General features: G+C 70.8%; 53 protein-coding genes and 1 pseudogene (1 of these 54 only partly in view). 24 read left to right on the top strand and 30 right to left on the bottom strand.

Annotated features, from left to right (window positions below):
- Together EV383_RS30955 and EV383_RS30950 are read right to left on the bottom strand one after the other, a co-directional pair.
- Positions 1–329 (bottom strand): putative sulfate exporter family transporter (locus EV383_RS30955; protein WP_130295469.1); only part of this gene is annotated, 329 nt, incomplete at its 3' end.
- Positions 330–366: 37 nt separating this feature from the next.
- On the bottom strand, positions 367–708 hold the full coding sequence (locus tag EV383_RS30950) for a hypothetical protein (protein ID WP_130295467.1): 342 nt from the start codon (positions 706–708) through the stop codon (positions 367–369).
- 172 nt (positions 709–880) lie between these two features.
- Between EV383_RS30950 and EV383_RS30945 the strand changes: the two genes are divergently transcribed.
- Positions 881–1,354 (top strand): hypothetical protein, encoded by a 474-nt coding sequence (locus tag EV383_RS30945; protein WP_207223901.1) that lies wholly within the window; start codon positions 881–883, stop codon positions 1,352–1,354.
- Here EV383_RS30945 and EV383_RS30940 read toward each other — a convergent pair.
- Positions 1,341–2,702 (bottom strand): MBL fold metallo-hydrolase, encoded by a 1,362-nt coding sequence (locus EV383_RS30940; protein ID WP_130295464.1) that lies wholly within the window; start codon positions 2,700–2,702, stop codon positions 1,341–1,343. The genes EV383_RS30945 and EV383_RS30940 overlap by 14 nt on opposite strands.
- Before the next feature lie 175 nt (positions 2,703–2,877).
- Between EV383_RS30940 and EV383_RS30935 the strand changes: the two genes are divergently transcribed.
- The gene (locus tag EV383_RS30935; protein WP_242623547.1) at positions 2,878–3,510 is read left to right on the top strand and encodes a class I SAM-dependent methyltransferase; all 633 of its coding nucleotides are present in this window, start codon (positions 2,878–2,880) and stop codon (positions 3,508–3,510) included.
- 566 nt (positions 3,511–4,076) lie between these two features.
- Here the strand turns inward: EV383_RS30935 and EV383_RS30930 are convergent.
- Positions 4,077–4,468, bottom strand: a pseudogene (locus tag EV383_RS30930) (transposase); the annotation flags it as partial.
- A 170-nt stretch (positions 4,469–4,638) separates the two neighbouring features.
- On the opposite strand from EV383_RS30930, the gene EV383_RS30925 reads away from it, so the two are divergent.
- A complete protein-coding gene (locus tag EV383_RS30925) occupies positions 4,639–5,487 on the top strand; it encodes a hypothetical protein (protein WP_130295462.1) in 849 nt (282 codons plus the stop codon).
- On the opposite strand, the gene mobF is transcribed toward EV383_RS30925, so the two are convergent.
- Entirely contained in the window at positions 5,484–10,349 is a 4,866-nt protein-coding gene (mobF, locus tag EV383_RS30920) for a MobF family relaxase (protein WP_165438618.1), read from the bottom strand. The genes EV383_RS30925 and mobF overlap by 4 nt on opposite strands.
- A gap of 400 nt (positions 10,350–10,749) precedes the next feature.
- On the opposite strand from mobF, the gene EV383_RS30915 reads away from it, so the two are divergent.
- Positions 10,750–11,256, top strand: coding sequence for a translation initiation factor IF-2 (locus EV383_RS30915; protein WP_130295458.1), 507 nt, complete (start codon positions 10,750–10,752; stop codon positions 11,254–11,256).
- Between the two features lie 121 nt (positions 11,257–11,377).
- Here EV383_RS30915 and EV383_RS30910 read toward each other — a convergent pair whose 3' ends face one another.
- From EV383_RS30910 to EV383_RS30850, 12 genes are all read right to left on the bottom strand, one after another.
- Positions 11,378–11,563 (bottom strand): hypothetical protein, encoded by a 186-nt coding sequence (locus tag EV383_RS30910; protein WP_130295456.1) that lies wholly within the window; start codon positions 11,561–11,563, stop codon positions 11,378–11,380.
- A 154-nt stretch (positions 11,564–11,717) separates the two neighbouring features.
- Positions 11,718–12,386: a hypothetical protein gene (locus EV383_RS30905; RefSeq protein WP_130295453.1), complete on the bottom strand. Its 669-nt coding sequence runs from the start codon at positions 12,384–12,386 to the stop codon at positions 11,718–11,720.
- Positions 12,387–12,566: 180 nt separating this feature from the next.
- Positions 12,567–13,376, bottom strand: coding sequence for a ParB/RepB/Spo0J family partition protein (locus tag EV383_RS30900; protein WP_130295451.1), 810 nt, complete (start codon positions 13,374–13,376; stop codon positions 12,567–12,569).
- On the bottom strand, positions 13,373–14,362 hold the full coding sequence (locus EV383_RS30895; protein ID WP_130295447.1) for a bifunctional DNA primase/polymerase: 990 nt from the start codon (positions 14,360–14,362) through the stop codon (positions 13,373–13,375). Before EV383_RS30895 ends, EV383_RS30900 begins: the two co-directional genes overlap by 4 nt.
- Positions 14,363–14,428: 66 nt before the next feature.
- The gene (locus EV383_RS30890; RefSeq protein WP_130295444.1) at positions 14,429–14,911 is read right to left on the bottom strand and encodes a hypothetical protein; all 483 of its coding nucleotides are present in this window, start codon (positions 14,909–14,911) and stop codon (positions 14,429–14,431) included.
- A 203-nt stretch (positions 14,912–15,114) separates the two neighbouring features.
- Positions 15,115–15,687, bottom strand: coding sequence for an Rv3235 family protein (locus EV383_RS31530; RefSeq protein WP_165438617.1), 573 nt, complete (start codon positions 15,685–15,687; stop codon positions 15,115–15,117).
- A gap of 658 nt (positions 15,688–16,345) precedes the next feature.
- Positions 16,346–16,633: a hypothetical protein gene (locus EV383_RS30875; RefSeq protein WP_130295436.1), complete on the bottom strand. Its 288-nt coding sequence runs from the start codon at positions 16,631–16,633 to the stop codon at positions 16,346–16,348.
- A 47-nt stretch (positions 16,634–16,680) separates the two neighbouring features.
- A complete protein-coding gene (locus EV383_RS30870; RefSeq protein WP_130295434.1) occupies positions 16,681–16,875 on the bottom strand; it encodes a hypothetical protein in 195 nt (64 codons plus the stop codon).
- Positions 16,872–17,237, bottom strand: coding sequence for a DUF6409 family protein (locus EV383_RS30865; protein WP_130295432.1), 366 nt, complete (start codon positions 17,235–17,237; stop codon positions 16,872–16,874). The genes EV383_RS30870 and EV383_RS30865 overlap by 4 nt, the downstream gene beginning before the upstream one ends.
- 122 nt (positions 17,238–17,359) lie before the next feature.
- Positions 17,360–18,349, bottom strand: coding sequence for an ArdC-like ssDNA-binding domain-containing protein (locus EV383_RS30860; RefSeq protein ID WP_130295430.1), 990 nt, complete (start codon positions 18,347–18,349; stop codon positions 17,360–17,362).
- Between the two features lie 112 nt (positions 18,350–18,461).
- Positions 18,462–18,734 (bottom strand): hypothetical protein, encoded by a 273-nt coding sequence (locus tag EV383_RS30855; protein ID WP_130295428.1) that lies wholly within the window; start codon positions 18,732–18,734, stop codon positions 18,462–18,464.
- Between the two features lie 490 nt (positions 18,735–19,224).
- Entirely contained in the window at positions 19,225–20,856 is a 1,632-nt protein-coding gene (locus EV383_RS30850) for a ParB/RepB/Spo0J family partition protein (RefSeq protein WP_130295426.1), read from the bottom strand.
- A gap of 232 nt (positions 20,857–21,088) precedes the next feature.
- Here EV383_RS30850 and EV383_RS30845 point away from each other — a divergent pair, with 232 nt between their 5' ends.
- Positions 21,089–21,859: a hypothetical protein gene (locus tag EV383_RS30845; protein ID WP_130295424.1), complete on the top strand. Its 771-nt coding sequence runs from the start codon at positions 21,089–21,091 to the stop codon at positions 21,857–21,859.
- A 56-nt stretch (positions 21,860–21,915) separates the two neighbouring features.
- A complete protein-coding gene (locus EV383_RS30840; protein WP_130295422.1) occupies positions 21,916–22,374 on the top strand; it encodes a hypothetical protein in 459 nt (152 codons plus the stop codon).
- Positions 22,375–22,639: 265 nt separating this feature from the next.
- Here the strand turns inward: EV383_RS30840 and EV383_RS31525 are convergent, their stop codons facing one another.
- From EV383_RS31525 to EV383_RS30820, 4 genes are all read right to left on the bottom strand, one after another.
- Positions 22,640–23,131, bottom strand: coding sequence for a WhiB family transcriptional regulator (locus EV383_RS31525; protein WP_165438616.1), 492 nt, complete (start codon positions 23,129–23,131; stop codon positions 22,640–22,642).
- A gap of 144 nt (positions 23,132–23,275) precedes the next feature.
- Positions 23,276–23,761 carry an SsgA family sporulation/cell division regulator gene (locus EV383_RS30830; RefSeq protein ID WP_242623546.1) on the bottom strand — a complete coding sequence of 162 codons (486 nt, stop codon included), beginning with the start codon at positions 23,759–23,761 and terminating at the stop codon, positions 23,276–23,278.
- Positions 23,758–23,988 (bottom strand): hypothetical protein, encoded by a 231-nt coding sequence (locus EV383_RS30825; protein ID WP_130295420.1) that lies wholly within the window; start codon positions 23,986–23,988, stop codon positions 23,758–23,760. The genes EV383_RS30830 and EV383_RS30825 overlap by 4 nt, the downstream gene beginning before the upstream one ends.
- A gap of 396 nt (positions 23,989–24,384) precedes the next feature.
- Entirely contained in the window at positions 24,385–25,647 is a 1,263-nt protein-coding gene (locus EV383_RS30820) for an IS110 family RNA-guided transposase (protein WP_130295484.1), read from the bottom strand.
- Positions 25,648–26,235: 588 nt separating this feature from the next.
- On the opposite strand from EV383_RS30820, the gene EV383_RS30815 reads away from it, so the two are divergent.
- Entirely contained in the window at positions 26,236–26,562 is a 327-nt protein-coding gene (locus EV383_RS30815) for a hypothetical protein (protein WP_130295418.1), read from the top strand.
- Positions 26,563–26,570: 8 nt separating this feature from the next.
- Here the strand turns inward: EV383_RS30815 and EV383_RS30810 are convergent, their stop codons facing one another.
- Positions 26,571–26,762: a hypothetical protein gene (locus EV383_RS30810; RefSeq protein ID WP_130295416.1), complete on the bottom strand. Its 192-nt coding sequence runs from the start codon at positions 26,760–26,762 to the stop codon at positions 26,571–26,573.
- 116 nt (positions 26,763–26,878) lie between these two features.
- Here EV383_RS30810 and EV383_RS30805 point away from each other — a divergent pair, with 116 nt between their 5' ends.
- Positions 26,879–27,109: a hypothetical protein gene (locus tag EV383_RS30805; RefSeq protein ID WP_130295414.1), complete on the top strand. Its 231-nt coding sequence runs from the start codon at positions 26,879–26,881 to the stop codon at positions 27,107–27,109.
- Positions 27,110–27,214: 105 nt separating this feature from the next.
- Positions 27,215–27,895, top strand: coding sequence for a LuxR family transcriptional regulator (locus EV383_RS30800; RefSeq protein ID WP_130295412.1), 681 nt, complete (start codon positions 27,215–27,217; stop codon positions 27,893–27,895).
- A 14-nt stretch (positions 27,896–27,909) separates the two neighbouring features.
- Here the strand turns inward: EV383_RS30800 and EV383_RS30795 are convergent, their stop codons facing one another.
- The 4 genes from EV383_RS30795 to EV383_RS30780 all read right to left on the bottom strand — a co-directional run bounded on the left by EV383_RS30795 (position 27,910) and on the right by EV383_RS30780 (position 31,423).
- Entirely contained in the window at positions 27,910–29,118 is a 1,209-nt protein-coding gene (locus EV383_RS30795) for a zeta toxin family protein (protein WP_130295410.1), read from the bottom strand.
- Between the two features lie 80 nt (positions 29,119–29,198).
- Entirely contained in the window at positions 29,199–29,516 is a 318-nt protein-coding gene (locus EV383_RS30790) for a hypothetical protein (protein WP_130295408.1), read from the bottom strand.
- A 148-nt stretch (positions 29,517–29,664) separates the two neighbouring features.
- Positions 29,665–30,549 (bottom strand): DUF5710 domain-containing protein, encoded by an 885-nt coding sequence (locus tag EV383_RS30785; RefSeq protein WP_207223900.1) that lies wholly within the window; start codon positions 30,547–30,549, stop codon positions 29,665–29,667.
- A gap of 121 nt (positions 30,550–30,670) precedes the next feature.
- A complete protein-coding gene (locus EV383_RS30780; protein ID WP_130295406.1) occupies positions 30,671–31,423 on the bottom strand; it encodes a DUF5131 family protein in 753 nt (250 codons plus the stop codon).
- 92 nt (positions 31,424–31,515) lie between these two features.
- Between EV383_RS30780 and tcmP the strand changes: the two genes are divergently transcribed.
- Entirely contained in the window at positions 31,516–32,826 is a 1,311-nt protein-coding gene (gene tcmP / locus EV383_RS30775; protein ID WP_130295404.1) for a three-Cys-motif partner protein TcmP, read from the top strand.
- A 41-nt stretch (positions 32,827–32,867) separates the two neighbouring features.
- Here the strand turns inward: tcmP and EV383_RS30770 are convergent, their stop codons facing one another.
- From EV383_RS30770 to EV383_RS30760, 3 genes are read right to left on the bottom strand one after another with little or no spacing between them, the layout of a single operon-like run.
- Positions 32,868–33,140, bottom strand: a complete 273-nt coding sequence (locus tag EV383_RS30770) for a hypothetical protein (protein WP_130295401.1) — start codon at positions 33,138–33,140, stop codon at positions 32,868–32,870.
- Positions 33,124–33,402: a hypothetical protein gene (locus EV383_RS30765; protein WP_130295399.1), complete on the bottom strand. Its 279-nt coding sequence runs from the start codon at positions 33,400–33,402 to the stop codon at positions 33,124–33,126. Before EV383_RS30765 ends, EV383_RS30770 begins: the two co-directional genes overlap by 17 nt.
- A 5-nt stretch (positions 33,403–33,407) precedes the next feature.
- The gene (locus tag EV383_RS30760) at positions 33,408–34,733 is read right to left on the bottom strand and encodes a hypothetical protein (RefSeq protein WP_130295397.1); all 1,326 of its coding nucleotides are present in this window, start codon (positions 34,731–34,733) and stop codon (positions 33,408–33,410) included.
- 289 nt (positions 34,734–35,022) lie between these two features.
- On the opposite strand from EV383_RS30760, the gene EV383_RS30755 reads away from it, so the two are divergent.
- From EV383_RS30755 to EV383_RS30700, 13 genes are all read left to right on the top strand, one after another.
- Positions 35,023–35,661, top strand: a complete 639-nt coding sequence (locus EV383_RS30755) for a hypothetical protein (RefSeq protein ID WP_130295395.1) — start codon at positions 35,023–35,025, stop codon at positions 35,659–35,661.
- Entirely contained in the window at positions 35,658–36,167 is a 510-nt protein-coding gene (locus tag EV383_RS30750) for a hypothetical protein (protein ID WP_130295393.1), read from the top strand. Before EV383_RS30755 ends, EV383_RS30750 begins: the two co-directional genes overlap by 4 nt.
- Positions 36,168–36,250: 83 nt before the next feature.
- Positions 36,251–36,856 carry a hypothetical protein gene (locus EV383_RS30745; protein WP_130295391.1) on the top strand — a complete coding sequence of 202 codons (606 nt, stop codon included), beginning with the start codon at positions 36,251–36,253 and terminating at the stop codon, positions 36,854–36,856.
- Entirely contained in the window at positions 36,853–37,842 is a 990-nt protein-coding gene (locus EV383_RS30740) for a tyrosine-type recombinase/integrase (protein WP_130295389.1), read from the top strand. The genes EV383_RS30745 and EV383_RS30740 overlap by 4 nt, the downstream gene beginning before the upstream one ends.
- 102 nt (positions 37,843–37,944) lie before the next feature.
- The gene (locus tag EV383_RS30735; RefSeq protein ID WP_130295387.1) at positions 37,945–38,361 is read left to right on the top strand and encodes a hypothetical protein; all 417 of its coding nucleotides are present in this window, start codon (positions 37,945–37,947) and stop codon (positions 38,359–38,361) included.
- A 397-nt stretch (positions 38,362–38,758) separates the two neighbouring features.
- Positions 38,759–38,890: a hypothetical protein gene (locus tag EV383_RS32830; protein ID WP_278044894.1), complete on the top strand. Its 132-nt coding sequence runs from the start codon at positions 38,759–38,761 to the stop codon at positions 38,888–38,890.
- Positions 38,891–40,020: 1,130 nt separating this feature from the next.
- Positions 40,021–42,123, top strand: a complete 2,103-nt coding sequence (locus EV383_RS30730; protein ID WP_130295385.1) for a WD40 repeat domain-containing protein — start codon at positions 40,021–40,023, stop codon at positions 42,121–42,123.
- Positions 42,114–42,980 (top strand): lipase family protein, encoded by an 867-nt coding sequence (locus EV383_RS30725; protein ID WP_130295383.1) that lies wholly within the window; start codon positions 42,114–42,116, stop codon positions 42,978–42,980. Before EV383_RS30730 ends, EV383_RS30725 begins: the two co-directional genes overlap by 10 nt.
- Positions 42,977–45,160 carry a P-loop NTPase family protein gene (locus EV383_RS30720; protein ID WP_130295381.1) on the top strand — a complete coding sequence of 728 codons (2,184 nt, stop codon included), beginning with the start codon at positions 42,977–42,979 and terminating at the stop codon, positions 45,158–45,160. Before EV383_RS30725 ends, EV383_RS30720 begins: the two co-directional genes overlap by 4 nt.
- Before the next feature lie 280 nt (positions 45,161–45,440).
- Positions 45,441–47,516, top strand: coding sequence for a WD40 repeat domain-containing protein (locus tag EV383_RS30715; RefSeq protein ID WP_130295379.1), 2,076 nt, complete (start codon positions 45,441–45,443; stop codon positions 47,514–47,516).
- A 103-nt stretch (positions 47,517–47,619) separates the two neighbouring features.
- Positions 47,620–47,748, top strand: coding sequence for an Lsr2 family DNA-binding protein (locus tag EV383_RS32825; protein ID WP_423213707.1), 129 nt, complete (start codon positions 47,620–47,622; stop codon positions 47,746–47,748).
- A gap of 1,376 nt (positions 47,749–49,124) precedes the next feature.
- Positions 49,125–50,093: a GGDEF domain-containing protein gene (locus tag EV383_RS30705; RefSeq protein ID WP_165438614.1), complete on the top strand. Its 969-nt coding sequence runs from the start codon at positions 49,125–49,127 to the stop codon at positions 50,091–50,093.
- A 170-nt stretch (positions 50,094–50,263) separates the two neighbouring features.
- Positions 50,264–50,527, top strand: coding sequence for a hypothetical protein (locus tag EV383_RS30700; RefSeq protein ID WP_130295375.1), 264 nt, complete (start codon positions 50,264–50,266; stop codon positions 50,525–50,527).
- A gap of 52 nt (positions 50,528–50,579) precedes the next feature.
- On the opposite strand, the gene EV383_RS30695 is transcribed toward EV383_RS30700, so the two are convergent.
- Positions 50,580–50,861, bottom strand: coding sequence for a hypothetical protein (locus EV383_RS30695; protein WP_130295373.1), 282 nt, complete (start codon positions 50,859–50,861; stop codon positions 50,580–50,582).
- A gap of 458 nt (positions 50,862–51,319) precedes the next feature.
- Between EV383_RS30695 and EV383_RS30690 the strand changes: the two genes are divergently transcribed.
- Positions 51,320–52,967, top strand: partial view of a HEAT repeat domain-containing protein gene (locus EV383_RS30690; RefSeq protein WP_130295371.1) — the start only. The gene runs 2,372 nt beyond the window's last position; the window shows 1,648 of its 4,020 coding nt (coding positions 1–1,648); the start codon lies at positions 51,320–51,322; the stop codon falls past the right edge of the window.

Below are 52,967 nucleotides of genomic sequence, written 5' to 3'. Positions count from 1 at the left end.
GACAGCGTCGCCCCCAGGACGACGATCGAGGTCTGCAGGACGGGCTTCGAGGCGAAGGTGAGCCCGGGCCGCAGCGTCTCGGTCGGCCGAAACACGGTCGCGACGAGTGCACCGATCACGATCCCGAACACCGGCCCGCCGACGACCGGGACCTCCAGCCCGGCAACCGTCGCCACACCGGCGATCAGCAGTGCCACCGCGAGACCGGGCAACCGGCTGCCCGCCCGCTCGGTGAGGCGCCGAAGCGGCGGGGTGGAGCTCTCCACCCGCGGGTGGTCGTCGTGTCGCGGAGTGGGTGAGGAGACGACGCGGTGATGAGGACGTGCCATTAGCTGTCCCTTCAACGGAGGTGCAGGGTTCGGGAGGTTAGGGATCGATCAGCCCGAGGTCGTAGGCGGAGTCCAGGTCGTGGGCGACGACGATCACGTCCGCGCCGACCGCTGCGAGGCGGTCCGCGGCCCACGTGTCGAGCGGATCGGAGAGAACCAGCCAGACCTCGCCGTGGTGGCCGATCTCGTCGGCGAGCGCCTGCTCGAACGACACGGAGCCGCACAGACGCGCACCGGCCCGTTCTTCAGCAGGTCGGGCGTCAACCAGCACCACCGGTCGGATCCGGTCGCTGCTGCCGCAGTGCAGGTCCGCGAAGCTCGCCTGCGGGTAGCCGCCGACCGTCTCCGACATGGCCACGACTTCGGGTGTCGATCCCACGGAGGCCCACCTTCACCGCTAGAATGTTCGTACATTTAACGATGCTGAGGTTAGCGTCCGCAACGACTGCGGGCAACCGTTTGCCAATGGCCGATCGCCGGTCCTCCTGGCGACGGCAGATCGAGGGGAGGGCCCAGTGAGGCGATGGGGCCGGCGGGAGTGGTGGACCGCGGTGGCCACGGCAGCGCTCGGTGCGTTGTCACTGACGGTGCCGACCGCGGTTCTTCCGACGCCGTGGTTCGACAGGGAGATCGCGGTGACCTGGTGGAGCTATCCGGTCGTCGCGGTCGTCGCGATTCTGGGTGGGCTGGTCGCCGCGACCTACGTCCGGCCCATCGAGACCCCTGCGGCGGGAGGTCGCCGTGCATGGGTCGGCGGGGCTCTGACGTGGTTCGCGGTGGGGTGCCCGGTGTGCAACAAACTCGTGCTCGTCGCCCTCGGCTACGCCGGCGCGCTGACCTGGTTCGCCCCGTGGCAGCCGGTGCTCGCAGCCGTGTCGATCCTGTCCCTGCTCTGGGCGTTACGGGCTCGGTTGCGCGGTCAGCGGTCCTGTGTGGTCGCTGCGAGCGGACAGAGCACCGCAGCCGGGCCGCCGCCCGGCGTCGGCGGGGACGGAACGGCTGCGGTCGGGTTCAGTCGGTCGTGAGCCCGAGGCTCCGTGCGGCGTCGTAGTCGTCGTCGATATAGACGACGTCGTAGCCGGCCCGGTCGAGCAGGCTCGCGGCGATGCTCGCCCGGAAGCCGGAAGCGCAGTGCACCCACGACTGCCCCGCAGGCACCTCGTGCAGGGACTCCAGCAAGGAATGCAGCGGGATGTGCGCCGATCCCGGGATCAGTCCGGCCGCGCGCTCGTCGTCGCGCCGGACGTCGAGGATCATCGGGTCTTCGCCTCGTTCGCGGGCCGAGACCAGGTCGGCGAACGAGGATCGGGGATAGCCGTGGATCTCGTGGGGAGTGGCCAGCTCACCGGGCGCGCCCAACGCAGCACCGGCGGGCCGGTCAATCCCGATGCGCACCAGCTGACGCTGGGCCGCGGCAACGTCGTCCTGCGATTCCCCGACCAGCGTCACAGGCGTTCCCCACGGGATCAGCCAGCCCAGATAGGTCGAGAACTGCTGCCCGAGGGCGACACCGATCGTTCCGCCGATGTGCTCGGAGGCGTACGCCACCCGGTCCCGAAGATCGACCACCCACTCACCGGACTTGATCCGGTTACGCAGCTCGTCAGGATCCACCGGCTCAGGACTGGAGAGGTCGACAGGCGCCGGGCCCTCCCGGTTCCGGACGCCCATGTGAACGTAATAGCTCGGGTAGGCCGTGAGTCCGGCGATCAACGTCTCGACGAAGGAGTCCTCGTCGTCCTCGACCAGGGCGTCGTTGCGCGAGCGCTCCTGACCGATCGTGCTGGCGTCGCCACCGGCCGACGAGCCCGAGGAGCAGAAACTGCCGAAACCATGGGTCGGATAGACCGCGGCATCGTCGTCGAGCTCCCCGGCCAGCCGCCGCGCCGAGCGGTACTGGGCGCGGGTCATCTCCTCGGTCCGGGCGGGATCGACGAGGTCGGTCCGTCCGACGCTGCCGAAGAGCATCGAACCGCCGGTAAACACCGCCGGCGGCCCATCCGATGCGATCACCACATAGGATAGATGGGTGTCGGTGTGGCCCGGGGTCGCGACGGCCCGCACCGTCAGAGAACCGGCGGTGCGTTCATCCCCGTCCGAGACCGCGTCCCGGTTGAAAGCCACATCGTCAGCGGCGGCCACGAGGTATCCGGCGCCCGTGCGACGGGCGAGGTCGTACCCGCCGGTCACGTAGTCGTTGTGGATGTGGGTCTCGACGACCAGAGCGCAGCGCAGGCCGTGCTCTTCCAGGATCGATTCGACCCGGTCCAGGTCACGCTGCGGGTCGACCACGATCGCTACGTCGCCATCGTGGGCGATGTAGCTGCGGTCGCCGAGCTCGCTGGTCTCGATCACCTCGACGGACAAGCTCATGAGGGGCTCCTTCCAGCCGTGCTAATGACCGTACATTAGAACCCAGGTTCTCTCCCTATGGGAAATCGCATTCGTCGTCCGCGTCAACGACGCAGTGATCCAACGAGTCCGATGCCGGACCGTCAGCGACGTGATCTGCCCATGTCAGCGCAATCGCAGGCGCTAGGTTGGCGAGGTGGCAGACCCCAACTCCCGGGCCAACGGACACCGGATCTTCGCTGCCTTCTATGACCAGATGCTCGCCCCGGTGGAGCGATCGCTCCTCGGTCCTCGCCGCGCGGCACTGCTAGGGAACCTGAGCGGTCGGGTGATCGACGTCGGCGCCGGCACGGGCGCCAACCTGCCGTTCTTCCGGTCCGCGGACGAGGTCCTCGCCGTCGAACCGGACCCCGCAATGCGGCGCAGGCTGGCCGGCCACTCGAGTCGATGCCCGGCACCGATGACCCTGTGTGCGGCAGGTGCCGACGACCTTCCGGTCGAAGACGGCGCCGTCGACGCGGTGGTGTTCGCCCTGGTCCTCTGCACGGTTCCGGAACCCGTCAGGGCCCTCGCCGAGGCCCGCCGGGTGTTGCGGCGCGGCGGGACGCTCGTGGCTCTAGAACACGTCGTCGGGCATGGGCGCCCCGCAGCGTGGCGTCGCCGGCTGGATCCGTTGTGGACGCGGATGGCGGCGGGATGCCACCTGGACCGCGACACGGAGTCGACGATCCGAGCCGCGGGATTCGAGCTGGCGGCGGTCGAGCATTTCGGCCCGACGCCCTCGTGGGGCCCCATCGGGTCGATGGTGCAGCTGACGGCTCTCCGCTGATCGAGCAACAGCCGATAGGGGTCTCGCTCAGCCTCCCCGGGCCGGACCGGCTGATCGCCGGCCTGGTCGGCACCGGCGAGCGGTGTCACTCTGGGCTCGTGGACAGAAAGAGCTTCGAGGTCGCCCGCATCACGCCTGGGAACCTGCGGGTACCTCGCGACCAGTTCGTGTTGGTCTGGCTGGAGGCCGACCGACGCCAGGCGGAGAGCACTCGGAGTGAGAGCGACGACTGGTACGTGGGCGCCGTGTTACGGACCTGCCGGTGGATGGCAGCGGTCCCCATGCGTACTGCCATATGTGGCGGTCAGACACGGTCGCCGGTGACGCAGAGTGCGTTCGTGGCCCGGCCGGAATCGATTGAGGCGGAATGGCAGGCCGCGCAGCGGCCGGACCGATTCTCCCCGAACCTCGCCGCCCGCCCCGGGTGGCGCGAGGGGGTCCAGGCAACATTCAGCTGGGCATGGTGTCGACAAGGTCCCGCGCCAATCGAGATCCCGACTGTCTAAGGCAGGTGGTCGCGGACCCGGTCGAGGACACGAGCTGCCGGGGGTGTCTCTATGGGTTCGTCAAGCTGCAGCGAGTCCGGGATCGGGCTCGCGGGCGGCTGGTCGGGTGTAAGGGCGTCGGTCTCGGAGCATTGCGAACAGGACGTCGGTGCGGCAGCGGGCCAGGCAGATCAGAGCGGCGTTGTGTCGTTTGCCTTGGGCTCGTTTCGGTCGTAGTAGGTGCGGCTGGCGGGGTCGGCCAGGGCGGCGAACGCGGAGAGGAACAGCGCCGATCTCAGGGCGTGGTTGCCGCGTTGGGAGCGTGTCTCGCCCTTGATCGAGGCCCCGGAGCAGCGGGTGACCGGGGCCAGACCGGCGTAGGCGGCTAGGTGGCCGGCGGTGGGGAACGCGGATCCGTCGCCGACGATGGTGAGGATCTTGATGGCGGTCCTGACTCCGACTCCGGCCATCGAGGCCGAATTACTGACGAGACGGCCGCTTGACTGGATCACCGCCCGTTGCACGGAGGCGTCTGGCCCATGGCCGCGGGGCGGACTCCATGGCGATGTCACGGCTGCGTCGTACGATGGTCTCCTCCGCGGCGACCGGTCGATCGCCGCACAACGCTCGGGGTGGTGGCGACGTGACCGTGTCGAGGATGCCGTTAGGTCGCTACGGCGACACCCGTGTCGAGCCGGCCACGTTGTTCGACGTTGAGGACAGCTCGGCCGGGCCGCCGCCGGACGCGATCGAGGTGCAGTTCCGCTGCCCGGTCTCGCTGTCGGTGATGCTCGACGGTATGGCCGAGGCCGGCCTGGACGACGCGGTCCAGGCGTGGGGGAGTGCCTACAGCGACCTGATTGGTCAGGTGCTGGTGGAGTTGCAGCGCGGCGCAGGCTACGTCGTCGACGGCGATCGTCGCGCGCTGGCCCCGGCACGGCTAGAACTCGCGGCAGTGGTCGAGGCCGAGGTGCCGGAGATGGCGAAGGCGCGCTGGCACGCCCACGTCTACGTCGGAGCGACCGCGGAGTCGCTGATCGACGGCACGCGGTGGCCGGTCGACGTCGACGAGCTCCAGCAGTCTGTCTTCTCCCTCACTGAGTCCTTCCACTCGAATCGGCTGTGGGAGCTGGCGGAGCGGGAGCTCGGGGTGGTGTGGGGTCAGCCGCGGCCCGGCGCGGTCAAGGAGATCATGCAGCCGCCCTGGCATGAGCACATCGACCCCCCGGAACGGGGCGTGTGCCCGGGTCCCTGGGGCCCTCGCGGGTACCGCGTACTCGCCGACGAGGACAAGCTCCGGTTGGCGGTCGAGACCGAGGCGCGGATTGCGCACCAGCGTGAACAGGGTCTGTGGCAGGAGCCGACGTGGCAGGACGCGCGAGCGTACTGGGACCGCGTCCTGACCGAGGCCGACGAACGGGTGCGGGCGGCTAAGGCCGCCGGCGAACCGCCACCGCCGGCGGACCTGCTGCCGGGCGATCAGCGGTTCTAGTCGTCCTCGTCGTAGCCGTACTCAAGGTCCTGTTCGGGGTTCTCTAGCTCGATGCCGCGGCCGGCCTCGGGCCCGCGGCGCTCGGCCTCGGTCTGCAGCTGGTCGTCGTGGGCGCGTCCGGCGTAGGCGGTCTGTTCCTCGCGGGCCTCGGCGGCCTGCTGCGCGGCCGGGGCTTGGCGGGCGCGGTCGAGTTCCTGAGCGCGCGCGTTGTCTCGCATTCGCGCGGTCGCGGCCTGGGCGTTCTCGGCCGCGGTCTGCGCGGTGCTCCACCCCGGGTCATCACCCCCGTTGACCTCCTGCGGCCGGCCAGACTCCTCAGCGGCCTCGACGTCTGCGGAGGCCTCGACGTCGGTGGGTTCGGGTGGGTCCTGTGTGACCGGGTTGTTCTCTGGCTCGTCGACGGGTCCCGGCTGCTCCGGTGCGCTCTGGCCGGTCTCGGCTCGGTCCGGCTCGTTGATGACGGTGGCCTCGTCGATGGCTGTTTCGGTGTCGGCGTTCGTGAGCGGCTCGGTGTCGTGTGCGGCGGTGACTGCGGGCGCCTGGCTGGCCGCCGGACCCACGACGTCCACCTGGTCGTCGCTGTGATCGGTCGTCTGGGCCTGGTCGGGCTGGGTGTCGGTGGTGAGGGGGAGGAGGGTGAGCTGTTCGGCGGCGGGCTGTGGCGGGCTGGTGTCGCGGTGCTCGGGGAGTCCGCGGCGCGCGAGCTCGACCGCGGCGGCGTGGTCGGCGGCGCGCAGCGGTTCGGTGTCGGCCCACCACTGCTGCCGGGCGGCGTGGGCGGTGTCGAGTTCTGCTGCCTCGGCGGTGTAGTGCTCGGCGAGCTGCTGGTAGCGCTGCACGGTCGCGGCGAGGTCGGCGTGGTCGGGGTCGTTGGTGGGGATGTTGGCGAGGCGGGCGGCTTCGATGGTGGCGTCCTCGCGCAGGTCCGCGGCGAGGCGGTGGGTCACTGAGAGTTCCTCGGCGACGGTGCGGGGCCCGTAGTCCTCGGCGCGCTGCAGGGCGTGGGTCCAGATCTCGCGGGCCTGGTAGAGCTCGGCGTCAGCCCGTCCGCGCCAGGCGGCGGTGGCCGGGTCGTCGTCGAGCTGCGCGGCGGCGGCGAGCCACCAGGCGCGCGTGAACTGCTGGGCCTGCGGCGGTGCCTCACCGATCGAGATCTGCGTCTCGGGGATGCCGCGGTACTCCCGGAACGCGGCCACGACGCCGGCCCGCTGCTCCCACTCGGCGCGCTGCTCGGGTTCGGTCTCGGCGTCGGGGACCTGGGGGAGGAGCTTCTGCGCCCACACCGGCGGCTCGAGGGCGGTCGCCCGCCCGAGCTCATCCTGGCGGTCCTGCCCCAGCTCACCGAGTGCGGTCAGGTAGTCCCGCACCGGCCCTTCGGGTAGATCGGCCACCTGCCCGACCCAGTCCCACTCGGGCGTTCCCACGCTCGGCTCGGTCGTCTGCGCGGTGTGTTCGGCTACGCGTGCCGCGACGCGGGACTCGACCCGCCAGTGCAGCACCTGCGAGAGCGACCGAGCCCCACCGAAGTCCCTCATCTCGACCGCCTCGGTCAGGAGGGCGCGCGGGTCGTGCCCGGCCAGCTCGGCGCCGCGCACCACCCCGAGTAGCCGCCCGTACGCGCCCTCCTCGCTGAGCTGCGCGGCGCGGGCTTCGCCGAGGAGCTCGGCGAGGATCTCGGCGTGGTGGGCGTGCCCGGCCTCGGCGCTGACCTGGTTGAACAGTTCCCCGATCGTCGACAGCGACGACTCCTCGGCCTGACCCAGCTCGCGCACCAGCAGAGCGGCGTCCTGCCCGCTGCGCTGTCCGAGGATGTCGGCGAGGCGTTGCGCTGCGGTGTCGTCGATCCGCCGCGGATCATGGTGGTCCGGGGCCCGCTCGGTCACCATGTAGAGCAGGTTCATCTCCCGGCCCCGCGACCCCGGCACGTACACCGACTCCCGCGTGGCGTCGCGGTCGAGCAGCCCGCGGCTGACGTCGACGGTGAGCCCCTGCGCGGCGTGTGCGGTCACCGCGTAGGCCAGCGTCACGTGCTGTTCGACGTAGTCATCGGGCAGGTGCGCGACGGCGCCGCGCGGGTCCCGTGCGAGGAGCTGCCCGTCGCGGTCGCGCCCAATTACGGTGTAGAGCTCCCGGTTGGTCACCGGGAGCCGACTCCCGTCGGGTGCGGCGTCGACGCGGAGCCGGTAGTCGTTGTGACGGGCCTGGATGACGTCCCCGACGCCGATCCGGGTCTCGTCCGGAAGCTCCACCAGGATTTCCGGGGCCACCCGCCCGACCCGGACGAGTTCGCCGTGGATGTGCTTCGACAGCTCCGCGGCCGTGGCGTTGGTCCCGACCACGAGCAGCGCCTGCTTGCCGTCGAGGGTGTCGGCCAGATGCCCGCGCACGGCGGCCTCTTGCATCTGCTCGAGCGTGCCCGCCCGCAGCCGCCCGTGGTCGTCATAGGCCGCGACCGCGGCCGTGTCGCCGGCGCGCAGCAGCAGCGACGCCTCGGCCTCCCACTCCTCAACGAAGCGGTGCACCGTAGCCAGCTCGAACGTCGCCGGGCGGGCGGCGAGGTAGCTGAACATGCCCCCGGCGCCGACCTCGTGGAGCTGTTCCGGGTCACCGGCCGCCAGGATCTTCGCCCCCGCCGCCGCGGCCATCTCCACCAGCCGGGCCAACTCAGGCGTGCCGCTCATCCCGGCCTCGTCCACCACCAGCAGGTCACCCGCACCCAGCCGGTCACGCGCCTGCCCGGTGTCCGGGTCCGGGGTGAACGCGGCCAGGAACTGCGCGGTGTTCATCGCCTCCAAACCCAGCCCGGCGAGGTTGCGAGCCGCGATCGTCGCCGTGGCCACGCCCACCACCCGGCCACCGATCCCCGCGTTCCACTCCCGCGCCAGCGCGCCGATCGTGTGCGACTTCCCCGTCCCCGCCGGGCCCACGAGCACGTCCCCGACCCGCCCCGAGGACAGCACCCCGACCACCGCCGCGACCTGATCGCCCGACAGCCCGACCACGGACAACCGCTCCGCCGCGGCCGCGGCGACCTCGTCACCGACCCGCACCGCGCCGTCGGTGTCGAAGGTGGCCACCAGACGCTCCTCGGCACCCAGGTGCTCGGTCGTCACGTAGCGCTCGTCGATGTGGGCCCGGAACCGCGACCGGCCATCGGTGTCCAGACGGCGCAGCGCATCGGGCACCGGCACGGGGTCCCCGGCCGAGGCCTGCACCACCCCGAACCCGGACCCCGGCTCCAACACAGCGCGGGTCAGCGTGGCCAGGAACGCCGGCCGCTCGTCCGCCGCTACGCCGAGGCTGGCCGCGTGATCACCGAGGTGGTGATCGATGGCCGCGGTCAGGTTCCCGACCGTCCACGTCGCGTACTGCGCCTGCACATCGGCCACACCGGCCGTGACCGCCGCGCCCACCCGCCCGGCCAGCGTGACCGGCCCGCCTGACTCGGCCGCGGCCAAGCCCGGGTCCTGTCCGGTCACGGCCTGCCCTGCCGCCATGACCGCCAGCACCGCCAGCGCCGCCTCGTGACCGCTCATGGCCACCGCACCGCCGGCGATGTCCTGCTCGGCCGCCGGGTGCCGGCCATCCGCGACCGCGGCCACGACCGCGGCATCGACAGCGTCCAGCGACGCGGCCAGCCGCGCGCGACGGCCGGGATCCTTGTCCGCCCACTGCGCGACCGCGGCCGGACCGGCCAGCCCGGTCTTCGGGGCGCGGGTCTCCTTGACCGCCTGCTCGGCGATCGCCCGCCGCGCCCGTGTCCCCGGCTCCCGGCCGTGCCGGTCAATGTAGGCCTCGGTCAGCTCCGCGACGCGCGGCCGCACCCGCTCGTGCGTCCGGGTGGAGGCCTCCGCCATCAGTGCCGGGTCGATTCCCACGATCTCCCGTGCCACCCCATCACCGCGGGTCTCGAACAGCACCCCGTCAGACTCAGTGAGCAGCTGCTGATACGCCCGTGTGTACGCCGTCGACAGGGCGTCCTTCACCGGCCGGAACCCGGCCCCGTCCAGGGCGTACACCCGCCCGTCGGCGGTGGCCGCCCGGTTGAGCACCGCCCCGTGGGCGTGCAGCTGCGGCTCCCCGTCACGGTTCGTGTGATGGGCGAAGATAACCACCGACAATCCGGTCGCCTTCTCCCACTCACCCACCGCCCGACCCGACGGCCCGGCCGCCCCGTGACGCCCCGTCCGCACCCACGCGACGTCGTTCTCCACCGACCGGACCGCGATCCGGATCGCCTCATCATGAGCCCGCCGCACCCGCTCCGCACCCTCGGTGTCACCCGCAGCCAGAAGCGCCGTGTAGTACACCGACACGCTCTTGACCGGGGAAAACGTGACGTCGTAGTACGCCGTCGACGACCGGGCCGTGCGCGACGCCGAGGCCTCGATCTCGGCCCGCCGTTCCGCGGGGGCGTCCGGCTCCTTCTTCAACGCCGCAGCCACCTTCTGCGCCGCCGTCTGGTACTTCCGCGGCTTCGAACCCAGGTAGATCGGGGTCTTCTCGCTCGACCCCTCCAGCTCCTGATCGGGGTACCGCAGCTGCCCGAAAATCGCCCGCACATCCTCCTCGCGAGCGCCCTCCCCGGCGCGCATCGACAGCCCCAGCGCCTCCATCCCGGCGCCGAACCACACCCCGGCCGGCTCACCCGCAGCCACCGCGGCAGCCATGTAACCGGCCCCGCCGGCCCGGTCCACGCCTACCTCGTGGGCGTGCTCGTGGGCGGCCTCCGAGCCGCGCGCGGACCCTTGTTCGGGGGAGTCGAGGTCCTGCGCGGGCGTCTTCTCCGGGTGCGAATCGCACCCGTGGAGCAGGTACTCGACCGAGCCAGGCCCGATCGCTGTGACCCGCACGACGCCCACGGCGAGAAGGCTACGGGACCGGCACCGCTCCGGCAAGATCATTTGATGCATAGGTGTGAGGCTCTTGTAGTTGGTACTTGGGCAGTTACGCTGTGAGGGGTAGACGATCAAGGGCATGGGTCCACGACAAGATCATTACGGAGGTCCTGGAAGGCCACGAGAGTGGCCATGAAGCAAGCGAGCATGTACGGCACAGACGCCATAGCGGCCAGCGAAAGAAGCAGACTGAGTTGACCGGCGAGCCTCGGCTACGGGTCACTACGCGGTGACCGCGATGCTCTGCGACGGGCCACCCGAGTGCGGCACCGGCTCCTGCTCAGATCTTTGGTTCACACCGCCGGCATCAAGACCTAGCCTCGACTTGGAAGACGGTCGACGTGGCGAGACGGGGGAGCAGACGATGGCGGGCAAGACTGGAGCGCGGGCGCCGCGTGAGGTGCGTGACCGGGTGGGAGAGCTGGCGGCGGCGCGAGACCGCGTTGATGCCGATCAGGTCGAGCGCCGGCGCCGCGAGGACGAGGCGTTCGCCCGATACGCCGCGGCCGATCTTGACGCACAGAAGGTCACTGCGGAGCGCGACGCCACGCTCGCCGAGCTGGACCAGCAGCGCCAACGTGTCCGGGACGCGGCTGGGGCCAAGCTGGCCGCGGTCGAGGAGCGCCAGCGCGCCGTGCTCGCCGAGCTGAACCGCGGCGGGCGTAGCGCGGAGGACCTGGCCGCGGTGTTCGGGCTACCGCTCAAGCGGGTCCGGACCCAGCTCCGCGCGGCCAAGGCAGAAACAGCTCTGCCGCGTGACGTTCCGCCGACCGCATCAGGGGCGGCCGACGCCGGGGCCGCGCAGGGGCCGGTCGTGGCCGCCGAGGCCGCAACGGCGACCGATACCGATTCGCCAGGACATGCCGGCTGATGACCGGCCGCGGGCAACGGCACTCAGCACAGTCGTGGCCATGGCCATGGCCATGGCCGTGGGCGGCCACGGTCGCGGCCGATGACCCTGCTTGGCTACCGGCGCGATGGTGGCAGTTGCCTCAGGCCTCGGGTTCGTCCTCGGGTTCGCGTGGGATGACCTCGATGCAGCAGCCGTGGGTTGCGGAGTATCCCGAACGTCCCTCAGCGGTCGTGAGGTCATGGCCGTGGTCGTTGATGTAGCCGTAGCCGGCGTAGAAGGTGATGCGGTCGATGCTCGCCGAGGTGGATGCTGGCTGATCGGTCATTCTGGTGGTCCTTGGTCTCGGGTGTGCCCGGACTGGCGGTGCCGGGGTCCCCGGCTACACGGCCCGGCGGGTCCGCAGCTGCCGGGATGGCACGGCGCGTCGTGACACGGCCGTGTGCCGGGGCGACGGCCCCGGCTCGGTGGGCCTGGGTCCGCTACCGGGGTGCGCTGCGATCGTGGCCGGCACGGCCCGGGCGTGACCGCCGGTCGGCGAACTCCCACAGGGTGCGGCGTCGCCACCGCAGTTCACCCGGCTCGTCGGGATCGGGGAAGTAGCCCGGATTGCGCGACCGGTAGCTGGTAATGGTCTGGGGGCCCCGGTAGCCGAGCACCTGCGCCGCCTCGCGCATGTCGAGTAGCTCCTCGGGATCCCCGCTGCGGTCGACCTGGGTCAGCGTCGCGCGCTGCGCGCCCTGGCGGGCGGCGTCCCAGGACTCGACGGCTTCGGGGTCCCAGTAGAGCCGCCGGCCCTGGCGGTGGACCGGTTCGGGGTGCCCGTTGTCAGCGCGCCGGTGGTAGAGGTCGGTGAGGGTCTGCTCGCGCATGTTGAGCCGCCGCGCGAGGGCCGCGCGGCTGAGCAGGGCCCGCCCGTCGACGGTCACTTCGTCGGGCTCGCTGTCGTGCTCGGCGACGAAGACCCGCAGTGCGTCCTCGTCCCACCACATGCGGCGTCCCTCCTGGTGCGCCACCGGGGGATGGCCGTTGCGGTCGCGCCCACGCCACCACCGCTCGGCGGCGGACTCGCTGACCCCGAACGTCCGGCACATCTCGGCGCGGTTGATCACGGTGCGGCCGTCGCGGGTGTGGCGGTCGGAGCTGGGCACGCCGGTCAGGCTAGGCGGTGGCGGCGGGCCGCTGCTGCTGCGACGCGGGAGATCCAGGATCGGTGCGGTCACGGTGCTCTCCTGCCAACGAGCCGCGACCCGACGCGGACCGGGGGTGCGTGGGGTCCGCTCTCGGCGGATCCGACGCGCTGGGCGGCGTCGGGCCGCGGTTCTGGGTGATTACCGGGTCTGTGCGGACTCGTCGTGATGCGGCTCGCCGTCGTCGGTGTTCTCGTCCGGCCCGTGGTCCCGGGACGGAGCCGGGGTCCAGCCGCCCAGGGCTGCGCGGAGCTCGGTGACGACGCTGGCGCCATCGATACGGCCGGTCTCCCACTGGTGGCAGAGCTCGTGCACCCGCGTCGGTCTGATCCGCGGCGGCCCGGAGCGGCGGCCCGGAGCCCTCGGCGACGTTCGCCGCCGGCGGCTCATCGCGTGGGGCTCCCGGCCCTGCAGAACGTTCTGCAGGGCGGCCAGGCTGATGCCGAGACGCTCGGCGATCGCCGGATAGCTGTGCCCGTGCCCCTCGTGCAACGACGTGATCGCCCGCGCCCGGTCGTCGACCGGCACCGGTTCTTTCTGGTCCTCCCCGAGCATCGCGAACAGCACGTCGTCGTCGGCGAGCTCGGGCACGATCAGTACCGGCACCCGGGCCAGGCCGGCGTGCTCGGCCGCCGCCAGGCGCCGGTGCCCGGCGATCAGCTCGAGGTCGGGCTGGCCGGCACGGCGCAGAAACTTCTTGTGCGCGACCAACGACTGCAGCACACCCTCGGCTCGGATCGACGCGGTGAGCGCCGAGAGGTCACCGAGGTCTCGGCGGATGTTGTGCCGGTTGAACTGCAGCCGGTCCACCGGAACCATCGCCGCCTCGCGCGGATAGTCGCGCGGCGGGCGGGTCTCGGCGGTCCGGCCGCCCGCGGCCGGACCGCCCGCCCCACCGGCGGGTGCTGTGCCGGCGCGTGCTGTACCGGCGGGTGCCGTCGACGCGCTCACCGCGCACCGCCGTCGGTGTCGATGTCGCGCGGCATCTGAGCGCCGTAGGCGAGACCGTCGTCGACGTCGCGCTCGACTTCCTCGCGGGAGGTGTCCTGCACCCCGATGTGTGCCTCGGCCGCGCCGAGCAGCCGGGCCCGGGCCGTCATGTGGTCCAGGGGGGACCGGCCGGCCACGAGCTGCCCCAGCGTCCGTGCCGCCTTGAGCCGGGCCGCGTGCCGGGTGCCGGGCGCGGCGGCCGCCATCGCCTCGGTCTCATCCCGCACGATCGCCTCCACGTACTTCTCGGCTGCCCCACGGGGGCGCACCGTCGCGACCGGCCCGGTGACCGGCTCCCGCTCGGGCGGGGTCAACGCCTGGGCCAGCCATGCCGGGAGTGGCGCGATCGCGGCTCGGTTCACCGCCTGGTAGGTCCCGACGTCGCGCCGCGACGTCGCACCCACGATGAACCCACCGTGTGCGCGGGTGTCGATCCGCCATCCCAGGGCCCCGGCCGTGTTGCGCAACGCCGATCCCTCGGGCGCCCGGAAGTAGAGATGCTGACCGCCGGTCGGGGTCGCTACCTGGTAGGTCGCCCACGGGCCGGGCTGGCCGGCTTCCTGGGCCAGGCGGGTCAGGACCTCGCGCCCGTTGCGGGCCCCGGTCCACGGCTCCGGGGCGGTCTCGCCGTGCCCGTCGTCGAGATCGATCACCACCAGGCCGCTCCTACCGGTCGCGATGCCCAGATTCCAGGGCCGCTGGCTCCACCAGGCGGTGATCTGTCGCGGGTCGCGGGTCGCGCGCTGCTCCCACCCGAGGTGCCCCCCGGCGCACACCCCGGTGCCGTCGCAGTCGCGCTGACCGTGCAGTGCCGGGTACTTCGATCCCGGGTGCAGCGGGAACACCGCCAGGCCGGCCTCGGCGGCGGCCAGGGCTGCCCGTCCGAGGTGTCCGAGCCGGCCGGTCCGCCCGCGCGTGCTGTCCTTCACCTGCTGCTCGTGCGTCATGATCCCCTCCTCAGGAGACCCGGGCCGGGGGCCCGCCCGCATCGGACGGACCCCCGGCCGGGGGCGTCAGAGCTGCGCGGCCTCGGCCAGCAGCCCGGTCAGGCCACCGACTCGCAGCGCCCGGACGGCGTCCCAGAGCTGCCCGAACCCGCGCGGGACGCTGGTGAACTCGCCGTCCTCGGTCTGGGACAGGAACAGCACGTCCCCGTGGTAGATCGGCAGCTCTGCGCGGTCGATCGCCGGGTCACCGTGGCTGGGGTGGCACTGGAAGGTGTGCACGATCAGCTCGGCGCTCTCGTTGCGGCGGGAGTCGCTCAGGTACGGGCCGGTCTGATCCGAGAGCATCGTCAGGTTCGGCAGCGCGCACACGCCGATCGTGTCGAGCACGTCGGTGCCCAGCTGCTCCCGCACGCCGCGCATCAGGTCCTGGCGCGGGAGGTCGACCTCCCGGATGTCGCCCTCGACCGGGACCAGGACTCCCCGGATCACCGACTGCGCGATCGCGGCCGCAACGGTGGTGGCGCTCTCGATGGTGTTCGTGATGGTCATTGCCTCGTTCTCCTTCGGCTTCTCGGTCTGCGGTGTCAGCCCCGGCTTGTCGAACCCGGCCTGACATCTATTATTTTACATTAGTAGCTAGACGGAGGCAACGGTTTTGGCTCTCTGAGCTGCGGAAATGTACGCGACGACATGTTGGGGGACTCCGTGTCCCGGGGGGCCGACCTCTCGGCCGGACACCCCCCGGGACAGGCTCAGAGCACGCGCAGGGCGCCGATGCGCCAGCCCGCGGGGCGCAGCTCGACCCGGCTCGCGAAGGCGGCGACGCGGCGGCTCCCGACCCGGGCGAGGCCGAACACCTCGCCGATGCCCTCCCAGGGCTGACGGACGTGGCAGCTGTAGATCCGGCTTGGGACCCGCTGCCCGCGCAGTGCCCCCGCCTGTGCGCGCACGTAGCGGACCACCGCGGGGTCGGCGAGCTGGTTGAGCTGGGTCACCGGTCGGCGGCCGTCGATGGCCTCGAAGACCACGGCCATCGCCCGGCGTGCGGCGATCTCGAGGTCGGAATCGGCGGCGACGCCGCTGGTCGGCTCGCCCGCGAAGTAGGCGCGCGGGGTGGCCGCCAGCTCGTCGGGGACCGGCTCGGAGAGGTCGCCGCGGCAGTGCGGGCAGCGCTGTGCGGCGGCGGCCTTGGCGTGCCGTGCGGCGACCGCCGGGTCGTAGCGCTCGGTGACGGTCACCAGCATCGGGACATCGCCCGGCAGGAGCTGGGTCTGAAATTCCCGCACCCGCCAGAGCGAGCCGGGGCGGTTCTGGGTTCGAGCCATGATCTGGGTCCTTCGGTCGGTGCTGCGGGCCGGGTGTTCCGGGGGCTTGTCGTTCCCTCGTAACATCTATGATTCTACAGTTCTCTCAATGCGGGGTCAAGCTAGAAGATCCGCAATTAGGGCTGTGAGCTGCGGTTTTCGCCCCCCTCTCCGAAGCGAGGCCGGGTCCAGGGCGGCGCCCTGGCCCCCCGGGAGGGGACGGCCCGCCAGGGCCGTGCAGTAGACCCCGACGGCGGGCACAGAGCCGGCTGAGGGTGGTGGTCTCTCCTCGCGTCGGCGGGGCGGAGCCCTGCCCGAGGGGGTGTCGGGGCGCCGGGCTCGCCGCAGGCGACCGCGCAGCGGCCGGAGCGCCAGCGCAGGGCCTGGCGCCCCGGCGCCCCCTCGGGCACCGTCCCCGCCGATCGACGCGAGGAGCGACCACCACCCGACCCGCCCGCCGACCACCACCTGCACACCCGCCGGCCCGCCGGGCCGCGCCTCTCGGGTGGGCGTGGCTGCGAGCTGCGCGCACGCCTTATCCTGGCGGCGTGCGCTGGTTGTACTGACGGGCCCTTTCGGCGCCCTCGGTTTGCGGGCCGGAGCACCGATGGCCGGCGACCTCTTGTCGGCGCCCCCTCGGGGGCGAGTCCTTCGGGGCTGGGTCGCCGGCCATCACCGGCTACTCGGGCTCGTCCTCTGCCACCTCGTCGTCGCCCGGCTCGTCCTGCGCAGGCTCGTGCTCCCCGTGCTGCGGCGCTGTCGCGGCGACCAGCTGCGAGCAGTGGTCCTGCTCGGCGCGGGTCAGCTCGCGCACACCGCCGGGGGCCTGTGGGTCGACGATGAGCCATCTCGGCCCGGGCTGGGGCGGCTCGTCGTTGACGTGTCCCATCTCCTCGAGCCACGCCGTGTGTGCGGCGTCGGCGCCGCTGGAGAACCAGCCGTCTTCGTTGTAGGAGTGGATGTCCATTCTCGGTCCCTTCATCAGGCGGCCCGGGCGGGGCTACCCGCGGGTTGTCAGTTGGTCACGGCCTTCTGCGGGTCGTAGGCGTCGTGGTGCAACGACGGCGCGCTGAACAGCTCGGCCCGGCTGTCGCACCCGTGCGCGCGGGCGCTGCGGTCCAGGCCTTCGCGGTCTTTGGCGGGGACGGTGTCGACGGGCTCGCCGCGTCCGCTGGCGCCGTCGTGGTTGCGGGTGCTGAACCGGCTCACCGGGCGCTCCTCCTGCGGTTGGCGCGGTGGGCGGCTTCGATGTCGGCGCCGACACCGGTCCAGGTCCATTGCCCCGCCCGGTTGGCGCGGCGCGCGGCGGCGTAGACCTTGGCCACCCAGGTCCGCGGCAGCTCCGCGAGTGCCTGCCCGTCGTCGGTGAGGTCGCGGCGCGCGATCGCGCAGAGAGCGCCTCGCGCTCCGGGGTCGCCGAGACCGGGGAACCACAGCAGTACGTACTCGGCGCTGATGTCGAGCTGTTCGCGGAGCAGGATCCCGCGCTGGGCGGGCAGCTCGGTACCCGCGAGCCAGGGGCGGGCCATGTGCACCTGCCCCGGGGTGAACCGCTGATCCGGTGCGTTCATCGTGGTTCCTTCCTCGTTGCTCGCTGCGTGCGCTCGGTGCTGCGCGGGCTCCTGGATGGGAGTGCTCGGGTCGGCCACTCCGCCGGGAACCGGTGTCGGGCACCCGCTCCCGGCGGCGTAGCTCATGCCGCGGCGGCGCTCTCCGGGCCTGCGGTCTCCGGGTATGTGTTCTCGGGGTCTGCGTTCTCGGGGTCTGCGTTCTCGGGGTCCTCGCTCGGCCCGTCGGTGTCGCCCTCCAGCTCGGCGAGGATGCGGGTCGCCTCCCGGTGGACGATCTCCGCGGCGGCGGCGATGACCTCGGTGTCGCCCTCACTCCACCCCGCCACGTAGGGGGCGGAGGTGGTGACGCTGTCGAGGCCGTGCGCCGCGGTGATCACGTAGGCGATCGAGTCGGCCTCGGTCTCGCGCTGCGCGCGGCTGATGGCTCGCTCGTCGTGGCGGGCGCGGATGTGGCCGAGCTCGTGGGCCAGGACGTAGGCGGCCTGGGCGTCGTCGACGTCGGGGCGCACGGACACCACGGCGGTGGCGTAGTTGGTCCAGCCCTGGGTGTCGCCGTCCTCGGGGTTGCGCTCGATGGTGTAGCCCTCGGCGCTAACCAGGTCGGCGAGGCGGTCGAAGAGTCCGGCGGGGTCGCCGCCGGTGAGCGCGTCGGGGGTGGGTAGGTCGGGCAGCTCGTCGCCTTCGGTCTGCTCGACGTCGAAGACGTGCACGATCTTGCAGCCTCGAACGACCTTCTTGGGCTGCCCGTCGCCGGTGTAGGCCTCGGGGCCGATCTTCGCGGCCTCCTCGTCGCCGAGCTTGCGGCGTAGCGGCGCGAGGATCTGGTAGCCCTTTTCGCCCTTGCGGACCCGGCGGCCGACAGCGCGCCAGGTGTGTAGGCCGGCGACCCGGCTGATGGTCGCCTCGCGTTCCTCGGCCTGCAAGAGCAGCAGCATGGTGTTGCGGAAGCTGTAGCGGTGGAACCGGGCGGCGGTGCGCAGCATCGCGGTCCACTGCTCGCCCTCGGTCAGCTCGGCAATCGCGCCGTTGAGCTTGTCGGTCAGCTCCGCGACCCGCGCCGCGCGCTGCTCCGGGGTCTGGCGCGGGCGGGTGTTGCGTGTACGGGTGGTCATCGGTACTCCCTTGATCGGTGCCGCGGGCCGGTCGTTCCGGAGGCTTGTCGTTCCCCAGTTACGACTATTATTTTACAGTTTCTTGTTGTAGTGGACGGTCCTGCGGTCAGGCCTACGGCTCGGGCTCCTCGTCGAGGTAGCCGAGCTCGGCCGCCTGCTGCATCTGCAGCGCTTCGACTCGGTCGCGGTGGTCTTCGCGGGCCGCGGCGGCGTAGTCGACATCGGCCATCCGCTCGGCCTGCTCGCGCGCACGCTGCTCCCTCAGCTCGCGGCAGGCTGCGGCACCTTCGGCGCTGTCGTCGCGCTCGTAGACGCCGTCGCCCTGGTGGATGTACGCCGTGAAGTTCGAGTCGATGATCCGCTCGCCACGCTCTGGCTGACGCATTTCTTGCTCCCCCGATCTCTCCGTCTGATGTATATTATTCTACAGCTACTACGCACGGATGTCTACCTCATCTTCGGCCGTAGTGGGGCTGTGAGCTGCGGTTTTCGCCCCCCTCTCCGAAGCGAGGCCGGGTCCAGGGCGGCGCCCTGGCCCCCCGGGAGGGGACGGCCCGCCAGGGCCGTGCAGTAGACCCCGACGGCGGGCACAGAGCCGGCTGAGGGTGGTGGTCTCTCCTCGCGTCGGCGGGGCGGAGCCCTGCCCGAGGGGGTGTCGGGGCGCCGGGCTCGCCGCAGGCGACCGCGCAGCGGCCGGAGCGCCAGCGCAGGGCCTGGCGCCCCGGCGCCCCCTCGGGCACCGTCCCCGCCGATCGACGCGAGGAGCGACCACCACCCGACCCGCACGCCGACCACACCTGCACACCCGCCGGCGCCGTGACAGCAGGGCGGGCACCCCCCTGCCCTGGGATGCCCGCCCTGTCATGCAGCCTCAGCTACGCGGCTGCCTCCGCCGCAGTGGTGTCCTGGTCGCCGTTCTGCTCGTCGCCGTTCTGCTCGTCGCCGTTCTGCTCCGCGTCCTGGCCGTCGACACCGGTGTCGATCTCGACGGTCTGCTCGTCGTCTGTGGGCTCTGTCTGGGGCTCGGGCTGCCCGTTCTCGTCGTGGGCGAGGTGGTCGGCGATTTCGGCCGTCTCGGCTGCCGCGTCTTCGGCGGCCTGGGCTGCCGCGTCTTCGGCGGCGTCTTCGGCGCGCTGGCGTTCTTCCTCCTCGCGGCCGCGCTGCAGTTGCGCGACGTGGTGGTCCTCGGCCTCGCCGCGCTCGTAGCCGAGGCTGGTGAGGGTGTCCCACCACCAGAGCATGGCCGGGTAGTCGCACCAGCCGTGTGTCTCTTCGGCGGCCTTGTCGGCGCCGAGGATGGCGCGGGCGACGGCGTGCTGCTGTGCCCGGGCGGGGGTCCAGGTGTCGGGCTCGGCGGGCAGCAGGGTCGCGGCGAAGCGGTGGCGCTCGCCGTCGCAGAGCTGGCGGGGCCAGCGCGCGGCGATGGTGGTCAGGAGGTCGGTGTGCTTGGCTGCGGCCTTCTGGCTGCCGATTAGGGTGCGGAGGAACTTCGCGCGGACCTCCCTGGCGGCGTCCATCTTGATCCGACGCTCCTCGCGCGCCCGGTCCTCGGCCTCGCGGGCGGCGATCTCGGCGGGGCTGCGGTAGCTGGTGTGGCGCAGCCGTGTGTGGCCGTGCTCGTCGGGGACCTGGCACATGTGCACCAGGTTCGGGGCGGCGTAGTGGCCGGTGTCGACGAACACGACGTGCCCGTCGGTGTGGGCGTCGGTCTCGGGGGTGAGGGTGGTGCCGTCGGGGTGGGCGAGGTACCCGAACTGCTCTTCGCGGCTGGTGTAGCCGAGGTCCTGGGGCTTGCGGACGACCTTGTGCCCGGCGACGGTGGCTTCGGCCTTGAGCTTCTCGGCCGCCTCGCCGCGCTGGCGCTTCTGGCGTTCCTCGGCGATGGCGAACCGGACCTGGCTTCCGGAGCTGCGCAGGATGCGCTTGACGGCCTTCTCGTCGTCGGCGAACTCGGCCAGCTCGCCGAGCTGGTCGAGGTCGAGCTGGCCGGTGTCGACGGCGGTTCGGGCGGCCTCGGGCATGGCGTCGAGTCGGCGCGCGGCGCGGACGTCGCCGGTCTTGAATCCGCCGGCGCGGGAGATGGTGCGGTCGTCGTAGCCGTCGCTGATGGCCAGCTGCAGCCCGCGCATCCGCTCGGCGGGGGCGAGGCTCTTGCGCTCGCCGTTCTCGGCGAGCTGGGCGAGGGTGTCGCGTCCGGCGAGGTCGGCGCGCACGTAGCAGGGCACCTCGCTGGTCAGGGTCTCGGCGCGGGCCTGGGCCTGTTCGGCGGTGAGGTCGAACTCGCCCGGGTCGCCGGTGAGCAGTTCGGCGGCCAGGCGCAGCGCGGCGCGGCGGCGGTGTCCGGCGTAGATGGTGAACCGTCCGCCCTCGCCCGGGATCACGGTCAGTGGGGTGAGCACCCCTTCCTCGATGAGGGAGTGGGCCAGGCCGTGGAGGTCCCCGCGATCGGTGCGCAGGTCCCGTTCGGGGTCGAGGTCGTCGAGCTGGTCGATGTGCACGTTCTGCATCTGCGTGCTCCTTGATCGGTTTGCGGTTGGTGTCCGGCCGGGCTTGTCGTTCCCATCTGGACAGCACTGATATTACAGCAACAGCGGTGGTGAGGCAACTTCAAAACAGCCTCTGAGCTGGGAAGATAGGCGCAGAGCGCGATCATGATGGGTCGTTCTCGCCGGGTTACCGCCCAATGCCGGCGCGCGGGCTAGGTCCTGCCGGGGGGAGTTGTCCACAGGCGGAGCAGAGGTGGTTGCCGGTGGCGCCCGGCCCGGTCAGGCTCGGGGCATGACAGAACTGTGGCCGGCGCCCGTGCCCGGAGCCCCGTTCACCGCGCGGTCGGTGGCCCATCTGTTGCTGGCGGCGGCGGCGCGCGACACCGCGGACTGGTCCCGGCGGATGGTGCCGGCGGGGTCGCGGCCCTCGCCGGTCTATGGCGGGTCGTTGGTCGCTGACGCGGTGGCGCTGCGGGAGCGGGCCGATCAGGTGCTCGCCGCGGCGATTCTGGTCGAGCGCGAGGACGGCACCGACTGGGCCGGGATCGCCGAGGGCCTGGGCGTCGATGTCGCGGCCGCGCATGAGCGCTGGGCCGCCGAGCACTACCAGTGGCGTACGGAGCTCGACCGCCCGGATACCGAGCTCACGGCGGGTGAGGTCGAGCAGGCCCGCCAGGATTGCCTGGCCGGGCTGGACGCCTGGGTGACGCAGCACCGGGAACACGATGACCCGGACGCCGGCACGGCTCCGGTCAGCGCGGCGATGGAGCGGATGAACCCGCTGCTGGAGCTGCTGCATCTGCGGGCGGGCGAGGAGTACGTGGCCGGGCAGGGGACGGTCTCGGCCGGGCCGGGAGCGGTGGGCGAGCGGATCGCGGTGCTCGAGCGGTGTGCGCTGGTGTGTTCGGAGCTTGCCGGTCGGGCCGAGGAGCCTGGTGAGGGGGCGGAGTTCGCCGATGAGGCGCGTCGCTGCCGGGACACGGTGGTCCGACTCAGGGCCGAGTCCGCGGCAGGGCAGCAGTGACCCATCCGGGCGACACCGACGCTTCGGGGGTGACGATCTGGGGGTCCCCGGGCGTGTTGGCCGATCCGGACCTGCCTGAGTTCGGATCGGTGGCCACGATGACGGTGGTCCCCTCTGTGCAGGTTCACACCTCGGATCCGCGACCCGGCGCCGAGCTGATCGACGCGGTCCTGGCTGATCTCCTGGCCCGGGGCTTCGGCCTGGTCTCACAGTTCGGCGTCGTCGAGCTGACCTCGCTGCCCGTGCCGCCGACATGGTCGGCGCGCCTGGACGCGGGCGCCGCGCGGCTCACGATCGCCGCGGACGCGGTGTTCTACGACGGCGACCTGGGTTCGGCTGCCCCGGCGGGCTGGTTGGGCGCGTTGCGCCGCCGCGGACTGTTGGTGCTGCTGGTCTGCAGTGATGTGGACCTGGCCCGCGCGGACAGGACATCACAGATCGCCGCGGCCGGCCGCCGCGGCGGCCTCGTCGGCGCCCAGATATCGCTGCGGGAGACCTCTGGGGCGTCGTGCTGAGCGGCCCGGCCGGCTCGGGGGCGGAACCCGCTGTGAGCCGGCGTGGTGGGGAATCGTGAACCGGTGAGCTACGACCCGAAGACAGGCCTGTACCACTGCGACGTGTGTGGGCACGCGAAGAACAGCAGCGTGGACCTCACCGACATGCGGAAGGAGGGGACGTCCGGCTCGATGCGGATCTGCTCGTCCAGGGGATGCTGGGAACGGGCAGAGGAGCTCGGCTATCTGAGCAGCACCTAGCCGTCGTCGGCCCGGATGCGGGTGCTCAGGCGCTGGCCCGGGCCTCGGCGAGCCACCGGTCGATGGTGCGGATGCTGACGTGGAACTGTCGGGCGGCCCGGTCCCGGCTGGTTCTGCTCTCGGCGAGGTAGCGCACGGCGGCCGCGCGGCGCTCCCGGCGAGTCGCGGTCGCGGCCACTTCACCCACCGGCGCGACGTGCGCCGCCGCGGCCGCCCTCGGGTGGGCCCGGCGCTGCCGGCGTCGGAGGGTGGATCGTTCCCTCTCGGTGAGTCCCCCGGCGACGCCGTAGGCGAGGTGGAGTAGCGACCAGGCGCGGCACTGCTTCAGCACCGGGCAGGTGTGGCAGATCGCCTTGGCTGCGGTGACCTGCTCGTCGTAGCTGTCGCCGTTCTCGGCTGCAGGGAAGAACGTCTCCGGCGTGACCTGGCGGCACGCCGCTCCGTGTCGCCAGTCGGGGCTCGCGTCGGTCGGTTCGGGAGCGGGCCGGGTGTCGATGCTCGAGCTGGGTATGGGCATGGTGATCCTCCGCGGGATCGTTTGGGTCCGGTCGTGGCCGGCGGGATGGCGCGGGCGATCGTGGCCGGCAGTGCTGGATAGGGTCGGTAGCGCGGACGGGCCAGATTCCTGCTGGCCCGTCCGCGCCCCGTCACTGCGGCGGAGTCACTGCTTGCATCGGATGCAAACCCACACGCCGTTGCGCATGACCTTGTAACAGCCCTCAGCACACATCGCGTCCACCTCCTCTCGGCTCGGGGAGACCACCGGCGGAGTGGCGGTGGAGTCGATGCGGGCCAGGAAGTCGATGAGGTTCTCGACGGCGAAGCCGAGGCAGATTCGGCCGGTATCGGAGGACAGGACCAGTTCGGCCCGGGTCGGATCGGCTGGGTCGGGCAGCACGCAGACGTCGCCCAGTCCGGCGGGGTGGTCCAGTCCCGCGGTGAGCAGGTCGATGCTCAGTGACCATTCGACGGTGCGGTCGGTATTGGTCGGGATCGATGCGGTGGCCAGGAGCGGGTCGTTCGGGCTCCAGGTGAGCCGGATGGTGATCGGGCAGTGGTGGGTCCGAGGCTCAGATCCCGCGCAGGGCAGCAGTGCCTCCATAGCCAGCTCGGCGTGAACGTCGCGACCGTCGGTGGCGGTGCTCATGCTCGGATCTCCACCGGCTCGTTGATCCGCCCGGCCTGGTCGAGGCACAGGACGGTGCCGTCGGGGTGGGAAAACAGCGGCGCCGCGCCGGCGCGGTCGGGCCAGCCCTGCGGAGGTGCGCACCGGACCTGCTCCCGGCAGCTCGGGCAGTGCAGCTGGCCTGGATCGACCACTCCGCTGTCGTGGTCCGGCGGCGCTGCGAGGTGTGTCTGCAGGGTGCTGGTCATCGTTGGCGCTCCTGGCTCGGCGTGGCCCAACGGGGCTGTGGTCCTGTCGGCCCGACCCCTTGGGGTGGCGGGCGCTTCACCCCGCCACCGCATGAGCGGCTAGCACGGCCTCCGAGACATCCCAGGCCGTCCCGTCGTCAAGATCGGTTGGTTGTGGTGCTCGTAGGTGCTGGTCGTCGGCTCGGCCCGTCGGGCGGGCTGGCTGCGCCTGCCCGTTAGGGCCTGCCCGGAGGGCTCGCGGAGGCTCACGGGTCCGGGGCAGCCCGAAGGGCTGTCGCGTCAGCGACGCCGAAGGCGCCCTTGAGGCGTGAGGGGCGAGCCCGCAGAATCCGGGCCGTCGACCAGCACCGGACCCGCCGGGCTCTGATAAATCCTGTGTGGACTGTGTGGTTGTGTTCAGGCAGCGTCAGCTGCAGCTGGTGGTGGTGTCGGTTCGGTGGAGCGGTGGCCCCAGGCGGTGGTCTCGTCGTAGAGCGCCCCGGTCTTGAGGCAGCCGTGCAGGATCCCGACCAGCCGGTTGGCCAGCTGCCGCAGCGCGGCCCGGTGCCCGAGCCCGCGCGCTCGTTGCAGGTCGTAGTAGGCCCGCGCCCCGACCGAGCCGACCAGCGCGCCCTGGGCCTGACGCCCGAGGGCGTCGACAAGCCGCTCGTTGTGCACGTAGCGGGCGTGCACCGAGGTCTTCTTCCCGGACTGGCGGGTGATCGGGCTGGTCGCCGCGTAGTTCTTGCGCGAACGCGCGCTGGCATAACGGTCGGGGTCATCCCCGAACTCGGCCAGCACCCGTGCGGCCACGATCGGACCGAGACCGGGCTGGCTGCGGTAGATCGCCGCGGCCGGGTGCCGCTCGAACTCCGCGCTCAGCTGCCGCTGCAGGGTGGCGATCTCGCTGTTCAGTGCAGCGATCACAGCGGCTAACGAGCGGGTCGCGGCAGCGAAGGCGGCGGTGACCGGCTCAGAGCGAGTCAACCCTGGCCGGCGCAGCGCCGCGGCCATCGTGGCCGTCTTGGCATCGATCCCGGGCCGCCGGGCCCGACGCATCGCCGCGCTGATCTGGGCTCGGGTCAACCGGGCCGCGGTGTCCGGGTCGGGCGCCTTGGCCAGCAGCTCCACGGTGTCGGCGCGCGTCAGGTCGTCGAAGGCGTCCAACGCCGCCGGGAAGTACTCCAACAGGCTCTGACGCAGCCGCAGCACCTGACGGGTGCGGTCACGGATCAACCGCTGGTGCGCCCGGGACAAGACCTTGATCCCGGACGCGAGCTCCGTGTCACCGGCGATCGAGCGCAGCTGATGGCCATCGGTGCGGACCATGTCCGCCAGCGCGTGCGCGTCCGCGGCGTCGCTCTTCGCACCGGCGTTGGAGTGCCGCTCCCGATAGCGGGCGACCTGGCGGGGATTGATCGCGAACACCCGATACCCCGCCGCCACCAGCGCCTGCACCCACGGGCCACGCTCGGTCTCGATCCCCACCCACACCTGCGCGAGTACCTCACCCTCCGACTCGGAATCGGGCTCGGGCAGGTGCGCCGCGACCAGCTCATGCAGCCGAGCGACACCGGCTAGACCTTCCGGCAGCCGGGCAGCGGCCAACCGCTCGCCAGCGGCATTCTGGATCTCCACGTCGTGGTGATCCTCGGCCCAGTCGTCCCCCACGAACAGCATGTTGATGTTCCTCGCTCTCACCGATCGACAACGGGAGTAGCCGCGAGAGGACTGCCGGCGGCCTAATGGATCAGTGCTCACGCCACGTCGTGCCGGGCACGCCATCCCATCAGCGGTCTCTGTCCTCCCGACCACCGGCCGGGGCACGGTCTCAGAGCAGAGATCCCTCACGGGCCCCAGGCTCGACGAGTGCTCACCGGACCGGCGGCTACGGTCACCGACCCTGCCAACCAAGATCGACCGGGTGCGGCGGGCCCCATTAGGCTCGATGGCAAGGGCGGCCCGCAGGGTCGTCGCCGGAGGCGATCGCGCAGCGACCCTTGCTATTGAGTGAGGCCGTGCGAAGCTCAGGGCCGGCAGGACCGCCCCGCCGTCAGGCGGGTCGATATGCGGTTCCCGGCCGCGCGGCCCTGAGCGCCTACGGTCCGCACGGCCGACCACCCGACCCGAACGAGTGTTCGATTCAGTGGGTTAGCATCGGTGCCGCGCCACGGGCCGGCCTCTCGCGGATCTTGCCCGTGGCGTCCAGACCTGGGGTGCGCTCCGTGCGCCCGCGGGACAGGTGCGAACGGTGGGGCGGGGCGTGTGATGACTGACCAGGTGGGCCCGGATCCGCTACCGGTCGAGGCGGTGAACGGGTTGGAGCAGCTCGCCGACGCCGCCCGGGCAGCACTGAGCCTTGAGCTCACGTCGGGTGTCGCGGTGGGGACCCCGTTCGGCGGGGACACGGTGGCGGCGTTGGGCGAGCTTCGGGCCGGGTTGGTGCGGGCGGGTCTCGATGAGGTGCGCGCCGACCGGGCCGTGACGGCGTGGATGTTCTTTCCCGAGCGCTCGGTGGCTCTGGCCGTCACGACCGCCGACGCTGCGCAGTGGCGTGAGCCGGGAAAGTCTCCGGGCGGGCTCGGGGCCCGGTGAGCCGTCGGTCAGGAGCTGTTGCCGACGTTGATACGGGTTCCGGGGGGTGCTGGCTGGTCCAGGTCGGCGACAGCCTCGCTGTCGAGGAGCAGGACCTTGTTCGTCATGTGCGCGGCGATCCGATCTTCGCTGAGCCCGGCTGCGCGGACGCGCTCCCCGACCGTCGGCACGTGATCGCCAGTGCCCTCTGATTCGCTCACGGACCGTGAATCTAGTGCCGGGCACCGACAGTTCTGTCCGTCTCTGGCGCGGCCGCGGCTGCGGTGTCGCCCACACCGGGTGTCGCTCGACGATGAGTCGATGGGGTGGGGTGGCGGTGGGTGAGGCTCGCGCGGCCGCCCTGGTTCGGGAACTGGCCGGCCTGGCCGGTCGCGGCGTCGACGACGTCGAGGCGACCGCGATCGTGGCGCAGGCTCGGACGATGTCCAGCCAGCGCAGTAACACCGTGTGGACGCAGCTGCGGCGTGCGCCGGCGACGGTGTCCATGCGCGATTACCTGGCCATGACGTTGCGGTTCGTGGCGCAGGATCCGACGTGGACGGACTGAGCTGTTCGGACGTGATGGTCGTTGTTCGCCCGTGTTTGTCGGCGGTGCGGGCTACCGTGCCCGGCGGCGGTCCCGCCTCGGGCGCCGGATCGGTGAGGAGCGACGGTGGGCGAGTACGGGCAGACGGAGCAGGACGTGGGGCCGGCGGCGCGCGTGCGGCGTCTGATTCCCGATCTCGATGACGACCTGGTCGCCGAGCTGGCCAGGGTCGAGGAGCTGCTGCTGACCCTGGCGGTGTGGGAGGAGGACGACCCCGACGGTCCCGCGGTGTTGCCGGTCCCGCTGGCTGGGCGGGTGGCGCTGGAGGCGCTGAACCGGGTGCAGCGTCAGATAGCGGCGACGCAGTCCCGCTCGCATCCCTCAGCGCCGCCGCTGCCGCTGATGTTCGGAGCGGACGGGCACTACGAGCACCGGCCGCTGCGCCTCGTCGAGATCGAGGCCGGGGATCTGGCGTTGCTCTCGGCCGCCGCGATGTGTCTGGGACACACGCTGGCGGTGGCGCCGGCCAGCGAGCTGGCCGAGGCCATCGCCGCCGGTGCTGAGGCCAGCGGCGGCGCGTTCACCGCTGCGCCGTCGGGCGGCGAGCTGGTCGAGGCGTTCGCGCGGATCAACGGGCTGTTGGACCTGGCTACCACTGCCGATACCGAGCTGCTGGCCGCCCGGTTGCAGGACGCTCGGGGCGACGTCGTGCTGACTCCGGCGGAGGAGGATGCCTACACCCGGCTCGCGGACCGGATGAACATGATGTGGGCCGGCGGCAGCCCCCTCGACCGCTGGACGTACTGACAGTCCCGCTCCGGTCAGTCGGTGGGGTCGTAGCCGTGGTCCTGCTCAGGCCCGTCGAGCTCGGCGCCGCGAGGCTGTTCGGGTGCGCGGCGCGCGGACTCGACGCCGAGCTGGTCGCGGTGCGAACGCTCGTCGAACGCCTGGCGCGCCCGGTAGTTGTCCACGGCGCGGGCCAGCGCCGAGGCCGCCGGAACCCGACCGTTCCGGTCGCTGCCGGCCACGCCGAGCAGGCGCTCGGTGGCCGCCTGCGCGGCCTCGGCGCCCTGCGCCGCGGCGTCTCGGGACGCGAACTCGACGTCGCCGAGCTCGGCTGACTCCACCGCGCCGGCTACGACGATCCCGGCCGCGATGGTGCCGGGGGTCAGGTCCGGGGCGGGGTCTGCGCCCTGATTACTGGTGGAGGGCTCGTCGGCGAGTTCTGCGGCCTGCGGGGCGGGGGTGACCTGCGCTGCCAGCGCGTCGACGTGCTCGAGGCGGGGGATGAGCTCGGGAGCGAGGTTGCTGCGTAGGTAGTTCTGGACGGTGGTGAAGTTGGTCGTCTCGCGCTCGGTGAGGGGCCGCGCTCGTTCGGTCTCGATCGCCTGGGCGAACCCGGGCGGGTACGCCCAGGTGCCGTCCTCCCCGAGCCGGTTGACGTACGCCGGGCCGGCCGCGGAGTCGATGTCGCGCCGGTAGACCGCGACGATGTCCGCGGCGGCGCGCTCGTCGATCAGCTGTGCTGTCGCGGGGATCCCCCGGTAGGACAGGGCGGCCTTCTCCGCAACGGTCAGGCGTCCTGATCCTCGCTCGCTGACCTGTTCCTGATAGCGGTGCAGGACTCCTTGCAGGCTCTGGCTCTCGTGCACTCCCAGCGCCACCACCGCGGTGCCGAACCCGGCGTCGCGGTAGGCGCGCAGTGTGCCCAGAGCGGACTCGGGGTCCTGGGCTGTGTCGTGGACGATGGCGTGCAGCCGGTGGTGTCGCACGTAGTCCTGGACCTGGGCCATCCAGGCCCGGCCGTCCGGGCCGATCGCCGCCGCCATGTTCTGGTCGTCGGTCATCATCAGCTCGGCGTAGTCGGGGTGGAAGGGCTTGTAGAGGTCGCTGTCGACCTCGACGACACCCCCGCCGTCGTCGAGTGCCTCACGGATATTGCTGGCGATTCGCGACTTTCCGGCGCCGGGCTGAGCCATGAGAATGGTTACTACTGGATTGTCCTGCATCGCGTATCCGGACAACAGCATGGGCGCGATGTCCTCACGGAAGATCCGCGCATTCTCTTCAGGTGAGAGCCGGTAGCCGGAGAGTGGGTCTCCCGGGCCCGTCACTGCAGCTCGGCCCGCAGAGCCGCCAGTTGATGGCTGTACTTGTCGCGGCTGGCCAGTATCGCGGGCCGGTCGCGGGGGTTCAGACCGCGCTGGTCCTGCACGCACGCCATGATCTCCGCGCGGAGGTGCTCGATCCGAGCTCGGTCAGGAGACGCTGAGCGGCGCTCCCTGTTGAGAGCGGCGGTGTGACAGCCGATCACTTCGTTGATGGCTTCCTGCGCAGTCTCGTAGCTCACCGCCTCGGCGCTATCCCACTCATGAGATGGCAGGTTGACGACTGCTTCTATCCCGGCCGGGCGTTCACCCTCGGTCACCCATTTCCCCCTGACCTGATCGTCGCACGCGCACCTCGCCACTGATTTTAACCGATTATCGCGGACAGTCCGACACAGTTCCTGATCCGAACAGTCGAACTGTCGCTCGGTCTGGCCGGTAACTGCCGGGTACGGACCAGGGCCGACGTCACGGAGCTGCGTGCCCGGGACGCTTCCACCACGGTCGGTGATGTGGTGTCGGGGGTGCCGCTTCCTCTCCGGGCGGGGCTGCCGAGTCAGTGGTGCTGGGCCGGCTCGTCTCGCCGGGAGATGTGTCCTCGTTGGCCGTCAAGCCGCCCACGGCGGCGCGCGGCGCGGTGCCTTGGTACTGGCTGACCAGCTCGTGGGCGACGTCGGCGCGCTGGCGATGATCGAGTGGGGCAGCGAGGGTCACGCCGGCTGCGGTGAGGATGCGCAGATCGAGCTCCCACGTCCGGGCCGAGCGGGCCTGCCACAGGGCGAACGCCGTGTCGATGTGGTCCTGGGTCTGCCCCCGGGTCATGCCGGTAACCGCTCGCAGGTGTGCTCGCGCGGTCTCCCCGTGGCCTTGGACGTCGGCGAGTCCCATGTGGGTTGCCTGGTGGCACCAGCTGCAGCACAGGATGAGGCGGCGCAGCGTCTGTACGCCGGCACGGTCGTCGTAGTGCCAGCGTTCGTGGGCCTCGAGCCAGCGCCGCTGCTCCCGGTCCTCCTCGCGGCCGCAGATCTCGCAGCGGTCCCCGGCGCGGGTGCGCATCATCCGACGTAGTCGTTCCCAGTCCTTCTGGGCGATGCAGGAGCGGACGTTGGTGAACCAGCAGGAGGCGGGCACGAGGTCGACGAACAGGCCGCTGCCGAACCGGCGGTCTTCGCCGGGGAGCAGCTCGGGGATCTCGGGCTGCCGGGCCCAGCGTTGCAGCCCCGGGTTCGACCGGGGCGGGGCGTACCAGCGCCGCGCCGACGGGTCCCACCGCGCGCCGAGCGCCTTCGCCTCATCCTTCTCCGCGAACGGCACGTCCAGAAACGCGCGAGCACCGCCGGCGGGGACTCCCATGACATCAGTGTGACCCACGGCCCTGACAGTTCCGCTCGTAGTCTCGGCTGTCTCCCAAGCGGAAGCCAGGCCCGGCCTCCCTTCGGATATGGCGACTCTTCGTCCGAGAGAGGTCAGGGTCTTAGCCCTTCGCTGTGGCAAGAGCGGGCATCTCGTCCCAGGTCCGACCGTCGAGCACTCGGCCACCTGCCTTCGGGGTTCGTCCGCCCCACTGCTTGAAGAAGAAAGCGGTTCCGGCGCGAGCAGACTCATCACGCAGGTCACGCACCCAGTCAAGGGCTACCGAGCGGTGACCTTGTCCGGATTCGCCACCGGCGATCAGCCAGTCGATCGCGGTCAGGTCGATTCCGGTCAGTGGGCCTAGAAGGGGTTCAGCGGAGACGAACCGCACCGCCGCGGGCACCGCGGTCAGATCCTGGATCCGGGCGAGTTGCTCGGCCGACTCCACGGACACGCCGACCCACAAGTTCGACGGCCAAGACAGCGCTGGCGCGACGCGACGAAGCCTGGTCGAGCGTTTGGTGAGCAGCTGATAGCTGTGTTGGGGCGTTGCCTCGATCGTCGCGAACACTCGGCGTACGTAGTCGAGCGGGACCCGAGCGTGGAATAGGTCGCTCATGCTGTTCACGAATACACGCCGCGGTTTCTTCCATCGCTTCGGTACATCGAGGGTCTCTGGATGGAGCTGCACTGCGAAACCCGGCCCGGATGTTCGGGGGTCTCCATCCAGCTGATATCTGGGCGAACCCATCGCCTTCAAGCGGCCCGCTAACCGCAGCGCATAACAATTGTCGCAGCCTCGGCTAACCTGGTCGCATCCGGTCGTCGGATTCCAGGTTGCCTCGGTCCACTCGATCGCGCTCCCGTCAGCCATATTCAAATTCTACGTCGAACCGGCGAAGGATTGTAGTCGACACACCGGACCGATCACAGAATTCGTTCCCGCCTTCCTGATTTCACCTAGCCATGGAGAGCCTGAGGCAGGGGCTGCGGGACCACCTAAGACCACGGGCCCCGGGGGTAACGCAAAGAACGTCCCTGCCGAGGCACTGTCCGCGTTATCTTGTTCTCACTGGGGGTGATCTGGTGGCTACTGGGGCTGGCGATGAGTACTGGGCGGAACCGAATCTGCCTAGCACCTTCAAGCACGAGTTACTTACCCGGTACGTTCCGATGTTCACCGGCATGACCGGCTCCCGAGCGCAGGGGCACCGGGTAGTTTTCCTCGATGGCTACGCGGGCCGCGGACGTTACGGCAACGGCAGCGCTGGCTCTCCTGAGCGGATTATGCAGATGGCCGAACATCAACACCGTACTGTCGGCCTGACCTGCGCTTCGTACTTCGTCGAGCAGGACCCCACCTCGGCGAACGACCTGGCAGGTGTCGTCGCCGAATACACCCGGCGTGGTGTGCCCGCTCACGTACGCGACACCAACGTCGACTCGGTACTCGAGGAGGTCCTGACCTCCGCCCACGGTCACCCGCTGTTCCTGTTCCTCGACCCCACCGGCTATGGGCTGCCATACCAACGACTCGTCGACATCCTCGCTGGCCCGCGCAGCTCAATTTGGCCACCGACCGAGCTCCTGCTGAACTTCAGCCTGGAAGCCGTACGACGCACAGGCGGCCACGTCTCCTCGCCGCAGGGCAACGAGAACTCGATGCGTCGACTTGACGACGCCGTGGGCGGAGACTGGTGGCGGGAGGTCTTCCGCTCCCACGGCGTCACCGACGACGCCGTCCGTCATGTCTCCGAGGGATTCGCCCGCCGCCTGTCTACAGCCACAGGGATGCACGTTATATCGGTTCCCGTTCGACGCGCGCCCGGCCACAAACCGCTCTATCACCTAGTTTTCGGGACCCGTAGCCAGCACGGGCTATGGCTCTTCGGCGATAGCGTGGCTAGAGCCATGCAAAAATGGTGGGACACATTGGAACGGATTGACAGCGCCTTTGATCCAGATGCCCTGTTTACCGTGACCGAGGCGATCCGCCCCGACCTCGCGACAGTCGAAAACCGGGCTGTTCCTGTTATCGCTGAGCAACTTGCAGGTCTACTCGATCAGGTTCCCAGCTTCACGACGGTGAACCACACACTCGCGGTCTTTGGCGACTTCTACGGCCAGGTTCGGGATTCCACCGTTCGCACCGCAGTGAAGCGGCTCTATGACGCCAGCCGGACCAGCTGCGACGGCAAGCGTGTCAAGCCCCACCAACTCGTCGTCACCCGGCCTCGGTTACATCGTGCATCCGCTCACCCGCGCCAGGTGTCCTAGCCTCTGAAGTTGAGGGCTAAAGGGTTGCCTGGCGTGGTGCGCTAGGAGATCGCAGGGCGGTCCCCGATGGGGTGGAGCAGGTACAGCTCGGCGAGCGGGAACCAGTCGACCTTCCCGTCGTGGTCGAGCTGGACGAGGGCTCCGGCGGGGTCACCGATGTAGCGCTCGAACCCGACGACGGTACCGGTCCCGTACTGCCCGTCGGGGCGCCGTCCGAAGGTGCTCTCGGCGATCACGGTGTCGCCGATGACGCGCTCGCGGTAGGGCGGCCACACCGCCCGGTCGAGTTCGTAGCCGCTAGCCGAGGGCGCCATGGCCGGTCTCCGGGAGGGTCTGCAGCGTCTGGGTGATCGCTCGGGCGACGTCGGTGTTGGGGTGGTGACGTAGGAACGCTGCGACGGCGCGGAGCCCGTCGAGGGCCTGCTGCTCGCGGTCGGCCCATGCGCTACCGGTGACGCCGGCGGCCGCGGCGTAGGCGGCACGCAGCCGGTCTCCGGTGGCCCGGGCGGAGGTGATGTCCTCCCGGGTAGGGGTCCGCGGCTGGGCGGGGATGGCGGGGTCGTGCGACGTCGTCACGGTCGTCACTCCTGCGGGTCGGGGGTCTGCTCGGGCCCGGGCCGGCGCCGGGCCTTGCGGGGGCTGCGATCTGCACTGCGGTCTGTGGTGGTGCGTCGTCTCGTGCGCGGCGCCTTAGTGGTCGTGGCGGCCGGGTCCGGGTCGGGCAGAGCGGTGTCGGGCCGGGTCGTGTCGGGCGGGGCTGGTCCGTCATCTCGCTCGCGCAGGGCGCGCAGTTCGTCGGCGTGGCGTTCGCGCAGGTCGGCGAGGCGCTCCTCGCCGTGGCGGCGTTCGACCTCGACGTCGTGGGCGAGCTGACGGGTCAGGGCGGTGTTCTCCGCCGCGGTGACGGCCTGGGCGGTGCGGGCTTCGGCCGCGGCCTGGGCGAGGTCGTCGGTGCGGGCGCGGGCAGTGGCCAGCTCGGTGGTGAGGCTGTCGCGGGCCTGTTCGGCGGCGTAGCGGTCCCGGTCGAGAGTCTCGGCGCGCCGACGTTGAGCGGCGGCGTCGTCGCGAGCCGCGGTGAGCTCGGTGCGGGCGGTGTCGCGCTCGGCCTGGGCCTGCTGGTACTGGGCGCGCAGAGCGTCGTGGGCCTCGCGTAGCTCGGCGAGCGCGGCGGTGGCCCGGTCACGTTCGCTGCGGGCCGCGGTGAGCTGTTCGGCGAGCTGGTCGCGCTCGGCGACGGCCTGGCGGTGGGCGAGGTCGGCCTCGTCCAGACGGGCTCGGACGGTGTCGAGTTCGGCGTCGCGGTCGGCGAGGAGTCCGGCGTAGCGGTCGCGCTGCTCGGTGAGCTCGTCGCGTTCGGCGAGGGCGTCCTCGGCTGCGGTCTCGGCCTCGGCACGCCCGGTCGCCGCCGCTGTGGCGTCTGCTTCGGCTGCGCGGGCGCGGGCCAGGGCGTCCTCGGCCGAGGCCTCGGCGGCATCGATGCGGGTGCGGGCCTCGCGGTGCGCGGCGGCGACCTCCGCCGCGGCGGCGTCAGGGTCGGTCGCCGCGGCGAGGAGTTCCTCGAGGCGCGCGGTGGCCCCGCTCATCCAGGTCTGGTGCGCGGTGAGCTGGGAGCCGATCTCGTCGCGGATCGCCTCGATCCCGGCGCGGGCCAGTGACACCGGCCGCGGCACTGAGCCAGGGCCCTCGCCGTCGTTGATGTCGCTGCGCTCGGGCCGCGATCCCGGCGCGGGCAGCGTGAGGGTCCCGTTGCGGACCTTCTGGGCGTTGAGCCGGTTGTGCACGACGCCGTCGACGACGCGGGTGCAGTACTTCGGCTTGCGCCCGACGCCGGCGTACTCGATGACGTGAACGCAGCCGGGCATCTCGCACGCGATCAGCTCGACGCCCGCGCTCTGACTCTCCGACACGCGATCGACCCTACTTGATACGTATCGAAGTGTCAATTCGTATTGATACGTAACGACGAACGATACGAAGCGTACAACAGGATAATGACGGTTATGCAGTCATCAGTACCGACGAGGGATCGTCAGTACTAACGACCCCTCGTCTTGACACTGGTACAGACGGGGGGTCATCCTGATCGAGTCGTGCGACGGCGAGGAGGAGCAGGGTGAACCGGATGCTGCACCAGGCTCGGGAGAGCAGCTCGCCCGGCGGTGAGCGGAACCCGTCCGACCTTCGAGGACGCTGCCGGTGAGTCGTGCGGTCCCGTCGCCCGCCGCGCCGCTCCGAGTCCGGCTGACGACCGACGGTGCCCGGGGCCTGGTACCGCAGCAGGAGCTCTACGAGGCCTACGTCTGCGACCCGCGGGTGCAGATCGCGCCCAACCGCGATCGCGGGCCCTTGCCGGTCGCTGACGTGCGCGCCGATGTCGACGTCCTGATCATCGATGGGCACAGCAACCTCGGCGACCGCCGGATCTGGGCCGACGTCCTTGCTCAGGACTACCGCGGGATCGTCGCGCCGGTGATCATTCTGGGTTGTTGCTGGGGCGCTGCCGACGGCTTCACCGCGGCGATCCGGTCGTGCCTGGCCGTCAAGGAGGCTGTCCTGATCGCCTCGGGTGGCAAGACCGAGCTGCGCCACGCTCGCGTGCTCTACCCGCGGGTCCTCGACACCGTCCTGGCGCTGGGACCAGACCCGGGCCGGCTCGCCCCGGTCCTGCACGAGCAGCTTCAGCCCGTCGGCGGCTGCGGCCCGCGCGACTGGTCGGCCCAGCTCCTCACCCCTCCCTCGGCCCCGGCGCCTTCGCGTCCGGCCCCGTCGCACCCGGCCCCGTCGCAGCACGGCTCGACGAAGAAGTCCGCCCCTGGATCCGGGAGCAGACGATGAGCAGCCTGCAGGGCTACGTGACGGCGAGCTACGCCGCCCTGGTCCGCGAGTTCGGCGAGCCGGGCGCGCCGCAGGACCCGGACAAGTCCCACGTCGAGTGGCATCTCGTGAGCCCGTACGTCGGGACGGTGACGATCTACGACTATGGCCCGCTGCATGAGTGTGATGAGCACTGGTACATCTCGCTGACGGAACCGGTCGAGTGGCACGTCGGCGGCCGCGACCGCGCTGCAACCGACTGGGTGGCGAGCCGGCTGTGGGTGGACCCGCACTATCCCGCCCACGCCGGCTGCTGCGGGCCCGAGCGATTGCCCTGGTGGATCGAAGAGCGCCGCGAGGCGGAACGCGAGATCGCCGAAGACAGCAAGACCGGTCCGGCCGACGCAGCCCCGGATGGCGCAGTCCCCGACGAGCCCGACAACGACGGCGACTGCCCGAGCATCCCCGCCCAGACCGACCCGACGACCGCTCCTGAGACCGCCCAGATCCCCCTGATAGGACCGTGATGACCGGCCCCTCCGGCCCCGCGACCGCCGTCGATCGAGCCCCCGGTTCCCCGCCGCCCGAGCCGGTCACCACCACAGTGGCCATGGCCTCACTGGGCGCCAACCGTGACCAAGTGGTGCGCCTGGTCGAGGCCGGGCTGCTACCCGAACTCGGGCGGCGCGGCCGGACCCGGCTACTCGACCCCACCGCGCTCACCGAGCTCGCCGCCCGCCCGCTGCTACCCGACGCCGGCGGCGACCCAGCGGCCCCGACCTACGCCCTGGTGCTGCACCTGGGCCCGCGCCGCCCCGAGCCGCGCCCGGAGCTCTACTACCGCGACGTGCACGGCTTCCATGCCGACGGGCAGACCCCGGACAACGCCTGGACCGGGTGGTGGAACACCGGCGAGCAGATCGCCCAGGAATGCGTGGCGCACACGATGCCGGTGCTGCCCGCGGTCAGCGGCGTCGTCGTCGATGTCCGACTGATCACCGGATACACGGTGCACCCGCTCTACCCCGGTCTGGTGCGCTTCGCCGTCACCGACCCCTTCCGACCCGCCCACGCCGAGTTCACCAACACCCGCCTACGCCCCGCCGCCGGTTCCCCCTGGCAGCGGCTCCGCCGCCCGGCCCGCAGCGAGCTCGCCGCCCACGACGACCCCGTCGGCGCACCCGCCCGAACGGCCGGCACCGCGGGCCTACGATGAACCCGCCGGACCCGGGAGCCGAGGTGGAGACGGCGGTCGTCGAGGGCACCCCCGAGCTGGTCCCGGAGCAGCCCGGGCAGGCCGATTCCGCCTGGCAGCTGGCCACCGCGTTCGTGCTCTCCCGCCGCTCCGGACACACCCAGCGCGCCTACGCCCGCGACATCCGCGACTTCTACACCTGGTGCGCCCGCTCCGGTGTCGACCCGCTACGAGCACGGCGGGTGCACATCGACGCCTACGCCAACGCCCTCGCCCGGCCCCAGCCACGCACCGGCCGCCCGGCCGCGGACTCCACGATCGCCCGCCGGCTGGCCACCCTGTCCGGGCTCTACGCCTACGGCGTGGCCGAGGAGATCCTCGACCGCTCCCCGATGACCGGCGTCGTCCGCCCGCGCGTCGGACAGGACTCGACCAGCACCGGTCTCGACCGCGACGAGGTCGCCCGGCTCCTCACCGCCGCGGCCGCCGACGGGGCCCGCGCGCACGCACTGATCAGCCTCCTCGCCCACAACGGGCTCCGCGTCGATGAGGCCTTGTCCCGCGACGTCGAACACCTCGAGACCGAACGCGGTCACCGGGTCCTGCGGCTGCGCCGCAAGGGCGGCCACACCGCCACCGCGCCGCTCGCCCCGCCCGTGGTGCACGCCCTGCACACCTATCTCGACGGCCGAGCCACCGGGCCGGTGTTCATCACCCGCACCGGGCGCCGCTTCGACGAGCCCGGAGCGTGGCGGCTCATACGGCGCCTGGCCCGCATCGCCGAGCTCCCCCAGGTCGACCGGATCAACCCGCACAGCCTGCGCCACACCTTCGTCACCGCCTCCCTCGACGCCGGCGTCGAGCTGCGCGACGTGCAGGACGCCGCCGGGCACGCCGACCCCCGCACCACCCGCGGCTACGACAGTTCCCGGCACAACCTCGACCGCCACCCCACCTACGCGGTGTCGGCCTTCTACGCCGCCGCCACCGACGACACCGATGTATGACCTGCATCTCGAAAGAGCGGTCGATGATGTCAACGGCGCCGCGATACGGAGCTAAGGGGCAGAGCCCTCACACCTATACCGGGGCCCGAGGAAAGGTCGGCCATGACCACCACCCTGACCCCGCAGATGACCACCCGCGGTGGTGAGGCGCTGTCGTCGCGGTCGTCCGGGCCGTGCCGCGGGCCGGGCAGTCCCCCGGATCGCCGGTCAGAGCCAGGCAGCCGCGGTAACGGACGGCGGCGACTTCCACCGCGTCGGGGGTCGTCGGGGTCGAACGTCGACGAGCTCGGCGTGGAAGAGGCAGTCATCGAGGTCGGCGGCCACGACCGCGTCAACCTCGTGAGCACGGTGGTGACCGACGAGCTCGCCGAGCAGTGGGCTCTCTGTCGGACACCCGGGCCAGAGCGGTGTTATTGGCGGGGGCGGGCGTGGGAGTTCTCCCGGATCGGGATAGCGATGGAGTCGTCGATGTACAGCACCCCAGAACTGTGCGCAATGCTAACCACACTCGTACTATGAGTTACATCACACCAACTATGCATCGGGGGCTGGTTGACTCCCGAATAGGGGCTCTGAGCAGGAGAAGAACCGCCCCAGCGTCCCGTTGTACCGGCACTGGATCGCGATTCATCGGATTCACACGATCGGTACGCGACCCGGTACTCTCGAAGACGGCACACCGGTTGCCTCGGCGATCGGTTCCCCACCTCTGACGGTACCCCGCTGGGTGGCTCCGCGAGCTCGGGAGCTGCACGCGGCAGGTCCCGGCTTGAGGAGGTGGTGTGTCATGACCGCTTGCACCTGCGGACGAGACTCTGGTGCCGATCCCCCCGGGGACCGGCGGGGGCCCGTTCGCACTGCTCAGCGCGTCATTCGCCGGAGCTGGCTCGTCCTGCGGGTCACTCTGGCACTGCTGATGGTGTCCGACCACCTGGACCTGTTCGGTCCTGAGGTCGGCACCGTCCCGACGGCCAAGGCCTTGGCCTCGACCGTCGGAGCGGCGGCGAACGAGTTCTACGAGGACTTCCTTGGCGGGGCGACCTCGTAGGTCTCTCACTTGGGGCGCGGGGTTTCCTGAAATTGTCAGGGGCTCCGCGCCCTTCGTGTCTGGCGAACCAGCCACTAGAACTAGTTAACCACGCTGCGCGGCCCGCCGCAAAAAAACTCTCGTTAGAGAATGGCTTAAGTGCCATTTTCAGCCTGGAATGGTCGCTAACTAAGTCGTCAACGTTGAGGTCGCTCCGGCGACTGAAGTTTTCTGAAGTTCGCCACGAAGAACGTCCCCGAGCCTTTCGGAAATAACTCTCCGGCGAGACGTAGAACTCCCGAGCAGGTCCCGGGCAGTACCCCGTCGGTCCACCGGCAGAACCTATCGCCTGCGGCACCTCGCGCCCCCCTGAACTGGCGAAACGGCCTCGGGGACTGCCGGCGACGACGCGGCCGAGGGTGTCACCCCCGGGACAAGGTCCAGTTCCGAGAGCACGCTGCAGCGTGCCCGGCGACAGGCTGGCGGCTTGGCCGGCTTACCTCCAGTCTGTGTCCGCCCGCGGCGTCCGGCGCTGCCACGAGCTGAAGTCCCCAGGCTCAGAGTCGGCACCTGAGCCATTCCGGCGTCGCTGCCGTGACCGTTCCCGAGCGCCGGACCGAAAGCTGCTGAGCCTCCAGGACCAGCTCCCCAGGCACCGCGGGTGGCGCCTCAGCAGTTCAGGGGAGGATCTGTCCAGATTGGCCACCAGACGACAACCCGCCACCCCGGAGACCGACAGTCGTTCGGGGCTGACCATCAGGACCTCGCAGATGTCATTCGGCACGGGCAGATCAGCTACACCAGACTCCACGCGCTGCGCCGTGGGCGCTCGGACCCTCCACGACGCCGGGAGATCCGCGCTATGCCATGACAGGCCGAGCCGGGTTGCTACAGCTGGTCGATTTCGAGGCCGAGTCAAGGCGGTGCAGACGCCCCTGGTCCTTAGTCAGGGGCCAGCCGCAGTGGCGCGGGCCAGGTGCACGACACCCCTGGCCAGGGGCGTCGAACAACCCGCCGCGGGCGAGCCGGTCATCGAACGTTGACTGCCGCGAGCTCGGGAGGTACGACGGCGGGGTGGGGCACGACCGATCTGGCCGGCTCCACCGCAGACCACAGCACGGCCCTAGTTGAGCTGCGCCGACCCCGCTCCTTTGACCGCGATCGCTCCCTCGACTCCGTCGACTGCTGTGTGCGCGTCCAGGAGGCGAGGATCGACAACGCAGCCACCATGCCGGTCTGAGTGGGTCTTACGAAACACCGCGCCTCTCCATAGCGAGATCATGGGAACAGGTAGTCGCAGCGACGGGAGACCCGTGAGCAGGGACGTTGTCGAGGTCGAGGCGCGGATCGCTGAGGCGTTGACCTCGCTCGCCGTGCCGCGTCGCGCCGGACCTGTCTCGGTGCCGCCGCCGGGGTACGTGCGCCGGCACCTGGTCGAGCACGCCGCGGCCGGGGGCGCGATGACCGATGCGGTGATCAACCCTCGGACGTTGCCGTACCTGGATCCGGCCCGGGTGCGCCCGGCCCTCGTCGGTGTCGACCCGCGAGTCGTGCGCGCCGATGTGGTCCGGGCGTGGCGGCAGGTCTCGCACGCGTGGCTCTGGGAGGACCCCTTGACGAATGCCGACGCCCTTCAGCTCGCCCTCGTCGCAGGAGGCGCCGAACCCGACGCGACAGCAGGTCGCTGGTCAGTTGCCTGGGCTGTCGCACAAACTGGCCCCAGCTCGGGCGATGTCGTTATGCGGGGCTCCCCGCTGACCTCGACTGCCGCGCTCGTACTTCCCGACCGACGCCCCATCGCCATCACCGGCAGCTCCGACAACACGGTGCGGGTGTGGGACCTCGACACCGGCACCCCCATCGGCGAACCCCTCACCGGCCACACCGACTGGGTGAACGCGGTCGCCGCGCTCGTCCTACCCGACGAGCGACCCATCGCCATCACCGGCAGCCGGGACAACACGGTGCGGGTGTGGGACCTCGACACCGGCACGGCGATCGGCGAACCCCTCACCGGCCACACCCGCTCGGTGGCCGCGGTCGCCGCGCTCGTACTGCCCGACCGGCGCCCCATCGCCATCACCGGCAGCTCCGACAACACGGTGCGGGTGTGGGACCTCGACACCGGCACCCCGATCGGCGAACCCCTCACCGGCCACACCGGCTGGGTGCGCGCGGTCGCCGCGCTCGTCCTGCCCGACCGACGCCCCATCGCCATCACCGGCAGCGAAGACGGCACGACGCGGGTCTGGGACCTGACCAGCAGTGGGTCTAGCAGTGAGGCACCGCGCAGAGACGACAAGGCGACGCCGAGAACCATCGAGTTACTGGTGGCCGCGGTCGCCGCGCTCGTACTTCCCGATGGGCGCCCCATCGCCATCACCGGCAGCGCTGACGCCACGGTGCGGGTGTGGGACCTGACCACCGGCACCCCGATCGGCGAACCCCTCACCGGCCACACCGACTGGGTGAACGCGGTCGCCGCGCTCGTACTGCCCGACCGACGTCCCATCGCCATCACCGGCAGCTGGGACAACACGGTGCGGGTGTGGGACCTCGACACCGGCACCCCGATCGGCGAACCCCTCACCGGCCACACCGGCCACGTGGCCGCGGTCGCCGCGCTCGTACTGCCCGACCGGCGCCCCATCGCCATCACCGGCAGCGCTGACGCCACGGTGCGGGTGTGGGACCTGACCACCGGCACCCCCATCGGCGAACCCCTCACCGGCCACACCGGCACGGTGAGCGCGGTCGCCGCGCTCGTACTACCCGACGGGCGCCCCATCGCCATCACCGGCAGCTCCGACAACACGGTGCGTGTGTGGGACCTCGACACCGGCACCCCCATCGGCGAACCCCTCACCGGCCACACCCGCCCGGTGGAGGCGGTCGCCGCGCTCGTCCTGCCCGACCGACGCCCCATCGCCATCACCGGCAGCCGGGACAACACGGTGCGGGTGTGGGACCTGACCACCGGCACCCCGATCGGCGAACCCCTCACCGGCCACACCGGCCCAGTGCTCGCGGTCGTGCTGCCCGACGGGCGACCCGTCGGCGTCACCGGCGGCTGGGACGGCACAGTCCGGATGTGGGACGCGGCGACAGGCGCGCCGGTCGCTCCTCCCCTCCCAGTTCTCGCTGTCCCGTCCGCTCTTGCTGTGTATATGTACGACGAGGAGCTTCACGTGGTGGTCGCTAGTGCTGGGCTGTGGGCCGGTCTGGTGTTTCGGGGTGGTCGCGGGTGGCGGTGATCGTGGGAGTGCACGGGATCGCTCAGGAGCAGGGGGGACGGCATCAGCTGGCCGCGGCGTGGTCGCCGGCGCTGGCTGATGGGCTGGAACGGGCCTGCGGCCACAAGATGATCGAGCCGCCGGTGGAGATGGCGTTCTACGGTGACCTGTTCGGCGCAGCGGCGTCCGAGACGAAGTCCGCGCCGTCGCCGGCAGGCCCGGGGTCGCTGTTCGAGGACATGTCCGACGACGAGGTGACCGCGGTGGTGGACGCCGCCGGTGAGATCCTCACCGTCGACGAGCTCACCGCGGCCCCGGAGTCGAAGGCGGGGTTCCCGCGGGTCCCTGAGCCGGTGTTGCGTGTGGTGGCGGCGATGGATCGCCGGTTCGGGGCGCGTGCGGGTTGGTTGTTCGTGGGCGAGATGCGGCAGGCCCGCCGCTACCTCACCGACCCGGCCGTCAAGCAGGCCGTCGATGAGCGGGTCGCCGCGGCGGTCGACCATGAGGTGCGGCTGTTGCTGGGGCATTCGCTGGGCTCGGTCGTCGCGCTCGAGTACCTGCGCCAGTCGCCGGGGCATCGGGTGGACACGCTGGTCACGCTGGGGTCGCCGCTGGCGCTGCGGGCGGTGTGGAGTCTGCTGCCCGATTCCTCGTTCGGTACCGGGCCTGGCGGGCTGGCCGGGGTGCGGCGGTGGGTCAATGTGCGCGACCCGCGGGATCCGGTCGCGTTGGCCGGGAGGTTGTCCGGGCGGTGGCCCTCGGTCCACGAAGAGGAGGTCGACAACGGCCGGGAGCCGCACGCGGCCACCCGCTACCTCGGTAAGAAGGCGACCGGGCAGGCCCTCGTGGACGCCCTACCGGGGTTGAGTGGCGCGTGAGCACCCACGACGCGGACCGCGCAGCGAGCCCGGAAACCCGCCCGGTCTGCGCCGACCCGGACCTCACCGCAGAGGACGAGTTCTCCGAAGTCTTGCGCCGTCATCTGGTCGTGCTGGCCACGACCGAGTACGACGACTCCGATCACGGCGCGCTGCCCGGGGTGGCAGACGAGGTCAAGGTGCTGCAGCAATGGTGGTGCGACGCAGGGTTGGGGCGGCGCCGGTTCACAGTGGCGCACCCGGAGCTCGGCCAGAACCCGACACTGCGCCAGATCGAGGACGCGCTGCGCTCCCCGGAGCGGGAGTGGAACGACGGCGACGCCGCGGTCCTGGTCGTGACCGGGCACGGCCTGACCACACGCGAGGCGCACTGGATCGTCCTACGCAGCACCAGCCCGACCCGCGTGCACAAGACCGCGCTCAGCACCGACCAGCTCATCGGCTGGCTCGCCGACACCGACGTCGAGCACCTGCTGGTGATCCTGGACGTGTGTTTCGCCGCCGCGACCGCCGAGCGCACTGTGCGGCTGCCGGAGTTCCCTGACACCTGGCTGGTGCTGGCCTCCACCGGCGCCGAGTCCCCGGCCGAGGTGGGGGCGTTGACCGGGGCGGTCGCCGGGTTCCTCGACGAGGTCCGGTCCCGAGAGGGCGAACAGTACGACCACGGCCCCTATCTGCGGGTGGACCAGTTCCTCGACGGTGTCCAGGCCCGCCTGCCCGCCTCCCAGCGGTTGAGTCTGCTCAAGTCCGAGCTTCCCCGGCTGGGCGGCCCGAGCCCGTGTCTGCCCAACCCGCGCCCGCAGCCGGCGGCGCCGCTCGTCGGAGAGGCCCGCCGCGACCTCGCGATCCGCGCGGAAGACCTCGAGGCGCACTGGGCGGCCAAAACGTGGCTGTTCACCGGGCGCGCGAACCTGATGGGCCACCTCGTCGCCGCCCTGTCGGCACCGCCGCGCACCGTGGTGGTCACCGGCGGCGCCGGTACCGGCAAGTCCGCCGTCCTTGGCCGCCTGGTCACCCTCAGCGACACCCGGTTCCGCCGCGACCATCCCGAGCTCACCGCCGCCGTCCCGCCTGCGTTGTTGCCGCCGGTCGGGTCGATCGACGCGGCGATCCTGTGCACCGGGAAGGTGCCCGCCGAGATCGTGACCCAGCTGCTGGAAGCGGTGGGCATCCCCACCGGCGGCGGAACGACGGCCGAGCTGGCCCGGTGGCGCACCTGGCTCGGGGGCCACGCCCGCCCGGTCACGGTCGTCATCGACGCCCTCGACGAGTCCAGCAACCCGGTGGATCTGCTCGCCTCCGTCTTGGCCCGCCTCCACCCACCCGCAGCGGCCGCCGACGGTCCGCTCGGTTCGCCACTGCGTCTGATCCTCGGTGTGCGCTCACCCGGCACACCGACCAACGACAAACCGAACAGCGCGGGGACAGACACCACCGGAACGCACGCCGCGGCACAGCCGACCGGTACGAACTCGGCGCGCCCGTACGCCGAGCAGGTCACAAAGACACTCCGCGGCGAACGGGTACCCGTCGACGAGGCCCCCTGGTGGAACACCGCCGACCTCGCCGACTACGCCACCGAGATCCTCACCCAGACACCCCGGTCGCCCTACCACCGCCCCGAGCACCACCAGCACGCCACCGCGGTCGCCGCCGCCGTCGCCACCGCAGCCCAGAAGTCATTCCTGCTGACCCGCCTGGCCGCCACCAACCTCGCCGACAGAGACACTCTCACCGACCCTGACGACCCCGGTCTGGCCGCCCTGCTCGACGACGGCGTGCTCGGCGTCTTCCGTGCCGACCTGCACGACGAGCTCCCCGACCCTGACCAACGACTACGCGCGATCCACCTGCTCCGTGCGGTCGCGTTCGCCTACGGGCGGGGACTGCCCTGGAGCCAGATCTGGCCCCTGACCGCCAACGCCGTCGCCGACCGGCCCGGCACCTACGGCGACAGCGACATCGCCGCCCTGCTCGCCTCCCGACTGGCCGGCTACCTCGTCACCGACCACGAGGACGGCATCACCGTCTACCGGCTGTTCCACGACACCCTGCGAACCACTCTGCGTGAACAATGGCGCGACCTGCACGACCCACCCCGCTCCCCGTCGGCCGCCCAGGACGACCAGGACGACCAGGACGACCAGGACGACCAGGACGACCAGGACGACCATGCCTGAGCATGACGACGAGCCGGCGGACGGCCTCGAACTCGGATCTGTCGAGGTGGTGGAAGCTCGGATCACCGAAGCGTTGCTGCCCCTGGCTCAGCCTCGGCCCACCACACGCGGGGCGATCCCGCCCGCCCCGTATCTGCGCCGCCACCTCGTCGAACACGCCGCCGCCGGAGGTCGCCTCGACGAACGCCTCCTCAGCCCCGAACTGCTCCCTTACCTCGACGTCCCCCGCGTCCGTCAAGCCCTCACCGCAGCCGCCCCCCGCACACGCTCCACCACCACCGTGCGAGCGTGGAAGCAGGTCGCCCACACCTGGCCCTGGGACTCCCCCGCTGAGAACGCCGACGCGATGGACCTGGCACAAGCCGCCGCCGGCGACACGCCACGCCGCCGAACCCCGCCAGGCCAGTGGACAACAGTTTGGAGCCACCACTCCAGCAGCGCCGGCGAGACACTTCTCCAGCTAGCCCACCACTTCGGTCTGGCTGCCTTGGTGCTCACCGACGGGCGACCCATCGCCATCACCGGCAGCTGGGACAACACGGTGCGGGTGTGGGACCTGACCACCGGCACCCCGATCGGTGAACCCCTCACCGGCCACACCGACAGGGTGACCGCGGTCGCCGCGCTCGTGCTGCCCGACGGGCGCCCCATCGCCATCGCCGGCAGCGACGACGACACGGTGCGGGTGTGGGACCTGACCACCGGCACCCCGATCGGTGACCCCCTCACCGGCCACCCCGGCCCGGTGGAGGCGGTCGCCGCGCTCGTCCTACCCGACCGGCGCCCCATCGCCATCACCGGCAGCGCTGACGCCACGGTGCGGGTGTGGGACCTGACCACCGGCACCCCGATCGGCGAACCCCTCACCGGCCACACCGGCCACGTGGCCGCGGTCGCCGCGCTCGTACTGCCCGACGAGCGACCCATCGCCATCACCGGCAGCTGGGACAACACGGTGCGGGTGTGGGACCTCGACACCGGCACCCCCATCGGCGAACCCCTCACCGGCCACACCGACACGGTGAACGCGGTCGCCGCGCTCGTCCTACCCGACCGACGCCCCATCGCCATCACCGGCAGCTGGGACGACACGGTGCGGGTGTGGGACCTCGACACCGGCACGGCGATCGGCGAACCCCTCACCGGCCACACCGACACGGTGACCGCGGTCGCCGCGCTCGTACTACCCGACCGACGCCCCATCGCCATCACCGGCAGCTCCGACAACACGGTGCGGGTGTGGGACCTGACCACCGGCACCCCGATCGGCGAACCCCTCACCGGCCACACCCGCCCGGTGCGCGCGGTCGCCGCGCTCGTCCTGCCCGACCGGCGCCCCATCGCCATCACCGGCAGCTGGGACCACACGGTGCGGGTGTGGGACCTCGACACCGGCACCCCGACCGGCGAACCCCTCACCGGCCACACCGGCCACGTGGCCGCGGTCGCCGCGCTCGTCCTACCCGACGAGCGCCCCATCGCCATCACCGGCAGCCGAGACAACACGGTGCGGGTGTGGGACCTGACCACCGGCACCCCGATCGGCGAACCCCTCACCGGCCACACCCGCCCGGTGCGCGCGGTCGCCGCGCTCGTCCTGCCCGACGAGCGACCCATCGCCATCACCGGCAGCCTCGACGCCACAGCGCGGGTGTGGGACCTGACCACCGGCACCCCGATCGGCGAACCCCTCACCGGCCACACCGACAGGGTGTCCGCGGTCGCCGCGCTCGTGCTGCCCGACGGGCGCCCCATCGCCATCACCGGCAGCTGGGACGACACGGTGCGGGTGTGGGACCTCGACACCGGCACCCCGATCGGCGAACCCCTCACCGGCCACACCGACTGGGTGACCGCGGTCGCCGCGCTCGTCCTACCCGACGAGCGACCCATCGCCATCACCGGCAGCCACCACACCACGGCGGCGTGGGTGTGGGACCTCGACACCGGCACCCCGATCGGCGAACCCCTCACCGGCCACACCAGCCCGGTGACCGCGGTCGCCGCGCTCGTGCTGCCCGACGGGCGCCCCATCGCCATCACCGGCAGCGCTGACGCCACGGTGCGGGTGTGGGACCTCGACACCGGCACCCCGATCGGCGAACCCCTCACCGGCCACACCGACTGGGTGACCGCGGTCGCCGCGCTCGTCCTACCCGACGGGCGCCCCATCGCCATCACCGGCAGCCACGACAGAACGGTGCGGGTGTGGGACCTGACCGATGCTCGCACGATAGGGCACCTACTACGAGTCCCGGCCCCGGTAGAGCTCACCGGTTTCGTGGATCCGCTCGGCCGTCTATCAGTGGTGGTAGCAGGTCCGGAAGGGCTCGCCCGGATCGACGTTGCTGTGTGAGTGTCTACTGAGCAGACGTGGTGGCGAGCCGCCGCGCCACCACCGGTTCAGTGCGCCCGGGCAGGTCGGCACAGACGAGGCCAAGCCCGCACGGAGGACCACCGTGGCTGATCGGGAGCAGAACCGCGCGATCCGCGAGTGGGCCGTTCGCTGCGGCATGAAGGTAGTTGCCCGCGGGCGAATTCCATCTGATGTATCGCCTACCACCAGGAGAACGAGGGCGATCCGGTAGAGCTCGGGGGCACTTGCTGGCGCGGCGATCGCCCTCCTGCCCGGTTGACCAGGATCGGGCCGGTGCGGGCCCCGACGAGAGAGCGCTACCGGCTATTGCGTCGGCCGGCCATGGCGAGCCGGTCGTCGCGGTTTCCATCCGCGGACGGCTCAGGACGACCCACCCCCGTGCGGACTTCGCCGTCCGAGGCCGCAGGTCTTCGGCCCGCCGGGGTGCGACCGGCTAAACCTGGTCGCACCCGGCGCCATAGACCCGGAGGACCTGGTGTCCTCGCTAATGCTTGCTTCGAGCTGCTCGGCGCGATGCCGGCGACGTCGTGCAGGAGCACCGCCAGGTCGATGGCGAGAGGTGTTACCGCGAGCGCGGGCAAATCCACGACGGTGGGGATATGCCACCTCGACCCGCTAAACGCAAGAACAGCACCGTTTGCCGTGCAGGCTGCCGGTAAGCGGTCACCAGCCCCAGTTCTTCTTCATGCGACACCCCCTCCTTGTTCGCTCCGTTTGCGGCTCAACTTCTTCGTCACCAGCCCCAGTTCTTGGCCATCGCCGGGCACCTCCGTTCCTCGCTGGGAAACACGCCGCTTCTGGGCGGCCTGACTCGTCGGGTCACCAGCCCCAGTTCTTCGCCATCGCGGATAGACCTCCCTCCTGGCTCGTGTCGGGCACGTCCGGGCCGGCGCTCCGTCGGCCGCCCGGATCTCGGTCACCAGCCCCAGTTCTTCGCCACTTCGAGCTCCTCTCATTCCGTGCTGTGTCGATCACTCCACGCACATCTAGTTGATCTTGCTAGGTCGCCCGACTTTGGAGACCTCGCCCCAACGACAAGCTCTGCGTAGTCACCGAACTACCGTCTGCTTCAGCCCGATTCGTGCGGTTCGGAACTTGCTGACATCCGCCCGAGCGCCCTCATGGCGTATCCTCTTCTTGTCGATACGCATTGGATTGCGCTGATAAAGCGTAGGGAGCTTCGTTGACCCGAGTGAAGTATGATCACTTCCGCTTGCGGTTGGGAATAGTCTCGTGAAACGTTCACCGTTTCGGTTCAGCGCCATCACCCAATGGTCAGTATGGCAATTACCGAAACAGATCTTGACAGCCGTCCTAACGGTTGAAATGCTCGCATTCGGATTACTAGCAATCGATCTCTTGCTAGGCCAAATAGACCAGTCATCGCTAGTGCTTCTGGCCTATTTGGTTTTCGGTGCTATTGCGTACACGGAAATCTCGCACGGCGTCGAACAGACGAGAAGGCGGGTCGGCAAGCCCGGGCACGTAGACCTCACGTCCGTGTGGACGTTCGCAGCCGCCGTCACTCTTCCTCTATCCCTAGCCACGGCCGCTGTCTTACTGATCTACCTACACTTTTATGTGCGAGTGCTGCGTCCGGCAAAAACACCGCTCTACCGGCAGGTCTTCAACGCGGCGACGGTAATTCTCGCGGTCCATGCCGCCGGTGCCGCTGTCCGCTACATTGAGCTACTGCCAGCCCTACGCCTCGACAGTCTACAATTCGTGGTCCTGATCTTTGCATTGTTGGCGTATACGGTCGTGAATACCAGCCTCGTTGTCGGTGTGGTAGCGATGACGACACCGGATATGACCTTCACGCAGACACTCATGCGGCGTAGTGAAGGTGTCGGGGTAGAAATCGCGACGTTGAGCCTGGGCGCATTGGTCGCTGTGACGGTGACTGCCACCGCTCCGATCGCCCTGCTCTTCACCATTCCGCCGCTGCTGCTGCTGCACCGGACGGTGTTGTCTCGGCAGCTGGTCCAAGAGGCCCGGATTGATGCCAAGACGGGCGTGTTGAATTCTGCGGCGTGGCATTTGGAAGCGACGCAGACCCTCGATCGGGCGCGGCAGCGGTCGAACGCTGCGCTGCTGCTGATGATCGACCTGGACCGGTTCAAGTCGATCAATGACACCTACGGGCACCTCGCCGGTGACGAGGTGCTGGCCGCCCTGGGCCAGGTCCTGCGGGCCCAGGTCCGGGGGGCCGATGTGGTGGGTCGCTTCGGTGGGGAGGAGTTCGTGATGTTGATGCCGAACCTGGATCGTCGGGTCGGTGTCGCCGAGGTGACAGCGATCGCCGAGCGGGTGCGTCAGGCGATCGCGGACATCCGGGTCGAGGTGGACTCCCCGGACGGGCCGATCACCTTGAACACGGTGAGTGCCTCGGTGGGCGGTGCGGTCTATCCCCATGACGGAGAGGTAGTGACGACGCTGCTGGGCCGGGCAGACAAGGCCCTGTACGCGGCCAAGCGGGCCGGACGGAACAGGGTTCGGATGGTCGATTCCCGCGGCGCGGCGCAGCTCGACGACTCCGACCGCGAATCGCGGTAGCAGGGCGCAGGTGCCCGTCGCCGCTGCAAGCGCCGGGATCTCAGAGCGGCACGCGGCCTGCCCCTGCCCATCCAGTCGAGTGAGTGGATGAGCCACCCGCGTGATGAGTTCTCACGTATCGTGATGCCTCGGTCGCCCGCAGGCGCCCGTAGATGCAGCGGAGGTGACGGATGAACTGGTTCTGGCCCGACGACGGTGCGATCCAGCTTCGTGAGGCCTCGCCGCGCCGGCTCCTGCACATCAGCCCGGACACCTGGGGGCTGAACTTCCGCATGAGATACCGGGCTCCGGCCGCCTCCGAGGCAGCCGGCGACGACTCGTCCAGCACCGCCCCGGGCGGCAACGCCACCGACGTCGGCGAAGAGCAGGGCTCCGGCGGCGACGTCATCGCCGTGGACTTTCCCCATCGCCCGAGGTGGCGCCGGGCCCGCTAAGCCCCTCTGCCGAGGCTGCTTTGATCACCGCGGCGGCTCGGGGCCGGTGCGGTCACCGGATCACACCGTCCGCACTCGGGTCGTCGTTCACCGGCGGTCGAGCCGGGCGCTGCCAGATCATGTCGTGGTAGATCTCGATCGCGCCGAGCTCTGCGTGCATGGCTGAGGTGCTGTAGTGCGCGAGCTCCCAGCCCTGCTGTAGCCGGGTGCTGAGCAGCGCGTCGAGGTCCTCCTTGCCGCTGGGCAACAGGGTGTGTTTCGGGCTGCCGCGCTGCGTCCGGATATGGGTGTGTTCGAGTTCCACGCCGCCACCACTGGTGGACCAGTCAGTCACGAGCAGTGATCTTATCGCCAGCAGTAGTTAGATGGCGGGCGTGCAGTAGCCGGACACGTCCTGCCGACGACGTCGGCTCGGCGGCGCAGTGGTGGTGCCGCGCCGCCGAGCCGCGCCTGGTCAGGCGTTGTTGAGGATATGGTCGAGTACTGCTCGGATGACGGCAGACAGCACGCCGCGTAGGGCAGCCGCTAGCAGAGTGATCCGCTCCGGGCGGGACAGTCCGCGGGCGCGGTTGGGTTCGGGTTGGGGGGTCGGGCTGTTCATCGAGTTCTCCCGTGGTCGCTGGGTGGGCGGGTGCGTGCCGGCCGGCGGGGAAGACGATGGGCGGGCGGTAACGGCAGTGGAATTGGTTGCGACGGGCCGGTCAGGGACGCCCCGCGGGCGACGCAGGTCAAGCGGTCGGCCCGGTCGGGGCGGCGCAGTAGTGGATGCGATGTGGATGCACCGTGGTTGCGATGGCCGGCGCTGACGGCGGCGAGCCGAGCTCGAAGCGGCGGTCAGGGACCAGGCGGTTGTCCCGAGCCGAGGTGGCGCCGGGCCCGCTGCAGCGGCTGAAGACCCAGCTCTACGAGCTCTACGTACGCGCGCACTATCCGACGCTCGACACGATGGCCGATGCGGTCGCTGCTGACGACGCTCTGGCGGGGGCGCCGTCCCGCGACTCGATCCGCCGCTACATCAGCGGCCCGGGCCGCCCCGACGAGTACGCGGATCTGGAGGCGTTGGTGACGGTGCTGGCCCGGGCGGCCGGGCTCGACGTTCCGCCGGTGCTCGCGCACGCCCGAGAGCACTGGCTTCAGGCCGGCCTCGACCCCGCCCCGGCCGCCCTGGTGCAGCCTGGCCTGGATCCGGAGGTGCGGGCGGGATATCTGGAAGCGTTGAGACGCCGCTATCGGGTACTGGAACTCTCGACGTTGACCCCGGAGGGCCTCGATGAGGCGTTACCGATATGGCTGGCGCAGGTTTTCGAACCCCAACGTGTGCGAGCAGTACCGGAGCGGGCACACCGACTACCGCAGCTGGAACTGCCCCGAGATCTGCGGCAACGCCTGCTCGACTCCGGGGACCTCACCGCAGACGAACTGCCCGAGGACCTGAACGCCGAGCAGCTGGAGGAAGCGCGACGCGAGCACAAGCGGCAGCCGGCCCGCCCAGTGCTTCAGGCACTCGCCTTGGCCGGGGGGCGGGCGGTACTACTCGGGGACCCCGGCGCCGGAAAGTCCACTCTGCTGGCGTATCTCGCCCTCGCCCTCGCCGACGACAAGATTCCAGACGAATTGACCAGCTGGTCAGGACGTCTGCCGCTGCTCGTCGAGTTGCGCGAGTACGCCGACCCCGGGTGGCGTATTGGACGCTGGGCGGACGCGACTCTGCTGGACTTCCTCGACCACCGCTATCATCATGACGGGCTTGGGCTGCCCCGCGAGCAGCTCGCGAACCACCTACGCGCTGACGGGCGGGCGGTGGTGATGTTCGACGGCCTCGACGAGCTGTTCGACCCGGCCCAGCGGGAACGGACCGCGCGGGCGATCGCCGAGTTTGCCACCCGCTACCCGTACGTGACGGTGCTGGTGACCTCCCGACCGATTGGATACCAGCGCGGGGTCCTCGACGCCGCGAGGTTCACCTTGCACACCGTCGAGGACCTCGACCGCGAGCAGATCACCACCTTCGTCAAGCGTTGGTACCGATTGTCTCACCACGGTGCCCCAGACGAGGCCGACGCTCGCGCCAGCCGGCTCTGCGCCGCGCTGGACCGCTCCCGGTCGGCAGCGAGCCTGGCCGGGAACCCACTGCTGTTGACAATCCTGGCGATCATCGGTCGTCGGCGGGAGCTTCCCCGCGAACGCCACCGGGTCTACGAACACGCCGTCGCGGTCCTCGTGCAACAGTGGGACCCCAACCGCCACCTTCACGACACCCGCAGCGGAGTCGAACTCGACGACACCGACCGCCATCGGCTGCTACATCGGATCGCCGAGCACATGCAGCACGGCCGGTACGGGATCGCCGGGAATCGGATCCATCGTGAGGATCTTCTCACCACGATCCGCGACTACCTCACCGGCGACTGCGCTCAACCTGTCGACCGATCCCGTTACG

The sequence above is a fragment of the Pseudonocardia sediminis genome (assembly GCF_004217185.1).
Classification (GTDB): Bacteria; Actinomycetota; Actinomycetes; order Mycobacteriales; family Pseudonocardiaceae; genus Pseudonocardia; species Pseudonocardia sediminis.
This window is presented reverse-complemented; position numbering and strand designations above follow the sequence as displayed.

What these genes read in the sequence shown, in the direction of transcription:
- EV383_RS30940 (WP_130295464.1), bottom strand. Translation starts at nt 2,702, where the DNA reads ATGAGCTTGTCCGTCGAGGTGATCGAGACCAGCGAGCTCGGCGACCGC.
- EV383_RS30915 (WP_130295458.1), top strand. Translation starts at nt 10,750, where the DNA reads ATGGCGGGCAAGACTGGAGCGCGGGCGCCGCGTGAGGTGCGTGACCGG.
- EV383_RS30910 (WP_130295456.1), bottom strand. Translation starts at nt 11,563, where the DNA reads ATGACCGATCAGCCAGCATCCACCTCGGCGAGCATCGACCGCATCACC.
- EV383_RS30895 (WP_130295447.1), bottom strand. Translation starts at nt 14,362, where the DNA reads ATGACGCACGAGCAGCAGGTGAAGGACAGCACGCGCGGGCGGACCGGC.
- EV383_RS30890 (WP_130295444.1), bottom strand. Translation starts at nt 14,911, where the DNA reads ATGACCATCACGAACACCATCGAGAGCGCCACCACCGTTGCGGCCGCG.
- EV383_RS31530 (WP_165438617.1), bottom strand. Translation starts at nt 15,687, where the DNA reads ATGGCTCGAACCCAGAACCGCCCCGGCTCGCTCTGGCGGGTGCGGGAA.
- EV383_RS30875 (WP_130295436.1), bottom strand. Translation starts at nt 16,633, where the DNA reads ATGGACATCCACTCCTACAACGAAGACGGCTGGTTCTCCAGCGGCGCC.
- EV383_RS30865 (WP_130295432.1), bottom strand. Translation starts at nt 17,237, where the DNA reads ATGAACGCACCGGATCAGCGGTTCACCCCGGGGCAGGTGCACATGGCC.
- EV383_RS30860 (WP_130295430.1), bottom strand. Translation starts at nt 18,349, where the DNA reads ATGACCACCCGTACACGCAACACCCGCCCGCGCCAGACCCCGGAGCAG.
- EV383_RS30855 (WP_130295428.1), bottom strand. Translation starts at nt 18,734, where the DNA reads ATGCGTCAGCCAGAGCGTGGCGAGCGGATCATCGACTCGAACTTCACG.
- EV383_RS30850 (WP_130295426.1), bottom strand. Translation starts at nt 20,856, where the DNA reads ATGCAGAACGTGCACATCGACCAGCTCGACGACCTCGACCCCGAACGG.
- EV383_RS31525 (WP_165438616.1), bottom strand. Translation starts at nt 23,131, where the DNA reads ATGCCCATACCCAGCTCGAGCATCGACACCCGGCCCGCTCCCGAACCG.
- EV383_RS30830 (WP_242623546.1), bottom strand. Translation starts at nt 23,761, where the DNA reads ATGAGCACCGCCACCGACGGTCGCGACGTTCACGCCGAGCTGGCTATG.
- EV383_RS30825 (WP_130295420.1), bottom strand. Translation starts at nt 23,988, where the DNA reads ATGACCAGCACCCTGCAGACACACCTCGCAGCGCCGCCGGACCACGAC.
- EV383_RS30820 (WP_130295484.1), bottom strand. Translation starts at nt 25,647, where the DNA reads ATGCTGTTCGTGGGGGACGACTGGGCCGAGGATCACCACGACGTGGAG.
- EV383_RS30815 (WP_130295418.1), top strand. Translation starts at nt 26,236, where the DNA reads ATGACTGACCAGGTGGGCCCGGATCCGCTACCGGTCGAGGCGGTGAAC.
- EV383_RS30795 (WP_130295410.1), bottom strand. Translation starts at nt 29,118, where the DNA reads ATGCTGTTGTCCGGATACGCGATGCAGGACAATCCAGTAGTAACCATT.
- EV383_RS30785 (WP_207223900.1), bottom strand. Translation starts at nt 30,549, where the DNA reads ATGGGAGTCCCCGCCGGCGGTGCTCGCGCGTTTCTGGACGTGCCGTTC.
- EV383_RS30780 (WP_130295406.1), bottom strand. Translation starts at nt 31,423, where the DNA reads ATGGCTGACGGGAGCGCGATCGAGTGGACCGAGGCAACCTGGAATCCG.
- tcmP (WP_130295404.1), top strand. Translation starts at nt 31,516, where the DNA reads ATGGAGAGCCTGAGGCAGGGGCTGCGGGACCACCTAAGACCACGGGCC.
- EV383_RS30770 (WP_130295401.1), bottom strand. Translation starts at nt 33,140, where the DNA reads ATGGCGCCCTCGGCTAGCGGCTACGAACTCGACCGGGCGGTGTGGCCG.
- EV383_RS30750 (WP_130295393.1), top strand. Translation starts at nt 35,658, where the DNA reads ATGAGCAGCCTGCAGGGCTACGTGACGGCGAGCTACGCCGCCCTGGTC.
- EV383_RS30745 (WP_130295391.1), top strand. Translation starts at nt 36,251, where the DNA reads ATGGCCTCACTGGGCGCCAACCGTGACCAAGTGGTGCGCCTGGTCGAG.
- EV383_RS30740 (WP_130295389.1), top strand. Translation starts at nt 36,853, where the DNA reads ATGAACCCGCCGGACCCGGGAGCCGAGGTGGAGACGGCGGTCGTCGAG.
- EV383_RS30735 (WP_130295387.1), top strand. Translation starts at nt 37,945, where the DNA reads ATGACCACCACCCTGACCCCGCAGATGACCACCCGCGGTGGTGAGGCG.
- EV383_RS32830 (WP_278044894.1), top strand. Translation starts at nt 38,759, where the DNA reads ATGGTGTCCGACCACCTGGACCTGTTCGGTCCTGAGGTCGGCACCGTC.
- EV383_RS30700 (WP_130295375.1), top strand. Translation starts at nt 50,264, where the DNA reads ATGAACTGGTTCTGGCCCGACGACGGTGCGATCCAGCTTCGTGAGGCC.